The sequence below is a fragment of the Demequina ureilytica genome, from assembly GCF_048553575.1.
Classification (GTDB): Bacteria; Actinomycetota; Actinomycetes; order Actinomycetales; family Demequinaceae; genus Demequina.
This window is the reverse complement of the sequence record NZ_JBLZIE010000001.1, coordinates 526,586-584,256: the sequence shown is the minus strand read 5'-3', so window position 1 is coordinate 584,256 and position 57,671 is coordinate 526,586. Positions and strand designations below refer to the sequence as shown.

At 68.2% G+C, this 57,671-nt stretch carries 44 protein-coding genes and 2 tRNA genes (1 of these 46 cut by a window edge); 20 read left to right on the top strand and 26 right to left on the bottom strand.

Going from position 1 to position 57,671, the window contains the following annotated elements; translation table 11 throughout:
- The 3 genes from ACNI3K_RS02590 to ACNI3K_RS02580 form a co-directional block, all read right to left on the bottom strand.
- Window positions 1–512 carry the start of a bacterial Ig-like domain-containing protein gene (locus ACNI3K_RS02590; protein WP_419390293.1) on the bottom strand. The gene continues 4,882 nt to the left of window position 1, outside the view, so the window shows 512 of its 5,394 coding nt (coding positions 1–512); it begins with the start codon at window positions 510–512; its stop codon lies off the left edge, out of view.
- Between the two features lie 530 nt (window positions 513–1,042).
- Window positions 1,043–1,594, bottom strand: coding sequence for a DUF5317 family protein (locus ACNI3K_RS02585; RefSeq protein ID WP_419390292.1), 552 nt, complete (start codon window positions 1,592–1,594; stop codon window positions 1,043–1,045).
- Between the two features lie 2 nt (window positions 1,595–1,596).
- Window positions 1,597–3,555 (bottom strand): putative bifunctional diguanylate cyclase/phosphodiesterase, encoded by a 1,959-nt coding sequence (locus ACNI3K_RS02580; protein ID WP_419390291.1) that lies wholly within the window; start codon window positions 3,553–3,555, stop codon window positions 1,597–1,599.
- Window positions 3,556–4,230: 675 nt separating this feature from the next.
- Here ACNI3K_RS02580 and ACNI3K_RS02575 point away from each other — a divergent pair.
- The 3 genes from ACNI3K_RS02575 to ACNI3K_RS02565 are packed head-to-tail and all read left to right on the top strand — an operon-like array spanning window position 4,231 to window position 8,896.
- A complete protein-coding gene (locus tag ACNI3K_RS02575) occupies window positions 4,231–5,253 on the top strand; it encodes a 3-oxoacyl-ACP synthase III (RefSeq protein ID WP_419390290.1) in 1,023 nt (340 codons plus the stop codon).
- A complete protein-coding gene (locus ACNI3K_RS02570) occupies window positions 5,250–7,919 on the top strand; it encodes an alpha/beta fold hydrolase (RefSeq protein ID WP_419390289.1) in 2,670 nt (889 codons plus the stop codon). Before ACNI3K_RS02575 ends, ACNI3K_RS02570 begins: the two co-directional genes overlap by 4 nt.
- Window positions 7,916–8,896: an NAD-dependent epimerase/dehydratase family protein gene (locus ACNI3K_RS02565; RefSeq protein ID WP_419390288.1), complete on the top strand. Its 981-nt coding sequence runs from the start codon at window positions 7,916–7,918 to the stop codon at window positions 8,894–8,896. Before ACNI3K_RS02570 ends, ACNI3K_RS02565 begins: the two co-directional genes overlap by 4 nt.
- 48 nt (window positions 8,897–8,944) lie before the next feature.
- On the opposite strand, the gene ACNI3K_RS02560 is transcribed toward ACNI3K_RS02565, so the two are convergent.
- The 7 genes from ACNI3K_RS02560 to ACNI3K_RS02530 form a co-directional block, all read right to left on the bottom strand.
- A complete protein-coding gene (locus ACNI3K_RS02560; RefSeq protein WP_419390287.1) occupies window positions 8,945–10,156 on the bottom strand; it encodes an ice-binding family protein in 1,212 nt (403 codons plus the stop codon).
- Window positions 10,157–10,352: 196 nt separating this feature from the next.
- On the bottom strand, window positions 10,353–15,692 hold the full coding sequence (locus ACNI3K_RS02555; protein ID WP_419390286.1) for a lamin tail domain-containing protein: 5,340 nt from the start codon (window positions 15,690–15,692) through the stop codon (window positions 10,353–10,355).
- A 383-nt stretch (window positions 15,693–16,075) separates the two neighbouring features.
- Window positions 16,076–16,148 (bottom strand) — tRNA-Ala (locus ACNI3K_RS02550).
- A 146-nt stretch (window positions 16,149–16,294) separates the two neighbouring features.
- Window positions 16,295–16,368: transfer RNA gene (locus ACNI3K_RS02545), tRNA-Ile, on the bottom strand.
- Between the two features lie 100 nt (window positions 16,369–16,468).
- Window positions 16,469–17,428, bottom strand: coding sequence for a DUF3566 domain-containing protein (locus ACNI3K_RS02540; RefSeq protein WP_419390285.1), 960 nt, complete (start codon window positions 17,426–17,428; stop codon window positions 16,469–16,471).
- Between the two features lie 264 nt (window positions 17,429–17,692).
- Complete coding sequence (locus tag ACNI3K_RS02535; protein WP_419390284.1) at window positions 17,693–19,207, bottom strand: catalase; 1,515 nt, start codon at window positions 19,205–19,207, stop codon at window positions 17,693–17,695.
- Window positions 19,208–19,244: 37 nt separating this feature from the next.
- On the bottom strand, window positions 19,245–19,700 hold the full coding sequence (locus ACNI3K_RS02530) for a Fur family transcriptional regulator (RefSeq protein WP_419390283.1): 456 nt from the start codon (window positions 19,698–19,700) through the stop codon (window positions 19,245–19,247).
- A gap of 280 nt (window positions 19,701–19,980) precedes the next feature.
- Between ACNI3K_RS02530 and ACNI3K_RS02525 the strand changes: the two genes are divergently transcribed.
- The gene (locus tag ACNI3K_RS02525) at window positions 19,981–22,476 is read left to right on the top strand and encodes an FAD-dependent oxidoreductase (RefSeq protein ID WP_419390282.1); all 2,496 of its coding nucleotides are present in this window, start codon (window positions 19,981–19,983) and stop codon (window positions 22,474–22,476) included.
- Between the two features lie 18 nt (window positions 22,477–22,494).
- Here the strand turns inward: ACNI3K_RS02525 and ACNI3K_RS02520 are convergent, their stop codons facing one another.
- The gene (locus ACNI3K_RS02520) at window positions 22,495–23,265 is read right to left on the bottom strand and encodes a glycerophosphodiester phosphodiesterase family protein (protein ID WP_419390281.1); all 771 of its coding nucleotides are present in this window, start codon (window positions 23,263–23,265) and stop codon (window positions 22,495–22,497) included.
- Window positions 23,262–24,197 (bottom strand): alpha/beta fold hydrolase, encoded by a 936-nt coding sequence (locus tag ACNI3K_RS02515; RefSeq protein WP_419390280.1) that lies wholly within the window; start codon window positions 24,195–24,197, stop codon window positions 23,262–23,264. The genes ACNI3K_RS02520 and ACNI3K_RS02515 overlap by 4 nt, the downstream gene beginning before the upstream one ends.
- A gap of 65 nt (window positions 24,198–24,262) precedes the next feature.
- On the opposite strand from ACNI3K_RS02515, the gene ACNI3K_RS02510 reads away from it, so the two are divergent.
- Entirely contained in the window at window positions 24,263–25,648 is a 1,386-nt protein-coding gene (locus tag ACNI3K_RS02510; protein ID WP_419390279.1) for an MFS transporter, read from the top strand.
- Between the two features lie 86 nt (window positions 25,649–25,734).
- Here the strand turns inward: ACNI3K_RS02510 and gyrA are convergent, their stop codons facing one another.
- From gyrA to dnaA, 6 genes are all read right to left on the bottom strand, one after another.
- A complete protein-coding gene (gene gyrA / locus ACNI3K_RS02505) occupies window positions 25,735–28,362 on the bottom strand; it encodes a DNA gyrase subunit A (protein ID WP_419391090.1) in 2,628 nt (875 codons plus the stop codon).
- Window positions 28,363–28,408: 46 nt separating this feature from the next.
- Window positions 28,409–30,412 carry a DNA topoisomerase (ATP-hydrolyzing) subunit B gene (gene gyrB, locus ACNI3K_RS02500; RefSeq protein ID WP_419390278.1) on the bottom strand — a complete coding sequence of 668 codons (2,004 nt, stop codon included), beginning with the start codon at window positions 30,410–30,412 and terminating at the stop codon, window positions 28,409–28,411.
- A 171-nt stretch (window positions 30,413–30,583) separates the two neighbouring features.
- Complete coding sequence (locus tag ACNI3K_RS02495) at window positions 30,584–31,144, bottom strand: DciA family protein (protein WP_419390277.1); 561 nt, start codon at window positions 31,142–31,144, stop codon at window positions 30,584–30,586.
- Window positions 31,137–32,285, bottom strand: a complete 1,149-nt coding sequence (gene recF, locus ACNI3K_RS02490) for a DNA replication/repair protein RecF (protein WP_419390276.1) — start codon at window positions 32,283–32,285, stop codon at window positions 31,137–31,139. The genes ACNI3K_RS02495 and recF overlap by 8 nt, the downstream gene beginning before the upstream one ends.
- Window positions 32,286–32,300: 15 nt before the next feature.
- Window positions 32,301–33,428, bottom strand: coding sequence for a DNA polymerase III subunit beta (gene dnaN / locus ACNI3K_RS02485; protein WP_419390275.1), 1,128 nt, complete (start codon window positions 33,426–33,428; stop codon window positions 32,301–32,303).
- Window positions 33,429–33,850: 422 nt separating this feature from the next.
- Complete coding sequence (gene dnaA, locus ACNI3K_RS02480; protein ID WP_419390274.1) at window positions 33,851–35,248, bottom strand: chromosomal replication initiator protein DnaA; 1,398 nt, start codon at window positions 35,246–35,248, stop codon at window positions 33,851–33,853.
- Window positions 35,249–35,479: 231 nt separating this feature from the next.
- Here dnaA and rpmH point away from each other — a divergent pair, with 231 nt between their 5' ends.
- The 8 genes from rpmH to ACNI3K_RS02440 all read left to right on the top strand — a co-directional run bounded on the left by rpmH (window position 35,480) and on the right by ACNI3K_RS02440 (window position 40,792).
- Window positions 35,480–35,617, top strand: a complete 138-nt coding sequence (gene rpmH / locus ACNI3K_RS02475) for a 50S ribosomal protein L34 (RefSeq protein WP_062137792.1) — start codon at window positions 35,480–35,482, stop codon at window positions 35,615–35,617.
- Between the two features lie 22 nt (window positions 35,618–35,639).
- A complete protein-coding gene (rnpA, locus tag ACNI3K_RS02470) occupies window positions 35,640–35,966 on the top strand; it encodes a ribonuclease P protein component (RefSeq protein ID WP_419390273.1) in 327 nt (108 codons plus the stop codon).
- Window positions 35,963–36,289 carry a membrane protein insertion efficiency factor YidD gene (yidD, locus tag ACNI3K_RS02465; protein WP_419390272.1) on the top strand — a complete coding sequence of 109 codons (327 nt, stop codon included), beginning with the start codon at window positions 35,963–35,965 and terminating at the stop codon, window positions 36,287–36,289. Before rnpA ends, yidD begins: the two co-directional genes overlap by 4 nt.
- Window positions 36,290–36,297: 8 nt before the next feature.
- Window positions 36,298–37,377: a membrane protein insertase YidC gene (gene yidC, locus ACNI3K_RS02460; protein WP_419390271.1), complete on the top strand. Its 1,080-nt coding sequence runs from the start codon at window positions 36,298–36,300 to the stop codon at window positions 37,375–37,377.
- Entirely contained in the window at window positions 37,377–37,865 is a 489-nt protein-coding gene (locus ACNI3K_RS02455) for a Jag family protein (RefSeq protein ID WP_419390270.1), read from the top strand. Before yidC ends, ACNI3K_RS02455 begins: the two co-directional genes overlap by 1 nt.
- A gap of 30 nt (window positions 37,866–37,895) precedes the next feature.
- On the top strand, window positions 37,896–38,573 hold the full coding sequence (rsmG, locus tag ACNI3K_RS02450; RefSeq protein WP_419390269.1) for a 16S rRNA (guanine(527)-N(7))-methyltransferase RsmG: 678 nt from the start codon (window positions 37,896–37,898) through the stop codon (window positions 38,571–38,573).
- A gap of 195 nt (window positions 38,574–38,768) precedes the next feature.
- A complete protein-coding gene (locus tag ACNI3K_RS02445; protein WP_419390268.1) occupies window positions 38,769–39,785 on the top strand; it encodes a ParA family protein in 1,017 nt (338 codons plus the stop codon).
- Window positions 39,782–40,792, top strand: coding sequence for a ParB/RepB/Spo0J family partition protein (locus tag ACNI3K_RS02440; protein WP_419390267.1), 1,011 nt, complete (start codon window positions 39,782–39,784; stop codon window positions 40,790–40,792). Before ACNI3K_RS02445 ends, ACNI3K_RS02440 begins: the two co-directional genes overlap by 4 nt.
- 34 nt (window positions 40,793–40,826) lie before the next feature.
- On the opposite strand, the gene ACNI3K_RS02435 is transcribed toward ACNI3K_RS02440, so the two are convergent.
- The 7 genes from ACNI3K_RS02435 to ACNI3K_RS02405 form a co-directional block, all read right to left on the bottom strand.
- A complete protein-coding gene (locus tag ACNI3K_RS02435) occupies window positions 40,827–41,756 on the bottom strand; it encodes a D-alanine--D-alanine ligase family protein (protein ID WP_419390266.1) in 930 nt (309 codons plus the stop codon).
- 31 nt (window positions 41,757–41,787) lie between these two features.
- Entirely contained in the window at window positions 41,788–43,089 is a 1,302-nt protein-coding gene (locus ACNI3K_RS02430; protein WP_419390265.1) for an aminotransferase-like domain-containing protein, read from the bottom strand.
- Window positions 43,090–43,191: 102 nt separating this feature from the next.
- A complete protein-coding gene (gene trxB, locus ACNI3K_RS02425) occupies window positions 43,192–44,556 on the bottom strand; it encodes a thioredoxin-disulfide reductase (RefSeq protein WP_419390264.1) in 1,365 nt (454 codons plus the stop codon).
- Window positions 44,557–44,618: 62 nt separating this feature from the next.
- Window positions 44,619–45,992 (bottom strand): protein kinase family protein, encoded by a 1,374-nt coding sequence (locus tag ACNI3K_RS02420; RefSeq protein ID WP_419390263.1) that lies wholly within the window; start codon window positions 45,990–45,992, stop codon window positions 44,619–44,621.
- Between the two features lie 46 nt (window positions 45,993–46,038).
- Window positions 46,039–47,724, bottom strand: coding sequence for a murein biosynthesis integral membrane protein MurJ (murJ, locus tag ACNI3K_RS02415; protein WP_419390262.1), 1,686 nt, complete (start codon window positions 47,722–47,724; stop codon window positions 46,039–46,041).
- Window positions 47,717–49,822, bottom strand: coding sequence for a DUF6049 family protein (locus ACNI3K_RS02410; protein WP_419390261.1), 2,106 nt, complete (start codon window positions 49,820–49,822; stop codon window positions 47,717–47,719). The genes murJ and ACNI3K_RS02410 overlap by 8 nt, the downstream gene beginning before the upstream one ends.
- Complete coding sequence (locus tag ACNI3K_RS02405) at window positions 49,819–50,382, bottom strand: NUDIX hydrolase (RefSeq protein ID WP_419390260.1); 564 nt, start codon at window positions 50,380–50,382, stop codon at window positions 49,819–49,821. The genes ACNI3K_RS02410 and ACNI3K_RS02405 overlap by 4 nt, the downstream gene beginning before the upstream one ends.
- A gap of 85 nt (window positions 50,383–50,467) precedes the next feature.
- Between ACNI3K_RS02405 and ACNI3K_RS02400 the strand changes: the two genes are divergently transcribed.
- From ACNI3K_RS02400 to ACNI3K_RS02390, 3 genes are all read left to right on the top strand, one after another.
- Window positions 50,468–51,937 carry a CCA tRNA nucleotidyltransferase gene (locus ACNI3K_RS02400; protein ID WP_419391089.1) on the top strand — a complete coding sequence of 490 codons (1,470 nt, stop codon included), beginning with the start codon at window positions 50,468–50,470 and terminating at the stop codon, window positions 51,935–51,937.
- Window positions 51,937–52,416: a hypothetical protein gene (locus ACNI3K_RS02395; RefSeq protein WP_419390259.1), complete on the top strand. Its 480-nt coding sequence runs from the start codon at window positions 51,937–51,939 to the stop codon at window positions 52,414–52,416. Before ACNI3K_RS02400 ends, ACNI3K_RS02395 begins: the two co-directional genes overlap by 1 nt.
- A 158-nt stretch (window positions 52,417–52,574) precedes the next feature.
- Window positions 52,575–53,477: an endonuclease domain-containing protein gene (locus ACNI3K_RS02390; protein ID WP_419390258.1), complete on the top strand. Its 903-nt coding sequence runs from the start codon at window positions 52,575–52,577 to the stop codon at window positions 53,475–53,477.
- 116 nt (window positions 53,478–53,593) lie between these two features.
- Here the strand turns inward: ACNI3K_RS02390 and ACNI3K_RS02385 are convergent, their stop codons facing one another.
- Complete coding sequence (locus ACNI3K_RS02385; RefSeq protein WP_419390257.1) at window positions 53,594–54,898, bottom strand: MFS transporter; 1,305 nt, start codon at window positions 54,896–54,898, stop codon at window positions 53,594–53,596.
- Window positions 54,899–55,082: 184 nt separating this feature from the next.
- Between ACNI3K_RS02385 and ACNI3K_RS02380 the strand changes: the two genes are divergently transcribed.
- From ACNI3K_RS02380 to ACNI3K_RS02365, 4 genes are all read left to right on the top strand, one after another.
- Window positions 55,083–55,565 carry a DUF805 domain-containing protein gene (locus tag ACNI3K_RS02380; RefSeq protein WP_419390256.1) on the top strand — a complete coding sequence of 161 codons (483 nt, stop codon included), beginning with the start codon at window positions 55,083–55,085 and terminating at the stop codon, window positions 55,563–55,565.
- Between the two features lie 42 nt (window positions 55,566–55,607).
- Window positions 55,608–56,264: a LysE family translocator gene (locus ACNI3K_RS02375; protein WP_419390255.1), complete on the top strand. Its 657-nt coding sequence runs from the start codon at window positions 55,608–55,610 to the stop codon at window positions 56,262–56,264.
- 103 nt (window positions 56,265–56,367) lie between these two features.
- A complete protein-coding gene (locus ACNI3K_RS02370; protein ID WP_419390254.1) occupies window positions 56,368–56,802 on the top strand; it encodes a DUF805 domain-containing protein in 435 nt (144 codons plus the stop codon).
- A 122-nt stretch (window positions 56,803–56,924) separates the two neighbouring features.
- On the top strand, window positions 56,925–57,596 hold the full coding sequence (locus tag ACNI3K_RS02365; RefSeq protein ID WP_419390253.1) for an SDR family oxidoreductase: 672 nt from the start codon (window positions 56,925–56,927) through the stop codon (window positions 57,594–57,596).
- Window positions 57,597–57,671: the final 75 nt, after the last annotated feature.

Here is a 57,671-nt window from a genome sequence, read left to right as displayed (position 1 = left end):
CTTGTCGGCACGATCTCGTACCCGGCTGCACCTGGGGGGCTCCACTCAAGCAGCAGCCGCTGCCCGCCACCCTGCTCGAAGAACTCGACGAAGAGGTCGTGCTCACCTGCGGTGAGAGTCACCGTGCCATCGACGCTCTCGGTGCCGTGCAGGCCGTCGTTGTCAATGATCTGCTCGCCGTTGATGTGCATGGCGGAGCCGTCATCACTGGTAAGTCGGAAGTCGTAGTCGCCGTCCTCGGGCACCGTCAGGGTCGCGGTGACGTGAGTGACAAAGTCGTCGGCGCCTCCGAACTCTTCTTCGGACTCAAGGTCGATGAGGGAGATGAGCCGGTCGACGTTGGGCGTCTGACCAGACTTAAGCGTGCAAAGCTCAGTCATGCCGGGGGGCATGTGATAGGTGCGCATGGTCGCGCCGGGCTCTTCTTCGATCGCGGCGCTTGCGGGGATCAGACCCGCGGAGGCAACGAGTGCGCCGATGAGGGCGCCTGCGCCTATCAGCTTCGGCTTCATGGACGGACTCGTCCGCCCCCGCGTGAGCGGGTTGGCGATTGGGGGCATCTTTGCTCCTTCGTGTTGAGGGTCCGGCACGACGGCAGCGTTGCCATCCTTGCCAGCACACATGCGCGGTCATTGGAGAACTCTTTTGACGCGCCTCAAACAACTTATGCGCGAAGTCCGACATAGGCAACCCCTGTTGTCAAGCGCCTTGAATCGTGCGCGAATCGTGACCTTGATGGCGGAGCGGAGCCGGCGAGGCGGGGGAAAGTGCCGTCACATCACCGTTTTAGTGGGATCTTTCGTCACCTAGAAATCGTCTATTGATTGTTAAACGACTTAATAGGTCGCATCGCCCGAGCGGGCCGAGTCGGCCGAATGTGTCGCCGCCGAGGGTGCCCGGCCACGGTGCTTCGCGTCCCCGAAGATGCGCGCACTGGCCCCGTCCCTGAGGCAAGCGCACCCCAGAATCCTCGGCGACCGCATCGGCCGGAGGGTGGCGTGCGGCCCCGCCGCTGACCGATGCGCCAGTCACGCCCAGCGTGCTACGCGCCGATGCGCTCGCTTCCCTCGGGCGCCCGGGCGCCGATTCGGCGGCTGCCCGCCCAGGCGGCCACGATCACGCCCACCACGATGATCACGTCGCCGACGCTGAAGGTGTTGGCCAGGGGCAGCGGCTCCGGCCATGCGAACACGTCACCGAGCCACGGCAGCACCGGATCCTGGACCACGGCGGAGTTGGCGAACTCGTCGCCCGTGTCCAGACCCGCCGCGGACACGGCCCCTGGCCTGGCGGGCAGCACGCCGCCATTGAGGGCGATCGTGACGCCGTTCGAGAGTGCGCCCACGCCGACGACGAGGGCACCAGGCATGGCGCGGTTCAACCAGAGGAACGTGCCGGCGGCCACGTAGGTGAGGATGTGCAGCACCGGCGCGATGCCGTGCAACGCCTCGACCTGCATGATCACCACCTGAAGCACCAGCGAGGCCCACACCAGGACTGGCAGTCGCCAACGGTGCATCAGGAGTCCCGCGGGCCACCGCCCGATGATCAGTGGTGACAAGACGACGAGCACACAGACGGCGAGTAGCAGCATGGTCAGCGCCCCGCCGCCGGGCCGGTCGACGCGGACCGCCGCTCGCTCTCGAGCCGAGCCCTGATCTCATCAGGGGCCGCCGGGAGGCCCAGGTGGTAACCCTGCCCGATCACGCGGCCGAGCTGGGCGAGCGACTGTGCCGTCGCATCGTCCTCGATGCCCTCGGCGACTACGCGCAAGTCGAGGGCGAGAGCGAGAGCGATCGTCGAGCGCACGATGATGAGGTCGTGGTGGTCGGAGCCGATGTTGCTGACGAAGGACCGGTCGACCTTCAACTCGTCGATCTGGAGACGCTTGAGGTAGCTCAACGACGCGTTACCCGTCCCGTAGTCGTCGATGGCAATCTCCACGCCGATGCCCCGGACCGCCCTGATGACCATGTCGGCGCGCACGGTGTCCGACAGGATGCCGGTCTCGGTGACCTCCAGGACCAGTGCCGATGCTGGCACCTTGTGTCGCGCAAGCGCCTCGTAGATCTGTTGCGCCAGTCCCACATCTGACAGGTGCCGGGCGGAGAGGTTGACCGCCACGCGCACGCGAAAGCCGTCCTCGCGCCATTTGGCCATCTGCGCCAGCGCGCGCTCGAGCACGAAGGCGGTCACGGGGAAGATGAGGCCGGAGTTCTCGGCCAGCGGGATGAAGTCGTCGGGAGCGACCGAGCCGCGAGTCGGGTGATCCCACCGCACCAGTGCCTCGACCGCAACCGTCCGGCGCGTGTTGAGGTCCACCTGTGGCTGATAGACGACGCTCAGTTGCTCGGTGTCCAGCGCTGCTCGGAGGTCGGCCAGCAACTGCAAGCGTTCCACGGTGTTGACGTCGTACTCGGGGGAGTAGGTGCTGATGCGGTCCCGCTCGAGCTTGGCGTGATACAGCGCGATGTCGGAGTTCTTCATCAGCGTCTCGCCGTCGGTACCGTGCATGGGGGCGACCGCGACGCCCGCGCTCGCCCGCACCAACAGCTCGAGACCTTCGATCTGGATGGGCGCGTCGAGCGCCGCAAGGAGGTTGCGGGCCACCTGACGCGATTCCTCGAGGCCACCGGGCACTACGACGGCGAACTCGTCGCCTCCGAGACGGTGCACCGAGCCGTGCTCGGGCATCGCTCCGAGGAGTCGCTGGGCGACCTGGCGCAGAATCATGTCACCGACGGGGTGACCGAGGGTGTCGTTGAAGTCCTTGAAGTGGTCGAGGTCGAGCAGCACAAGGCCCGGCCCGTGTCCCTCTGAGGCCTGGCTGTTGCGGAGCGTCCGAGTGATCTCCTGGTCGAGCTGACCGCGGTTGCCCAGGCCGGTCAGCGAGTCGTGGGCGGCCTCGTGCGCGTGACGTGCCGCGGCGGCCGAGAACAGGTGCGCTGCTACGACGGGGGCAGCGAGGAGGGACAGCACCGCGAGCCCGTCCGATGCCACTTCCGCGGCGATGCCCGCGACGCTCAGCAGGACCAGGTTGGTGACGAACGAATGGCGCGCATCAGTGCGCAGCACGATCTTCAGGGGCTGGCCGGATGCGAGCGAGACGACCACGGCGACGAGGAACCAGTTCACGACGACCATGGCGATACCGGCCACGAGAACAGCGCCGATGTGGCCGAGCGTCACCTCGGTGGGCTCACCGAACATCGGGGTGCCGGTCAAGAGGCTGAAGACCGTGCCTGCAGCGAGAACGCTGAGCGCGTACTGCGCAGTGTTGAACAGAGACTTCACGAGCCCGCGACGGACGAGGATGTCGTCAGCGAGGCTCGCCACGACCTGCACCACGATCGCCAGCCCAAGGCCTCCGACCGCGATCAGTGTCAGCACGAAAGGCGCGGACGTCGACAGCGACCGCGTCTCGGCGCCCGCGAGCACCAGCACTATGGGCTTGACCTCACCCGTGATCGCGGCAACAGCCAAGAAGATAACGGAGAGCAGTGGGATCGTTGCAAGCAGTGCGTTCCATGGGCTCAGCGCAATGGCTGCGACCACGGTCCCGACGCCTGCCGTGATGATGATCGCCAAATAGATGGCGAGCGACGAGGGCGCCGCCGAGGATCGATCCCCGGCGACGCCCCCGCCAGAGTGTGAACTCAGTACCACTTCCACCCAGCGCCGACGATTGCGGCGACGGCGACGAGGGTGCTCGCGCTGGCCGTGACGCGCACGACCTTGCTGTTCTGAAGAACGCTCCACTTGTTCATGTATCTCTCCCTTGGTGAGGGGACGATGCCGGCGGTCGGTCCCGCCAGCCGGCATCGTCGCCCCCGGCGGATCCGGGTGCTTCGATGCTCGACCATCGCCCTTGACGCTGTGGTCCGCCGGACAGCGGGCCACAGTTCATACTGTCGCATTGGGGCCCCCAAGACCAGCATCGAATTGCCGCGTCTGGCAGGTATTTTCCTATTAGCCCGTGTTCGCGTGCGGGAAAGCGCCCATCATTGGCTTTGTCGAGATGGTCACATCCGGCCCTGGTGGGTCACTCCCCGCGCGCACCAGCATCGAGACGTCCTTCATCGGAGGAACAGGCGCTCGTTGTTGTGCGTTGGCCCGATAGCCCCGGTTGCGGACGCATTTGGCCCAGATGCAGCCAGTATTCTGATGAGTTCGGCCCTATCGTGCTATTCACGACGGTAGTGATCACCACCATCTGCAGACAGGAACCACGTGCACGGAAACGCCACCGCTCAGTTCTCCAAGGCGACCATGCTCTCGGTCGCCTCTGGCCTGCCGAGCGCGGTCACCACCTCGGAGCAGTTGCAAGACCAGCTGGCGGACGTCCTGGACCGATTGCGTCTGCCCCGCACCCTCTTGCAGCGTGTGGCTGGGGTCGTGGAGCGCCGCACGTGGGCCGCGGGTGAGGACATGTACACCGGCACAATCGACGCCGCGAACCGCACCATGTCACAGGCCGAGGTTAGTGCTGACCAGATCGACCTGATCATCAACACGTCGGTGTCACGGCCGCACCTCGAGCCCGCTGTGGCGACGCGACTGCACCACGGGTTGGGGTTACCCTCCACCGCGCTGAACTTCGACGTCACCAACGCCTGCCTGGGCTTCGTCAACGGGATGAGCCTGGCCGCCAGCATGATCGAGACCGGCCAGATTCGGCACGCCCTGGTGGTCGCGGGCGAGAATGCTGCCGACGTTCACGCGGCCACCATCGCCCGGCTCCGCTCGGGCAACCCCGACCGCGACGAGCTCATGCAGGAGTTCGCCACCCTCACGCTGGGTTCCGGCGCGGCAGCGGCGGTGCTGGGCGCCGCCGATGACCACCCCGAGGGCCACCGGCTGCTCGGCGGCGTCACCCGCGCCGCGACACAGTTCCACGAACTGTGCGTGGGGAGCACGGACGGCATGTTCACGGACGCGACCGGGCTTCTCAAGGGCGGTCTCGAGCTGGTCGTCGCCGCGTGGCATGAGGCTGAACCCGAGTGGCATTGGTCGCAGGCCGATCGGTTCGTCACCCACCAGGTGTCGCGCACGCACACGGATGCGATCACCCAGGCGATCAACCTGGACCCGGCCAAGGTGCCCATCACTTATCCGACGCTCGGCAACGTCGGCCCTGCCTCGCTCCCCATCACGCTGGCCGCCGAGCAGGACTCTCTGCGAAGCGGCGACAGGGTGGTGCTGATGGGCGTCGGCTCGGGCCTCAACACTGCGCTGATGGAGCTCGTCTGGTGACAGACGCCGGCGTTCCCGCCCGGGCTCTTGGGACCCTGCCGGGCCTCGACCCGTTGTGGAGCCGGGTCGTGCGGGTGCCTGGCGCAGGCAAGGACGCTGGCGATCCGGCCGGTATGCGTTCATGGCACGTGCTCGATACGGGGCCCGCGCTCGACCAGCGCGGCCACGAGATCGTCGGCACCGTGCTCGCCGTCCATGGCAACCCCACCTGGTCCTACCTGTGGCGCAGCCTGCTGTCGGCGAGCCTGGCGCAGGCCGATGCGGGCGGCCCGGCCTGGCGCATCGTCGCCGTGGACCAACTCGAGATGGGATTCTCCGAACGCACCTCGCTGGTGAGGGATCTGTCGCAACGCGTCGCCGATCTAGGAGCTCTCGCGGCCACGCTCGTGCCCGATGGGCCGGTGGTCTCTCTCGGCCACGACTGGGGAGGCGTGATCAGCCTCGGCTGGGCGCTGGAGCACCCCGGCCGGCTCGCCGGCATCGCGCTGCTCAACACTGCAGTCCATCCCGTTGGAGGGCGCGTTCCTGCACCGTTGCGCCTCGCGGGTGCCACCGGCGTGCTCCCCGCGGCCACTCGCGCGACAACCGCGTTCCTGGATACCACGCTCGGTCTCGCTCGCCCCGGTCTGCCGCCCGGAGTCCGCGCCGCCTACCGCGCGCCCTACGGAACCGCGCCGCGCAGGCGTGGCATCGGTGACTTCGTCGCCGACATTCCCGCCGATGACGGCCACCCCAGCACCCCTGCGCTCGCCGCGATCGCCCACGGGCTGCGAAGCGTGAGAGTCCCCGCGCTCGCCCTGTGGGGGCCGCGGGATCCCATCTTTAGCGACCGCTATCTGGACGACCTCGTCGACCGGCTGCCACACGCTCAGGTGCACCGTTTCGAGGGCGCCGGGCACCTCGTGGCCGAGGACGCCTCGTGGGCGCCTGCGGTGCTCGCCTGGCTGCCGTCGCTCCAGGACTCCGGCGCATCGCCCGAACCCGTTGCCAGTACTCCTCCCGAGCCGGGCACGGCGTTTCGGCATCTCGGAGCAGCGCTCGAGGACCGCGCGAACGATTCCGAAGTGGCGATCGTCGACATGTCGCAGGCGCCCCCGCTGCGCGTGAGCTGGCGACTGCTGGCACGCAACGTGGAACGGCTCGCGGCGGGCCTCGTGTCCTCCGGTGTGCGGGCCGGCGACCGCGTCAGCCTCCTCATCCCTCCTGGTCCAGACCTCACGGCGAGCGTCTACGCGTGTCTGCGCATCGGTGCAGTGGTGGTGGTGGCCGATGCCGGCCTGGGCGTGGCAGGGCTGTCGCGGGCCGTGCGAGGAGCGCAGTCCGACGTGGTCATCGGGGAGCGCCGCGGCCTCACGGCCGCCCGCACGCTGGGGTGGCCAGGCCGGAGGATCTCCACCAGGCCCCTCGCCGCAGCCGCGAGGACCGCTCTGGGGGCGCCGGCGTCGCTGACCTCCCTCATCAGGGACGGCGCCCGTGCCCTCGCCGAGGGCAGCGTCCTGCCCCCGCACCCCGGGCCCGACGAGGACGCGGCGGTGCTCTTCACCTCCGGCTCCACCGGTCCAGCCAAGGGGGTGCGCTACACCCACGCCCAACTCGCGGCAGTGCGCGACGTGCTGACCGCCGAGCTCGACCTCACGCCCGAGACCGGTCTCGTGACCGGCTTCGCTCCCTTCGCCCTGCTGGGGCCCGCGCTCGGCACCCGCTCCGCTACACCGGCCATGGACGTTTCCGCCCCCCGCACCCTCACTGCCCGCGCCGTCGCGGACGCCGTGACCGCATCGGGCGCCAGGACCGTCTTCCTCTCCCCGGCCGCGATCCTGAACGTCGCGCGCACCGCACAGGACCTGACTGCGAGCGACCGCGCGGCCATGAGCGGCGTGACGCAGTTGCTCTCGACGGGCGCGCCCGTCAGCGCCCAGCTGCTCGAGTCCATGACCGCGCTCATGCCTGCGGCCACGGCGCATACGCCATATGGAATGACCGAGTGCCTCCTCGTGACGGACATCACGCTGCGGGAGATCCATGGCGTCGCGGACGCCGACGATTCCGGCGTGTGCGTGGGGCGCCCCGTCCACGCTGCCGAGCTCCTGATCAGCGCCCTCGACCGCAGTGGCGCGACCACGGGTGCACCGGCCCTTGACGCCGGGGTGCTCGGCGAGGTGCTCGTGAGTGCCCCGCACCTCAAAGACAGCTACGACCGGCTGTGGCTCACCGACCTCGCCGCCACCCGCAAGACCCCCGAGGGCGGACGGTGGCACCGGACGGGCGACGTGGGCCACGTCGACAGCGAGGGCCGGCTGTGGATCGAGGGCAGGCTCGCTCACGTGATCCTCACACCCGACGGCCCTCTTGCGCCCGTGGGGCCGGAGCAGGAGATCGAACGGGCCGAGGCCGTGCGCCGCGCCGCAGTCGTCGGGGTGGGCCCCCCGGGCGTCCAACAGGCGGTCGCCGTGGTCGAGACCCGCCCGCGCGCGCGACGGGCGGGCCTGGCATCGGCAGACGTCACCGCGCAGGTGCGTGCGGCGTGTGGCACCCCCCTCGCGGCAGTGCTGGCCGTGAAGGAGCTGCCCACGGACGTACGCCACAACTCCAAGATCGACCGCGCGGCACTGGCCGAATGGGCCGCGCGACTGCTCGCTGGCGAGCGCGCGGCGGCGCCGCGATGAAGGTGCTCGTCACCGGCGCGAGCGGGTTCCTGGGCCGCGCGGTTGCCACCCGAATCGCGCGCGCAGGTCACGACGTTACGACGCTGCAGAGACGCCCCAGCGGCGTCCCCGAAGTCAGGGACATCGCCGGGAGCGTCACGGATCCGGAGGTGGTGCGCGGCGCCGTGGAAGGCCACGATGCCATCGTGCACCTCGCCGCGAAGGTGTCGCTCGCGGGTGACCCGGCCGAGTTCGCTCGCGTCAACATCGGGGGGACGCGGATACTGCTCGACGCGGCCCGAGACGCGGGAGTGCCGCGATTCGTGCATGTATCGTCACCGTCCGTGGCGCACGTGGGACGCGCCCTCGTGGGAGCAGGCGCCGGAACCGCTGACCCTCGGCGCACCCACGGCGAGTACGCGCGCACCAAGGCAGCCGCAGAGCTGCTCGCGCTCACCTACGATTCACCGACGATGGCGGTGCTTGCCGTCCGCCCCCACCTCGTGTGGGGGCCCGGGGACACACAGCTCGTGGCGCGAATTATCGACCGCGCCCGCCGGGGCCGGCTGCCGCTGTTGGACCACGGCGCGGCCCTGATCGACTCCACTTATGTGGACAATGCGGCCGATGCGATGCTCGCCGCACTCGAGCGCGCCCCGGTGGCGCACGGGCGAGCCCTGGTCGTCACGAACGGTGAGCCCCGTCCGGTGGCCGAGCTTCTGGGCGGCATGTGCCGAGCAGCGGGGGTGGCGACGCCCTCATGGCGTGTGCCCGGGCGACTGGCCCGGGCGGCGGGCGGCGCCGTCGAGCGTCTGTGGGCGTGGCGACCCGGTCAGGACGAGCCGCCCATGACGCGGTTCCTCGCCGAACAGCTGTCCACCGCGCACTGGTTCGATCAGCGTGAGACGCGCGAGGCCCTTGCGTGGAACCCTCGGGTGTCGATCGACGAAGGCATGGCCCGGCTCGGGCAGTTCTACCGCGACGCGCCAGAGGCTTGACCGAGCGGCCTGCGGCCGCCCACGGCCACGCCGTCGCGCCCTATGCGCCTACGCTGCGCGGCGGCGCTGGGCTATCAGGACCGCGGCGCCGCTCAGCAGGAGCGCCACGGCAGCCGTGACGAGCGCAACGTTGTCGCTCCCGGTCTCCGCCAGCTCCTCACCGGCGACCACGCGGGCGTCCGACTCCGTCACCGAGATGTCGGCATCGACCGGCGCTCCCGAGCCATCTCCGTCGCCGGTAGGCGTCGCCTCGCTGACCGTGATCGTGTACGTCGCCGTGGCGTCGGGGGTCGTGCCGTTGGAGGCCGTCACGGTGAACGTGCTCTCACCCTCGGTCGTGGGGATGCCCGAGATGACCCCGCTGTCGCCGTCGAGCTCAAGGCCATCGGGGAGCTCGCCAGTTGCGGTGAACTCGGGTTCAGGGGTGCCCTCTGCGGTGATGGTGAAGTCGTACTCCTCGCCCACAGTCGCATCAGTCGGCTCACTCGAGGTGATCGTGGGTGCGACGGTCTCATAGGGAGTGCCCGCAGGGGCACAGCCGGTGGGGGCAGTGATGACGTTGGTGTCGAGCGTCACGGCGCCGTTCAGGGCGATCAGGCGGCCCTCGATGGTGGCACCGGTGGTCGCGGTCACCGACTGGTCGGCCATGACGGTCCCGCTGAAGTCGGCGGTGGTGCCAATGGTCGCCGAGCTTCCCACCTGCCAGAACACGTTGCACGCGCTCGCGCCGCCGGTGATGATGATCTGGCTGGCCGAGCCCACCGTGAGGGTCGAGGCCGCCTGGAACACCCATACCGATTCCGCTGAGCCCTCCAGCGTCAGGACGCTGCCGTCCGACAACGCCAGCTCGCCACCGGTGTAGACGCCGGGGGTGAGGCTGAGTCCGGCGAGCTCACCGATTCCAGTCTGCGTGGGCGACAGCGACGCCGCCACGTTGTAACCGACAAGTGCGTCGCTCTGTGCTTGTGCAGCTTCCGCATCGGTCTGGTGGATGGTGCCGTTCACAGTGCCGTTGGGCGCTCCGTCGAACCCCGTGATCGAGGTATCGGGCGACAGGCCAAGGTCGCCGTTGACGACGGTGGGGCCGGTGTTCGTGACGGCGCTGGCACCGAGGACGCCGTATGTCGCTGCGGTGCCGAGGTCGACGGGCCCGTCGAGGACGGTCGCCGCGATGGCGGTTCCGCCTGCGCCGAGCATGAGCGTCGTCACCAAGCCGGTGGCGAGAAGGAGGGTCTTGCGGGGAAGGATCGTGCGGGCCATGGTTGCGCCTGACTGAGATCGAGATACACCGACGGACGCCGACGACGTCCGGATCATCCCGGTTTGTCGAGTATCACACGCGGGTCCGGTGCGACCACCAGCGCAGTGGCGAACATCACTCGGAGCCGTACTCGAGGCCTGGGCGTGCCGCGGGGCCCCGGGATGTCGATCCCCGGTGGCCCCGCGCACGCCGTCCCTAGGCGTCCAGTCCGGAGAAGCGGAACAGGAACGCGGCCATCGCATCACGGGTGGTCTTGGCGAACGGGCGGAACTCCGTGCCGCCGTCCGTGTCCCACCCGGTGGTGATGCCGGTGCCCTCGAGCCACACGATCTCGTCGTAGAACTCGCTGGACTGAGGCGTCACGTCGACGAACGGCGACGCCTCCGGCAGCTCCACATCGGGCTCGCCACCGTAGCGGGACAGGAACGCCGCCATCGCGTCACGCGTGATGGGCTCGAAGGGCCGGAACTCCTGACCCGCCGTCGTCTCCCATCCCCGCGACACGCCCTCCTCGTGCATCCACACGATCGCCTCGTAGAACTCGGTGGACTCGGGGCTGACGTCGACGAACGGCGACTTGTCCGGCAGCTCCACATCGGGCTCGCCCGCGTGCCGGTACAGGAACGCGGCCATCGCATCGCGAGTGATGTTCGCGAAGGGGCGGAACTCCACGGAGCCGTCATCGAGCGTCCAGCCTCGAGAGATGCCCTGATCCGCGATCCACGCGATCTCGGTGAAGAACTCCGAGTACGCCGGGCTGTCCGTCTTGTCGCTGACGTCGCTGAAGCCAGCTCCGGGCTCGGGCTCGGGCTCTGTCTCCGTCGGCTCCGTGACGGTGACCGTCCGCACGTCCGAGTAGGCGACGCCGCCGTGCTCATCCGCGGCGCGGACGAACCACGAGTGGGTTCCTGTGCCCGGCTCCCAAGAGGTGGTGACCGCCTCACCACTCGCCACATCCTGGACCGTCGTGATCGACTCGCCAGTCAGCGCGTCGGCCCGGAACTCGTCCGTCTCCAGGACCTTGGTGCGCACGTCGAGCCCCAAGGTGTCGTAGGTCAGGACGAAGTCCTGGTGCTCGTCGTCGAGACTCGGGTCGGTGGCGTTGTAATCCTCCAGGTAGTCCGAGTACGTGCGCAGGTGCACCGACTCGGACTCGTTGTCGAAGTGCAACAGCCGCAGGTACCCCTCGCCGCCATTGGGGAGGCCCTGGTAGTCGAACAGCATCGACGTGACCGTGCGGTCGTCGATCCCGTCGCCGTCGTCGTCGAACGAGTCGTAGCGGGTGAAGGCGTCGTGATAGTGACCGCTGGTCACCACCCGCACATTCGGGTTGGTGGCGATGACCTCATCCATGATGCGCTGCGGGATCGGCCCCAGCCCGCCGGTGGTGAGCATGAACTCGTGCAACTGCACGAACGCCACTCGCTCGGGATACTGCGCGAGCACCTCATTCATCCAGTCGATCTGCTCGTCCCCAGGCGCCCACCCCATGTACAGGAACAGGAAGTCGATGCCGCCGGCGGTGACGAGGTCGTAGTGACCGCGGTTGTCGAGGTGGTCGCCTCCCCACCACGGGTTGGTGTCGAAGCGGGACGCGCCGAACCACTGGCTGAAGTGCGAGTAGTCGTTCGTGGCCTGGTTGACGTCATGGTTGCCGGCGAGCACCCCGTAGGGCAGCCCGGCCTCGTCGAGCATCGCGTAGGCGGGGTCCGCCCGCAGCCACTGCGCCTCCTCCGTCGAGGTGTTCACGATGTCGCCGTTGTGGGCCATGTACTGCAGGTTGAGGTCGTCGCGCACGTCGAGCAGGTACTCGTGGATCGACAGCTGGCGGTCGTAGATGCCCTCGTAGTCGTGCACCCAGTCCTGGTTGTAGTACTGGGTGTCCGATTCCCACGCCAGGGTGAAGTCGTACTCGGACCGAGGCTTGTCGTCCGGGTGGTGCGGTGTGACCGCCGTGGTGCGGGACGACCGGTCGTCGCCGGCGTAACCCTCCGAGTGCTGCACGACCGCGGTGACCACGCCGTCGGCGGCGTACTCCGACGTCGACACCACAGTCTCGAGCGTGAACTCCTCGAGCCCCTCGCCGTCGATGGCCGTGATGTGGCGGTCGGCCTCCACCCACGTGTCCGACTCGGGGTCGAGGACATGGAGCATCACCTTTGCACGGGCGTTGGCGGCGCCGTCCCAGCGCAGCCGCACGTCGCCGTCTACGTCCGTGCCCACGTCCGTCCTGAGCAGCACGTACGGAAGCTTGCTCTCGGACGAGGTGGTGACGGATGTTCCATCGAGGGCGCCGAGAGCGGCGACCTCGTCCGCCGTGACCTCAGTGGCCTCCGTCCGGTCGACGTCGAGAGCGTGAGTCGCCTCTCCCGTCGACACGGTGGTCTCCTCACCGATTGCGAGCGACGAGCCCTGGCGGAACTCGACCTCGAGCACGTCGTCCGTCGGATCGGTCACCGTGGCACTGAGAGGCACCGATCCCTCGATGGTCTCCGCATCCGCGGGCGACAGATCGGCGATCGACGGGTCCTCGACGGGAACCGTGAACGGGATCTCGACCGCGCGGGTGTTGCCCACCTCGTCGGTGGCCGTGATCGCGAGCACGTGGTCTCCTGCCTCGTCGGCGAGGGACGACACCTCGTACGGCAGCACGATGCGGCGCCCGCTCAGCGTCGCCTCGACGGACGCGACGCCGGCCCCGGCGTCGGTCACCGCGGCGTCGAGCGCGCGGACACCGTGCACGACCTCGCCGTCCGTCACCGTGGGCGCGATGGTGGGCGCGGAGTTGTCCACCGTCACCGTCGCCTGCGCCGACTCGTCGCCGTCGACGGCGCTCACCGTGTGCTCGCCGTCCGCCACCGCAGTCGTATCCCAGGCGTGTGCATGCGCGGTGAAGGCGTCATCGGGAGCGGTGAACGTCGCCTCGACGTAGTCGAGAGCGCCGCCCGAGTCGCCCAGGTAGATCCATGCGCTGGCGTCGTAGCCTTCCTGCGGCCGCAGGGTGCGGCCGTCGGGAAGCACGAGCCGCAGGTTGGACACGTTGAAGTTGTCGTTGTTCTCGTCGAGGTCGATCTCCGGCGCCGCCTTGGTGCCGGCGTAGATGCGGACAGAGAAGTCCTCGCCCGGGTTCACCTTCGCCAGCGGCAGCTCCGTCGCCACCGTCACCTCGCGCTCGTAGTAGCCCTCGTCGAAGACGGTGAGCACCTCGCCGTCCATGATCACGCCGTTGCGGAAGTACGCATCGGTCGCCGTGGCCTCGAAGGCGAACACGGGAGCGGACTCGAGCTCCGCATAGGTGTCGACCGGGGCGCCGTCCACGCTGAGTTCCAGGGTCTCGGACACGTCGTCGCCTGAGGCGGAGACCACCGAGGTGCCCGCGAGGTACTGGCCGTCGCTCACGTTGAGACGCAGCGGCGCCTTCTGCTCCGTGCTGGTCACGAAGGCGGGATCCGTCACCGTGTGCTGGAAGCCGTCCGATGCGGACAGTGTGTAGGCGAACTCGGACTTGCCCAGGGTGTCGGCACCGGGGACCTCCACGCTGTAGACGCCGTCTCCGGCCGGCACCAGGTTGTACTCGACCTCGGATTCGTCAGCACCGGATCCCAGGCTGAGCGAGACCGTGCGCACGAGGACGTCGTCCGTCACCGTGGCCGAGAGCTCGAGCGGCTCGCCCGGAGTGAACTGCGCCGGGGAGAGGTCCGTGATGACCGGAGCGTCGCCGGCCGCAGGAGCGGACGCGAGGCCATCGTGAACCTGCGCCGACGTCACGATGCCCGGGGTCGCGGGCGACTTCTCGAGGATTGCCTGCACCGCGTCGCCGTCGCCCGCGACGGTGTAGTGGATGCCCACATCCGGGCTCGTGTCGTCGCCATCGAGGTTGTACGAGACGCGGTTGATCGGAACCTCGGTGTTGGTGATGATCTCCATGCCGCGCAGGCCACCATTGGCCATGCCTCCCACGCTCACCTCGACGATGTCGACGTCCTTTTCGAGCGTCGTGCCGAAGTGGGTGTTGAAGTCGGCCACGCCGAGCTCCTGGTTGCCGCCGTTCTTGACCCACAGCACGAGGGTGCCGCCGGCGGCAATCTCCGCGGCGCGCGGCTGCGAGGGCCACAGCGTCGAGCTCGAGACGGCGCCGTCGCCACCGAGGTACAGGTAGCGCAGCGTGAAGTCCTCCCACGCCACCGGCATGTCCGTGGGGTTGTAGACCTCGATGAACTCGTACCCGTCTGCGCCGTTGACGTTCGCAGTGTCAGGCAGCAACTCGGTGATTTGGAGGAGCGAGGTCTCGAGATCGGCATCAGTGTCGCGCCGCAGCTCGACGTCGAATGCCGTGGCGTCCAAGACGCCCGGGGTCATCGCCGCAGCGGGGGCGTGCACCGGGAGCTCGGTCGCGCCGATGGTCGACGGCGCTCCGAAGTGTGCGGACAGATCGTTGCCCACGTCGGTGCCGAGGTAGTAGGCGTCGACTACCGTCGCACCGTCCTGGTCGACCAGCCGGATGCCCCGCTCGCCGCTGTTGGCGAATGCGCTCTGGCCGTAGAGCTGAGCGACGAGTACGTCCTCAGGGAGCCCCAGGTAGGAGCGGAAGTCGGCCTCCGTCAGGTCGGTTTCGGCGTCGGCGCCGATGTTCCACAGCACGAGAGCGCGGCCTGCGGGGATGACAGAGTCGCCCGCGATGGTGAGAGCCACCGGCTCAGACGCGCCGTAGTACTGCAGGCGCAGACCCTCGGCGGCGAGGTCGATGTCGTCGGTGGTGAGGTTCGCGAGCTCCACGTATTCATACATGTCCGCGCCGCTGTGGTTGGGCATGACCTCGCTGATCACGACCGGCCACTCCGAGGCGACGTCCGCGTCCACCACGATCACGGGGATCTCCGGCTCCGGCCGGGGTGCGAGCAGCGCGGCGTCTGCCTCGCCGGGCGACGGAACCGCCTGCGACTCGCGCACCTGCAAAGTCGGGGACGTGATGTCGTTCGCGACGCCGAACACCGCGGCGCCGTCGACCCCAACATCCGCCGCCCCGTAGTACGCCTCCGCGACCGTCGCGTCCTGTCCGTCGAGGACGCGGATGCCGCGGCCTCCCCCGTTGGCCATGCCGGGCTGCCCCGTCGCGCGCACCACCTGGTACTCCGCGTCCGTGGCGCCACGGGACGCGAAGTAGTCGCGGAACCCCTGCTCGTCGTGCACGAAGCTATCGAGCCCGTCCGCGGTGTAGCTCACCCAGAACGCCACCGACTCGCCTGCGGCGATCATGACGCCCTCGGGGATCGTCAGGTCCACGGGCGTGCTCGCTCCGTAGTACTGGAAGCCGAACCCGGCCGCGTCGAGGTCGATCGCATCGGCCGTCGTGTTGGTGACTTCGAAGAACTCGAACTCATCGGTTCCGGTGGTGTTCGGCACGATCTCCGTGACGAGCAGCGCCGGAGGTACAGGATCCTCCGCTGCGGCTGCGGGCACGAGGCCGACGGTGGTCACCATCACCGCAGCCGCGACTGCGACCAGGTTCCGAGCTCTGAAGGGTGAACTGATCACGAAGGCTCCTTCGTTGGCGCACGCTGACGTCGCGGGCGCGAGGGGGACACGGCGTCGCTGGTCGTCCGCGAGGGGCGGCACGACCGGGACCGCGAGTCAGCCAACAGGACCGCTGGGATGCCAAGCAACCTGGGATGACGCCTTTCACCGAACCTTCACCGAACATTCAGCGGGCGGTGTTCTCAGACCCAAGACCGTCACCCAATGGCCACCGACCGGCCATGAGAAGGGCTAGTGGCGCGACGCGTCAACGACGGGCGGCGGGGCTTCGGGGCGCGTGGCACTCCGGGCAGTGGCGGCGTCCGTGGAGCGGGAGGCGGAGGAGCATTCCTGCCCTTACGCAGGCAAGGGGCACTGCCCGGAAGGGCGGTGCGGCCTGAGGGTGGAGCCTAGGGGAATCGAACCCCTGACCTCCTGCTTGCAAAGCAGGCGCTCTACCAATTGAGCTAAGGCCCCTCGTTCTTCTCTCTAGAGATCAGAACTCGTGGTGGACATCTTCCCAGATGTCGCGCCGCGCGTCACGGGCAAGTGACCCGTACACGGCTGCGGCCACCGCCACCGCTGCGGCGATGATGACGATTCTCTTCATGCCATCACCTCGGTGGGCCCAGGAGGACTTGAACCTCCGACCTCTTCGTTATCAGCGAAGCGCTCTAACCGCCTGAGCTATGGGCCCGATGCGGCGTGAGCCGCGGCGACCAACGATACCCCACGCGCGCACGGCCAACCAAACCCCCGCATCGGCCGTCCCGCGGAGCGGGTGGGAAGGGCGCCGGTCAGTCGTCGGTGAGGGTGACGTAGATGCCGCCCACGACCTTCGAGATGGTGTTGTAGAGGAACGCTCCCAGAGTGAACAGGGCGGTCAGCAGCACAACGTTGACCACGGCCATCAGCACGGTGGCGGACATCCACTTGTTGAGAGCGAAGAACTGCAGGAGGTCCACCTCCTGGTCGTCGGTGAACAGCTGCATGACCCACTCGTTCGCGAGAGCGAAGAATCCGATGCTATCGAGGGCGCCCCACAGGACGTAGACGGCGACCACCATCATGATGCCGATGGCAATGGACAGCAGGAACCCGATCTTGAGGGCGGACCACGGGTCGACACGCGAGACGAGCACGCGCACCTTCCGGGGACCGCCGGGGCGCTGCGATGCCGCGATGTCGTCACTGGAGGTGAGATCCTCCTTCGCCCGCGCGGCGAAGCCCTTGAAGCGGTCGAAGCCGGCGGACGCCGTCGCCCCGACTCCCGCAGCCGCGCCGGCGAAAGCCGCGCCGCGGCGGGAGGACGTGGACTGCGAGTCGGTCGTGGACTGCTCGCCGCTCAATGGATAGGCGTCGCTCGTGGGGGCGCTGCTGGGCGAGTTACTGGGCGCCGATCCCGCGCCGGTCTCCTGCGTGCCCGTCGACGGGGTCGCGACAGGGTTCACCGGCGAGAAAGCAGACGCGGCGGACTGCCGGCTCGCCGTCGGCTGCTGAGCGGACGTGGGCTGTTGAGACGACACGGGCTGTTGAGACGGAACGGGCTGCTGCGCCGAGGTGGGCTGCTGACCGGAGACCGGTGACGACGAGGCGCCGTACGGGGAGGATGGATGCTGCCCTGACACGGGCACGTCGCTCGTGATCGGTCGCAACGACGAGCGCTGCGGCGTGCGCCCAGCGTCGGCTAGGCCGTCATCCTGGCGGGGGCTGAAGGTGGGCCCGGTGCCGGGGTTCGCGCGGTTGTCCGCGTTCATGTGCGTCTCCTCCTCGCCCGCGCGACCGCACGGGCATGGTGTACAGGGTACTGGAGGGCGGTCAAGCACCGCGGTCCGGGCGCGCTGCCCGGCCCGCCCATGCGCGCGGCCCACGCTAGGCGAACGCTCCGCACCGCGCGAGAGGTTCCCCGCGCATCGGCCCTGCGAGCGCGATCGACCCCTCCTGACGCCACGAAGCCGGGCCGCGCTGCACACCATCGTGTTGCAGGGCGACCCGGCCGTGGCGTCACAGGATCGAGCGGGTCAGACGTCGGCTGGTGCCCACTTCGTGCCCGGCTCGCCCGCCTCAACGGGAGCGTCGCCCGCAAGGTTGGCGCGCAGCTGCGCTCCGAGCCCGGCGTCGACGTTGGTCCAGTACTGGATCGCGCGCTCGCGGATGTCGTCCGAGATCACCGCTCCCACGTGACCCGTGATCTGCTCGAGGAAGCGCGCCTTCTCCTCGTCGTTGTACACGTCGCGGTACATGGCGCCAGCCTGGCCAAAGTCGTCATCCTCAGCGTGCAGCACCGCGGCGGTGCGCACCATCTCGCCGTCGGACTCCCAACCGCCCGACTCGGCCGCGCGGGCCGGGTCTGCGTGGGCGCCGCCGCGCGAGTTGGGCGCGTAGACCGGGGTGTCGGCAGAGGAGAACGAGTAGCGCATCGCCCCCTCCTTCGAGTACGAGTGCGCGTCCTGGTCCACGTTCTTCGGAGCATTCACCGGCAGTTGTGCGTGGTTGGTGCCCACGCGGTAGCGGTGCGCGTCAGCGTAGGAGAAGATGCGCGCGATGAGCATCTTGTCCGGCGACGGGCCGATCCCGGGGACGAAGTTCGACGGCGCGAAAGTGGCCTGCTCGATCTCGCCGAAGTAGTTCTCGGGGTTGCGGTTGAGCTCCATGTAGCCCACCTCGACCAGCGGGTAGTCGCCGTGCGGCCACACCTTGGTGAGGTCGAACGGGTTGAACCGGTAGGTCTTGGCGTCCTCGTACGGCATGATCTGGACACTGAGCTTCCAGCGCGGGAAGTCGCCGTCCTCGATGTGCGTGTACAGGTCGCGGATGTGGTGATCGGCGTCGGAGCCGGCCAACTGTGCTGCCTCGTCACCGGTGAGGTTGTGGACACCCTGCTCGGTGTGGAAGTGGTACTTGACCCAGAACCGCTCGCCCTCGGCGTTGATCCACTGGTAGGTGTGCGATCCGTAGCCGTTCATCTCGCGCCACGTGCGCGGCAGCCCACGGTCGCCCATGAGCCACGTCACCTGGTGGGCGGACTCGGGGGACAGCGACCAGAAGTCCCACTGCATGTCGTTGTCGCGCAAGTGCGAGCCTGGCAGGCGCTTCTGCGAGCGGATGAAGTCGGGGAACTTGATGCCGTCGCGGATGAAGAACACGGGGGTGTTGTTGCCCACGAGGTCGTAGTTGCCCTCGGACGTGTAGAACTTCAGTGCGAAGCCGCGGGGGTCGCGCCAGGTGTCGGGTGAGCCCTGCTCGCCGGCGACGGTGCTGAACCGCGCGAGCATGGTGGTCTCCACTCGCGGCTGGAACAGCGCGGCGCGGGTGTAGTTCGCGATCTCGGGGTTGGAGACCGTGAAGGTGCCGTACGCACCGCCACCCTTGGCGTGGACCACGCGCTCGGGGACACGCTCACGGTTGAACTGCGCGAGCTTCTCGACGAGGTAGTGGTCGGTCAGCGAGATGGGGCCGTCGACGCCCACTGTCTGCGAGTGCTCGTCAGAGGCGACGGGGGCCCCGGCATTGGTGGTGGTGTACTTCTCAGTCACGTCTGATCTCCTTGATTGACGGTTGACAGGTGCAAAATCAGGTGGTGGCCGCGTCGCGGGCGGCCGATGCGTTCGTACAGTCGGCGCAGACGCCCCAGAAGGTGACCTCGGCCTCGGTGAGGTCGAATCCGTGCGTCTCGCTGGGCGACAGGCACGGCGCACGACCGGTCACGCAGTCGACGTCGGCCACGGCACCGCACCGCTGACACACGATGTGGTGGTGGTTGTCGCCTACCCGCAGCTCATACAGTCCGGGGTGCCCGGCGGGCTCGATACGGCGCACGAGGCCCGCAGTCGTGAGGTCACCCAGCGCGTTGTACACGGCCTGGCGCGAGGTGGTGGGCACGCGCAGTTCCACGCGCGGGACCAGGGCATCGACCCCTGAGTGGGGCATGTCCTGGAGCGTGTCGATGACCGCGACGCGCGTGTTCGTCACGCGCAGCCCGGCGCCGCGCAGCATGGCGGTCGCGTCGAGCAGGGTGCTGGGGGACATGCGTGCCAGGCTACCCGCCTTTATTGACACAGTCAAAAGACGGATCGCTTACGGCTGCGGCGTGCCGACCGGCCGGCCGGATCAACTGAGCCCTCGCCCCCGCCGCACACGGGGCTCGCGAGCGGGCCGCTCAGTTGGTCCGGCTGTTCGGTTCGCGGACACGGCAGGCGGCCGATGCTCGGGCCGCGCGGGCGTGCACCCGGGCGTGACCTTCGGCCCAGACGGCAAGGTCCATGGCGGCGTAGTTTCGAGCCAGAGACAATACCCCTGGAGGTATCTGATGAAGCTGGTCGTCATTGGCGGCGTCGCCGCCGGAGCGTCCACGGCGGCGCGAGTACGCCGCCTCGACGAGTCCGCGGAGATCGTGGTGTTCGAGCGGGGCCACCACGTCTCCTTCGCGAACTGCGGGTTGCCGTACCACGTGGGCGAGGTGATCACCGAGCGTTCACGCCTGCTGCTGCAGACGCCCGAGAGCCTGCGCGAATCCCTCGCGATCGACGTGAGGATCGCCACCGAGGTCATCGCCATCGACCGCGAGGCACGCACCGTGTCCGTGCGCGAGGTCGACTCCGGTCGCGAGTACACCGAGGGCTACGACGCGCTCGCGCTGTGCATGGGCGCCGAGCCCGTGCGCCCGCCCCTGCCAGGGATCGACCTGCCGGCCGTCCAGGTGCTGCGGCGCATCGGCGACATGGACCGCATCAAGGAACGCCTCGACGCGGCTCTGACTCAGCAGCAGGCCGGCCGCCGCGGCGTGGTCACCGCCGTCGTCGTCGGCGCCGGATACATCGGACTCGAGATGGCGGAGAACCTGCACCACCGCGGGGTACGCGTGGACGTGGTCGAACTGGCGGACCAGATCCTGCCTCCCGTTGACGCCGACATCGCTTCCCCCGTGGAACAGCACCTGCGGGCCCGCGGCATCGGCCTGCACCTGTCGACTGCAGCGGCCGCGTTCCGACCGCTCGCGGACGCGGACAGCGAAGACCGCGTGTCCGTCGAACTGAACTCTGGGACCACGATCGCCGCGGACCTCGTGATCCTCGCCGCTGGCGTGCGGCCCGCCGTGGCGCTCGCCGTCGACGCCGGCATCGACCTCGGCCCCAAGGGCGGCATCGCGGTCGACACCCACATGCGCACCTCCGACCCGCACGTCTGGGCCGCAGGCGACGGCGTCGAGACCCCGCACCCGGTGCTGCCGGGCACCCACCTCAACCCGCTTGCCGGGCCCGCGAACCGGCAGGCCAGAGTGGCCGCAGAGAACATCTGCGGCCGGGACACCGAGTACGTCTCGACCCAGGGCACCAGCATCGTCAAGGTGTTCGAGATGGTCGCGGGCGGCACCGGTGCCACCCGGCGGCAGCTTGACGCCGCGGGCATCGCGTACCGGGTGGTTCACGTCCACCCCTCCGGCCACGCCGGCTACTACCCGGGGACCGCCATGATGCACCTCAAGGTGCTGTTCTCTCCCGACGACGGTCGTGTGCTGGGAGCGCAGGCGTGCGGCTTCGACGGCGTCGACAAGCGGCTCGACCTGTTCGCGATGGCCATTCGCGCGGGACTCACGGTGAACGACCTTGAGGAGCAGGAACTTGCCTATGCGCCGCCGTTCGGCTCTGCCAAGGACCCCGTCAACATGGCCGGCTTCGTGGCCTCCAACGTGCTGCGCGGTGACCTCACCCTTTGGTACGCCGAGGACTACCCGGTCGCCACCGAAGGCGCCAGGCTCATCGATGTGCGCACGCCCGAGGAGTACGGCGTGTGGCACATCCCCGGCGCGGAGTCCGTGCCGCTCGCGACGTTCCGGGAGGCCATGACGGATTGGGACCGCACCGCTCCCATTCGCCTGTACTGCGCGGTGGGTTTCCGTTCCTACCTGGCGCATCGCATTCTGGTGCAGAGCGGATTCGAGGATGTCGCCACCCTGTCAGGAGGGTCGACCACCTTCACCCACGTACACGGCCGCGCCGAGGACACCTACGACGCACAGCCGCCGATGGCGAACTATGCGGAGAAGGTGAGTGTCGCATCGGCCGTGGCGACGGCGACGGGCTCGAGCACTGACCTCGACTGCACCGGGCTCGCGTGCCCGGGCCCCATCATGCGCCTCGCCGGCGCCATGAAGGCGGCCGATGCGGGGGACGAGATCCGCATTACCGTCTCCGATCCTGGCTTCGCTCTGGACGGGCCCGCCTGGGCGTCGAAGAACGGTCACACCCTGGTCGACATCGAGCCGAAGGGTCCCGGCTACGTGGCGACGTTCCGCAAGGGCGGGTTCGCACCCGTCGCCGTGCATCGCGCTGGCCCGGAGAAGACTTCGATGGTGGTGTTCTCCGGCGACCTCGACAAGGTGATCGCGGCGTTCATCATCGCCAACGGCGCGATCGCGATGGGCCAGGAGGTGTCGATGTTCTTCACGTTCTGGGGCTTGAACTCGCTGCGCCGCGAGGACCCGCCCCGGCGCGAACGCAAGGCCATGGAGAAGATGTTCGGCGTGATGATGCCGCGCGGCGCGGGCAAGCTCACCCTCTCGCAGATGCACATGGGTGGCGCGGGCACCGCAATGATCAAGAGCGTGATGCGCCGCCACGAGGTCCAGCCTCTGCCGGAGCTCATCCAGGCGGCTCAGGACGGCGGTGCCCGACTCATCGGCTGCACGATGACGATGGACCTGTTGGGCATCGCGGCGACGGACCTGATCGACGGCGTCGAGCTGGGAGGGGTGGCGACGTTCCTGGGGGAGTCTCAGGAGTCGGGCAGCACGTTGTTCATCTGAGTGCCGGGAGGGGCGTTGCTACGCCCACTGGTCGCGCGCGACCAGCACCTTCTTGAGGATGTCGGCGCGGTCGGTCACCAGGCCATCCACGCCGATTTCCAGCAGGTGCAGCATGTGGTCGGTGCGGTTCACCGTCCACACGTGCACCTGACGGCCCGCGGCGTGCGCGGCGTCGACGTGGCGCTTGGCGAGGAACGGCACCGCTCCCTTGCGCCAAGGAATCTGGAGGGCGTCGACGTCTCCCAAGGTGGCGTGCGCATCGGCCCCCACCCAGGTGCCGAGCCACCACGCGATCGCCTCGCGCTCGGAGGCGGGTGTCGCGACGCGACGCGACAGCAGGTTCAGCGTCGCCCGACGGCGGTCGGCATCGAAAGATCCCACGCATACGCGATCGTGGGCACGAGTGCGCTCGATAGCCTCGGCCACCGGGCCGATGGCGGACTCGCCCTTGACGTCGATGTTCACCTTGACTTCAGGCCACGTGCCCAGCACGTCCTCGAGGCGCGGCACGGGCTCGACCCCGCCGATGCGCGCGGCCTTCACCGACTCCCATTCGCGTTCCGAGACCTTGCCGGTGGCGTCGGTGGTGCGATCGAGCGTGCCGTCATGCAACGCGACCGCGACGCCATCGCGGGTGCCGTGCGCGTCCGTCTCCAGGTAGCGGTACCCGAGGTCGACAGCGGCCTGGAAGGCCTTCATCGAGTTCTCGAGCCCCTCGAGCGAGAAGCCGCGGTGCGCAAGCGCGATCGGCATGCCGCCGTTGTCGAAGTACGAGTGCCTGGTGCTCATCTCAGCACTCTATCCACGAACGCCGCGACCGCGTCGAGGTAGACCTCGCGCGGGCCGTCGGCGGAGAGTGACAGGTCGTGGATGCCGCCTTCGACCACCAGCTCCTCGACATCGCTCCCGAGCCCCTTCGCGTATGCCGCGATCTTGTCCGTGTCGACCACGACATCTTGCGAATCTCTGCGCGGATTGTCGGGCCGGTCGGGACCGCATGAGTCGGACCGCGCCACCAGCACCGGCACCTCGATGTCCAGCCCACGGGCCACGGCCTGGCGCGCGCGCAGCGTCGCTCCCAGCCAGCCGGCCGTCGCCGGCTGTCCCTCCGGCTTCTTCCACGCGACATCGAAGGGCCACCGACCCGCGGAGACGAGGGACTGCGTGTAGTGCGAGGGAGCCGGCACCACCACCTGCTCCGCTCGGAAGCGGCTGACCGTCGGCATGCCGTAGATCGCCATCTGCTTCCAGCGCGGCAGGCGCAGGCCGAACAGCGGACTGTTGAGGATCAGCCCGGCGAGATTGGGGCTGGGCGTCCGATCCGCCCACACCGCCGCCGCCAAGCCGCCCGTCGAGTGGGCGTGGACGACGAGCGGCAGGTCCCCAGCATCGGCCGTCGCGGCCGCTGCCGCCGCCGTGATGTCCGCGCCCAGCTCGGCGATGTCCGCGATGTGGTGCGCGCGCTCGCCAGGGCGCAAGGATCGTCCCGCCCGGCGCATGTCCACGGCGTAGAAGGCGCATCCGGCCGCCGCGAACGCATCGGCCAGATGGGTCTGGAAGAAGTGGTCGTTGTAGCCGTGCACATGCAGTGCGATGGCGCGTGGCGTCGAGGGGTTGTCGCGACGGCGGACCAGCGTCGCGCCCGACACGGGTGCGTGCTCGTACCCGGGCAGCACATCGTCGCGCCACTCCAACTTGGCGGGCACGCTCACGGGATCCATGCTCCGATGCTAACCCTGGCGCGCCCGACACTCCCTGTTCACCCGAGCCGGGCACACTGAAGTCCATGAGCTCCGACGATGACGTGCTCCCCTCGGTCGCTGATGCGCCCGGCTTTCCCGACGCGGACCGTGTGCCGCGCAAGCAGGTGTGGGCGTGGGCCCTGTGGGACTGGGCGACGCAACCGTTCAACTCGGTCATCATCACGTTCGTGTTCACGGCGCTGTACCTGACGTCGGAGAACTTCATCGATCCGGCCATCGCGGTGCTTGGCGAGGACGATCCTGCATACGCCGCCGCGATCGACGACCTCGCGTCCAGCCTGGGCTGGGGCATCACCGCGGCCGGACTGCTCGTCGCCCTCCTCGCGCCCGTGCTTGGACAGCGCGCCGACGCCTCGGGCAAGCGCAAGTCCTGGCTGGGCATCATGACGCTGCTGCTGGTGGCGTGCGTAGGAGGGCTGTACTTCGTCGAGGCGACGCCAGGCGCTTTCTGGCTGGGCGTGGGACTGATCGCTCTGGGCTCGATCGTGGCCGAGATCGCCAACGTGAACTACTACGCGATGATGGTGCAGGTATCGACGCCGCGCACGATGGGGCGCGTATCCGGCCTCGGGTGGGGGCTCGGATACATGGGCGGGATAGTCGCCCTCGTGATCGTGGTGCTCCTCGACACGTTCTCCTGGTTCGGCATGGACACGTCCAACGGCATGGCGTACCGGCTCATCGCCTTGGGCTGCGCGGTGTGGACGCTAATCTTCGCGTGGCCGCTGTTCCGCTACGTGCCCGAGACCCAGGTCCGCCGCCGCCCCACCGTCAGCATCATCAAGGGATACGGAATCCTGGTCGCGGACCTGCGCCGGCTGTGGAACGAGGCGCGGTCCACGCTGTGGTTCCTGCTGGCGTCCGCCGTGTACCGAGACGGGCTGGCCGGGGTGTTCACGTTCGGGGCGATCATCGCGGCCGTGGCGTTCGACTTCTCCGACAGTCAGGTGATCCTGTTCGGCATCGCCGCCAACCTGGTCGCGGGAGTGTCCACCATCATCGCCGGCCGATTCGACGACGCTCTGGGACCGCGACGCGTGATCCTGTTCGCGCTCGGGGTGATCGTGGTCACGGGGGTGGTAATCGTTGCGCTGCACGGGATGGGCGCGATCGTGTTCTGGGTCTGCGGCCTGCTGCTGTCCGGGATGGTCGGGCCGGCGCAAGCCGCATCGAGATCCTTGTTGGCGCGGGTGTCCCCAGCCGGCCGCGAGGCGGAGATGTTCGGGCTCTACGCGACGACGGGCCGTGCGGCCTCATTCCTGGCCCCCGCGATGTGGGCGCTGACGATCACAGTCTTTGGCGCGACGATCTGGGGGACGCTGGGCGTGATCTCGGTGGTGCTCGCTGGAATGGTGCTGATGCTGTTCGTCAAGACTCCGGCCGACCGGGGCGCCGCCGCCCCCGCCTAACCCTGTCCGGCACTCATTGTCGCCTGCGGGAACTCACGGTCTCCTGTCCGGCACTCACTGTCGCTGAGTGCCGGACAGGCGTGGGGTCAGTCGGCCGATGCGGGGGTCGGGGCTTCGGGATCAGTCGCCTCAGCGTGTGGGGCTGAGTCGGCGGTCGGGGCGACGGGGCTCTCGCCCTCGGCCTCCTCGATCTCCTCTTCGACCTTGCGCTCGACGTTGCGTGCCACGCCAATGATCACATCGCCCTTGGCGGGCTTGGCGAACGTGACGCCCATCGTGTTCTTGCCCTTGGCCGGTACCTGGTCCACCCGCGAGCGAACCACCTTGCCGGACTCCATGATGACGAGCACCTCATCGTTGTCGTCAACGAGCAGCGCACCGACCAGGTCGCCGCGCTCCTCGGTGAGGGTCGCGACCTTCACCCCTAGGCCGCCGCGGTGCTTGGGTGTCCATGCCGAGACGGCGGTGCGCTTGGCGAAGCCGTGCTGAGTCACCACGAAGGAGAACGGACCCCCGGAAGCCTCGGCCGCATCGGCCGCCGCCTCCGCAGCGTCCTCGTCTGTGGACCCCGCCACGCCAAGATCCTCGGCATCGGGTACGGAAGCGTCGATGACGTCCATTGCCAGCAGCTCGTCGTCGCCACGGAAGCTCATGCCCTTGACGCCGGAGGTGGCGCGTCCCATGGGCCGCAGCTCCTCGTCCGTGGCGTGGAAACGCACCGACTGTCCCTTGCGAGACACAAGCATCAGGTCGTCGTCCGGGCCCACGAGGCGTGCGGCCACGAGTTCGTCGGGACGGGTTTCGCCATCCTCGGACTCGACATCACGCAGGTTGACCGCGATCAGCCCACCGGTGCGGTTCGAGTCGTAGGAGGTGAGCTCCGTCTTCTTGACGAGGCCGCGCTTGGTGGCGAGCACCAGGTACGGCTTGTCCTCGTAGGACTTGAGGTCGAGGACCTGCGCGACATGCTCGCCGGGCTGGAAGGCCAGCAGGTTCGCGACGTGCTGGCCCTTGGAGTCCCGGCCGCCCTCGGGCAGCTCGTAGCCCTTCGCGCGGTAGACGCGACCGAGGTTCGTGAAGAACAACAGCCAGTGGTGCGTGGTGGTGACGAAGAACTGATCGACCATGTCGTCCGTGCGGAGCGTCGCGCCGCGCACACCCTTGCCCCCACGCTTCTGCGCGCGATACTGATCCGATCGGGTGCGCTTGGCGTAGCCGCTGCGGGTGATCGTGACGACCACCTCTTCCTCCGCGATCAGGTCCTCGATGTCGACGGATCCGTCGAACGGACTGATCTCGGTGCGTCGCGCGTCGCCGTACTTACGCACCACCTCGGCCAACTCGTCCGAGATGATGGTGCGCTGGCGGGGCTCCGAACCGAGGATGTCGGTCAGGTCCTTGATCTGCGCCATCAGGTTCTCGTACTCGGCTTCGATCTTCTGCCGCTCGAGAGCGGCCAGGCGGCGAAGCTGAAGGTTGAGAATGGCGTTGGCCTGGACCTCGTCGACGTCCAGCAGCTCCATCAGGCCCGTGCGAGCCTCGTCCACGTTGGGCGAGCGGCGGATCAGCGCAATGACCTCGTCGAGCAGGTCGAGCGCCTTCACGTAGCCGCGCAGCACGTGGGCCTCGCGCTCGGCCTTCGCCAGGCGATAGGCGGTGCGGCGCTGGATGACCTCGATCTGGTGCGTGACCCAGTGCCGCACAAACGCGTCGATGCTGAGCGTGCGGGGCACGCCATCCACGAGGGCGACCATGTTGGCGCCGAACGTGTCCTGCAGCTGGGTGTGCTTGTAGAGGTTGTTCAGCACCACCTTCGCCACTGCGTCGCGCTTGAGCACTACGACGAGTCGCTGTCCGGTGCGGCCGGAGGTCTCGTCGCGGATGTCCGCGATGCCGCCAACCTTGCCTTCCTTCACGAGCTCCGCGATCTTGAGCGCGAGGTTGTCGGGGTTGACCTGGTACGGCAGCTCGGTGACCACCAGGCACTGACGGCCCTGCAGCTCCTCCACCGTGACGACGGAGCGCATCGTGATCGAGCCACGACCGGTGCGGTAGGCCTCCTCAATGCCGCGGCGGCCCAGGATGACGGCGCCCGTCGGGAAGTCGGGGCCCTGGATGCGCGCGATGAGCGCGTCCTGGAGCTCCTCCTTGGTGGCATCCGCGTTGTCGAGGTGCCACTGCACGCCTGCCGCGACTTCGCGCAGGTTGTGCGGCGGGATGTTGGTCGCCATGCCTACGGCGATGCCGGCGGACCCGTTCACCATCAGGTTGGGGAACCGCGCGGGCAGCACCGACGGCTCCTGGGTGCGGCCGTCGTAGTTGTCCTGGAAGTCGACGGTGTCCTCGTCGATGTCGCGGACCATCTCCATGGCGATCGGCGCCATGCGGGACTCTGTGTACCGGTGTGCGGCCGCGGGGTCGTTTCCGGGGGAGCCGAAGTTTCCCTGTCCGTCGGCGAGCGGGTAGCGCAGCGACCAGTCCTGCACCATGCGGACCAAGGTGTCGTATACCGCGCTGTCACCGTGCGGGTGGTAGTTACCCATCACCTCGCCGATGATGCGGGTGCACTTGGAGAACGCGCGGTCAGGACGGTAGCCACCGTCGTACATCGCGTAGATCACGCGACGGTGGACGGGCTTCATCCCATCGCGGACATCCGGAAGAGCGCGGCCCACGATGACGGACATCGCGTAGTCGAGGTACGACTGCTGCATCTCCACATTGAGGTCGACCTTGTCGATCCGGCCATGGTTGTGGATTTCAGATGTCAAGGAACCTCACGTCCTTCGCGTTGCGCTGGATGAAGTTGCGTCGTGACTCGACGTCCTCGCCCATAAGAATGGAGAAGGTCTCGTCTGCGAGTGCCGCATCGTCCATGGTGATCTGGAGCAGGGTGCGGGTCTCGGGGTTCATGGTGGTCTCCCACAGCTCCGAGTAGTCCATCTCACCCAGACCCTTGTAACGCTGGATGCCGTTGTCCTTGGGGATCTTGCGGCCGGCGGCCAGCCCTTCCTTGAGGAAGGCGTCCCGCTCGCGGTCCGTGAACACGTACTCGTGATCAGCGTTGGACCACTTGAGCTTGTACAGCGGCGGCTGGGCCAAATACACGTAGCCGGCTTCGATGAGCGGGCGCATGTAGCGGAACAGCACCGTCAGTAGGAGGGTGCGGATGTGCTGGCCATCCACGTCGGCATCGGCCATCAGCACGATCTTGTGATACCTGGACTTCTCCAGCTCGAACTCGTCACCGATGCCGGAACCAAAGGCCGTGAACAGTGCCTGGATCTCGGTGTTGGCGAGCGCCTTGTCGAGCCGGGCGCGCTCGACGTTCAGCACCTTTCCGCGCAGCGGCAGGATGGCCTGGGTCGCGGGGTTGCGACCGCGCACGGCCGAACCACCGGCGGAGTCGCCCTCGACCAGGAAGATCTCGGAGATGCTCGGGTCCTTGGACGAGCAGTCGCGCAACTTGCCGGGCATGCCGCCCGACTCGAGGAGGCCCTTGCGACGGGTGGCCTCGCGTGCCTTGCGCGCGGCGAGCCGTGCCTGCGAGGCCTGCATCGCCTTGCGGATGATCTCCTTGGCGTCCTGCGGGTGTGCGTCGAACCAATCGGTGAGCTTCTCGCCAACGATCTTCTGCACGAACGTTTTGGCCTCGGTGTTGCCGAGCTTGGTCTTGGTCTGTCCCTCGAACTGGGGCTCGCCGAGCTTGACCGACAGCACCGCGGTCAGACCCTCGCGGACGTCGTCGCCCGTGAGGTTCTCGTCCCTGTCCTTGAGGATCGCCTTTTCGCGCGCGTAGCGATTCACCAACGACGTGAGCGCCGCGCGGAAGCCCTCCTCATGGGCGCCACCTTCGGTGGTCGCGATGGTGTTCGCGTACGTGAACACCGACTCCGAGTAGCCGTTGGTCCACTGCATCGCGAGTTCGAGCGCGATCTTGCGCTCGACGTCCTCGGCCTCGAGAGAGATGACCTCGGCGTGCACGCGCTCCGACTTCTTGGTGTCGTTGAGGTGCGTGACGTAGTCGACGAGTCCACCGTCGTAGCGGTAGGTGACCACACGCGAGGTGGGGTGCTCCTCGGAATCGGGATCGGCGTCCGCCGCAATGTGCTCCGCGCGCTCGTCGGTGAGCGAGATAGTCAGGCCCTTGTTGAGGAAGGCCATCTGCTGGAACCGTGCACGCAGCGTCTCGAAGTCGTAGTCGGTGGTCTCGAAGATCTCCGGGTCGGCCCAGAACGTCTGCTGGGTGCCGGTCTCATCCGTCGGCTCGCCCTTCTCGAGCGTGCCCTGCGGCTTGCCGCCGTCGGCGAACACCTGCTGCCACACGTTGCCCTGGCGCTTGACGACCGTCTCGACGCGGGCGGACAGGGCATTCACCACGGAGATTCCCACGCCGTGCAGGCCGCCGGAGACCGCGTAGCCGCCACCGCCGAACTTGCCGCCGGCGTGGAGGATCGTCATGACGACCTCGACCGTGGGCTTGTGCTCGGTGGGGTGGATGTCGACGGGGATGCCACGACCGTTGTCTGTGACCCGGACGCCGCCGTCCTGCATGAGCGTCACGGTGATCAAGTCGCAGTGGCCGGCCAGCGCCTCATCGACAGAGTTGTCGACGACCTCGTAGACGAGGTGGTGCAGTCCGCGCTCTCCAGTCGAGCCGATGTACATGCCCGGGCGCTTGCGGACGGCCTCGAGGCCCTCCAGGACGGTGATGTTCGCAGCACCGTACGCAGGCTGCGCGACGGGCGCGTCGTTCTGGGCCACAGATTTCGCCTTTCAAGCGGTTCACGCGGGCACGGACGCCTCGCGACATACTGCTACCCATTCTAGACGGTTCTAGGGCCGAAATATCGCGTGTGGATGCCGTTTGTGGGCAAGTCGTGAATGGTCAATCCCGAGCGCCCACGCCGTGTGACCCATCACAGCCCGCGAGCGTTACCCGTAGGTGTCGCGTGGACCCCGCCCGCGGACCGTGCGCTGCCCTCGAGTCCACGACCGCGCCGTGGGCCCAGACACTTTCAGCTCGCGCACGATGTCGCGGCCGAACTCCTCGTTGATGCGGTGACGGATCTGGCCGGACATGATGCCCAGCTGCGTCGCCCACGCGGTCGAGCTCGCCTTGACCGTGAGCACGCCCTCGTCGAAGGTCAGCGGCTCGCAGTGATCTGCGATCTGATCGCCCACGACCTCACGCCACCGGCTCATCACGCCCGAGATCTCGATCTGCTCGGTCCATCCCATGCGCCGCAGCAGCGCATCCACGGCCTCCGACATCGCGGCCGGATCGCGGCCTGGCGCGAAGGGCCGCGAGGACCTGCGCTTCTCTTCGCGCCGGCGGCGGCCGGCTTTGGGGGTCGTGCGGTAGGCACCCCTCAATCGGGCCGATGCGCGGGCTCGCTCCATCGCCTGCCTCGCCAGGTCCTCAGGAGAGTTGGCCGCGGTCGTCTCTTCCCCTACGGGTTCTTCGTCGCCGGAGGGAGGGGGCGCGTCACTCATGGGTGCTCCCCGCCAGCACTGTTCCGTCGGCGACCTCGAGCACCTCGCCGCGCAGTGCCTGCGGCACATCCTCGGCCACCGCCGCGGTGATCAACACCTGGCTCGCCTCCGTCAAGCGGTCGGCTAGAGCTGCCCGCCGCCCAGTGTCCAGTTCTGCGAAGACGTCGTCCAGGATGAGCACGGGCTCCCCGTCCTCATGGGCATCGGGGCCATCATCCCTGGTGAGGAGCTCATACGACCCAAGTCGCAAGGCCAGCGCGCACGACCAGGACTCGCCGTGACTCGCGTATCCCTTCGCGGGCATGTCGCCCAGCGCGATGTCGAGATCATCCCGGTGAGGCCCCGCCATGGTGACGCCGCGCTCGATCTCCTTGGCCCGTACCTCCTGAAGCCGCGTCAACAGGACGGCGCCGAGATCCGCCGCGGACGCATCGGCCGCATAGCCTTCCGCGCTGGCGAGGCCGGTCGCATACGAGACTTGGGCATGGCCGCCCCCGGGCGCCACCGCCTCGTAGGCCGCGGCCACATGCGGGGCCAGCAGCGCGACGGCCCGCAGCCTCGCCGCCATGATTCGACCGCCGAGACCTGCGAGCTTCTCGTCCCAGATATCGAGCATCGTGAGGTCGCCGCGCGCATTCTTCGCCGTCTTGAGCATCGAGGATCGCTGTCGCAGCACACGCTCGTAGTCGGAATGGTCGCCCGCGATCGCGGGCTGGAGCGCCACACACAGCTCGTCCATGAAGACGCGCCGGCCGGCTGGCTCACCCTTCACAAGGGACAGATCCTCGGGAGCGAACACAACTGTGCGCAGCGCTCCCAAGAGGTCACGCGGCTTGGCCTGCGCCCGCCCCAACCGCGCGGTATTGGACTTGCCCAGATTGATCGTCACCTCGATCGCGAGAGAACGCCCCGACTTCTCGACCCTGGCGCGCACCACCGCGCGCTCGGCGCCCTGGCGAACCAAGGGAGCGTCAGCAGCCACCCGATGCGAGGACAGGTTCGAGAGGTATCTCACGGCCTCGACGACGTTGGTCTTGCCCTGGCCGTTGCGGCCCACGAGCGTCGTGACCCGCGGGCCGAGCACGATCTCCTGGTCCGCGTACGAGCGGAAGTCAGTCAGGTGAAGATGGGTGACGCGCACGCTACGACTGCATGGTCACGACTGGATGCGGATGGGTACCAGCAGGTAGCGGAAGTCGGAGGCGAGCTCACCGCCGGGAGCGGTCAGCCCCACGAACTCGACCGGCTTGGTGTCCTGCGTGAAACCTAGCCGCACATATTCGGTGGAGAGCGCGCCCAGCCCGTCTAGGAGGTACTGGGGGTTGAAGGCCACGGTGATCGCGTCGCCTTCGAGCTGGCACTCGAGCGCCTCAGAGGCCTGAGCGTCATCGCTCTGGCCGGCGTCGAGAGTGACCTCACCCTCCGCGAACGACAAGCGCACCGACGAGTTGCGCTCGGCGACGAGCGACACGCGGCGTGTGGCCTCGATGAGCTCGGTGGTCTTGACCACCGCCGTCACAGGGCTCTCGTCCGGAAAGAGGCGGCGCACCTGCGGGTAATCGCCGTCCATCAGCAACGACGTGGTGGTGAGCCCAGCCGCTTCGAAGCCGATGAGGTCGACGCCCTTGCCGGAGCTCAGCGCCACAGTGACGTCCCCGGCTCCGAGCGCCTTCGCGGTGTCGTTCAGCGTGCGCGCACGCACCAAGGCCACGGCCGATGCGTCGGCAGCCGAGGGCTTCCAGGACATCTCCCGCAGCGCCAGCCGGTAGCGATCGGTCGCCAGGAGCGAGATGTGTGATCCCTCGATCTCGACGCGCACGCCGGTGAGGATCGGCAGAGTCTCGTCACGCGATGCCGCCACAGTGACTTGGGACACAGCACGCTGGAAGTCGGTGCCGTCGATGGTGCCCGACTGCGCGGGAAGGTCAGGCAGCGCGGGGTACTGATCCACGGGCATGGTCGCCAGGGTGAAGCGTGAGGCGCCGCAGGTCACGGAGACCTTGGTTCCCTCGAGGGCGAAGTCGACGGGCTTATGAGGGAGCGCGTTTGCGATCTCCTTGAGCAGGCGGCCGGACACGAGCACCTCGCCGGCATCGTCGACGTCAGCTGCGAAGGTGCCCCGGGCCGAGACCTCGTAGTCGAAGCTTGCAAGCGTGACCTGACCGGTCGCATCGGCCGTGATGCGCACTCCGGCCAGGACGGGGACGGGCGGGCGCGCCGGCAGGGCGCGCGACGTCCACGCCACGGCGTCCGCGAGCACGTCGCGGTCGACGGTGAATTTCATTCAGGTGCTCCTTGATGTGACTGACGGACAGACTACGCCACAGCCACGACACGGCAAGTGGTTAGTCGAGTCTCAGCGCGAGACGACAGCTTGTGGAAATGAAGGCCCTCAGGATTCACGTGTAATGACAAGAGTGAGTAGTAGTCATAGGGGACGTGCAAACTGGGGAGAACCACCACAGCCCCTGGCAGATGTCCCCGCCGCCTTGTGTATAGGCCTGGGATGATCACCAGTTCTTGTCATTCGGGGCAGTGGACAGAGTTGCGTGATTCACAGGCTGTCCCAGTTCCCCACAGTTCTATCCCTGTGGAAACCGCGACTGTCCACGGTTACTCACAGGGTTATCCACATGTGTGCAGGGTGTGATATGGCCACGGCCCAGGCGCCCAAGAAATGTGAACGCGCGGACGTGGCCGGGGCGCTCAGCCGCGCGACTGCTGCTTGATGCGCGCGTGGATCTCGTTAACCTGGTTATACATCTGTCGACGCTGCGCGATCTGGTCCTCGACCTTCTTGACCGCGTACATCACCGTGGTGTGGTCCTTGCCACCGAAGTGCTCGCCGATCTTGGGCAGCGACAGGTCGGTGAGCTGGCGGCACAGATACATGGCGATCTGCCGGGCTGTGACGTACACCCGGCTACGGCTCGTACCGGTGAGCTCCTCCATCGAAATTCCGAAGTAGTCGGCAGTGGTGCCGATGATGGTCGACGCCGTGATCTCCGAATCGTCGTCAGAGATGAGGTCCTTCAGCACCACCTGCGCGAGGGACAGGTCGACCGGCTGCTTGTTGAGCGCCGCGAAGGCCGTGACACGGATGAGGGCGCCTTCGAGCTCGCGGATGTTGCTCGTGATGTTGGAGGCGATGTACTCGAGCACGTCTCCTGGTGCCTGCACGTCGTCAGCTGCCGCCTTCTTGCGAAGGATCGCGATGCGGGTCTCGAGGTCAGGTGGCTGTACATCGGTCATGAGACCCCACTCGAACCGGGTCCGCATGCGCTCCTCGATGCCATCGAGGTTGCGGGGGCTGACGTCGGAGGTGATGACCACATGCTTGCCCGCGTTGTGCAGGGAGTTGAAGGTGTGGAAGAACTCCTCGAGCGTCTGCTCCTTGCCCTGCAGGAATTGGATGTCATCGATCAGCAGCACGTCCACCTCACGGTAGGTGCGCTTGAAGCTGAGAGACCGATCGTCACGGATGGAGTTGATGAAGTCGTTGGTGAACTCCTCCGAGTTCACATACCTGACCCGCGTCTGTGGCTTGAGGTGCCTGGTGTAGTGGCCGATGGCGTGCAGCAGGTGGGTCTTGCCCAGTCCCGAGTCGCCGTAGATAAACAGCGGGTTGTAGGTCTTGCCCGGTGATTCGGCGACGGCCAGCGCCGCAGCGTGAGCGAAGCGGTTGGAGGAGCCGATCACGAAGGTATCGAACGTGTACCGCGGGTTGAGATGCGGATCCTCGTACGCCGGCTCAGGCTCGCTCCTCGCTGGGGGACTGTTGCGGCGTGGCGCCGGCTCATCCTCCACGGGAGAGCTCGGCTCTGGAGGACTCACCGACGAGTCGACGGTGACGGCGATGCGCACCTGGCGACCGATCATGTCCGACAACTCGCGAGTGAGCAGCTCGCGAATGGTCGTCTCGACATAGTTCTTGGTGAAGTCCTCAGCCACGGCGAGGAAGACGTTGTCCTCGACGATCGCCAGCGGCTTGATGAGCCGAATGAACGAGCGGTGCTGCGCCGTGACATCCGGGCTGTTGCGCAGCGCATCGAGAGTGCGGGCCCAGACCTGCTCCATGGACTCGGCGCCGGGTTGGGCGGACATACACTCTCCTTCCGGCTTTTCCACACGTTTGTGCACAGGGCGTTGACAGCCTGTCACCCGTTCGTTACCCCCCGGCGCGTGTCGCTGCCCGAGTTGGTATCCGTGTTGGTGGAGCCTATCCTGTTCAAGCCGGGCATCCAATGTGTTCACGGCGACTTGACCCTGCGTGCCTAGTGCGCGTAACGTTAGTGCGCTTTATGACCGTACCCGAAACCCTGTGTGGAGTGACCCGTGAGCAAGCGGACTTTTCAGCCGAACAACCGCAAGCGTGCCAAGACGCACGGCTTCCGCCTGCGCATGCGCACCCGTGCGGGGCGCTCGATTCTGACCGCGCGCCGTCGCAAGGGCCGCGGCAAGCTGTCGGCGTAAGGTGCTCCCGGCCCACTCTCGGATGACGGCCGCCGCGGACTTCAAGTCCGCGATGCGTCAAGGCACCCGGAGTGGTCGGGCCACCGTAGTCGTGCACGTCAAGCAAACCGGCAATGCGAACAGCATCGCCGGTTTCGCTGTCTCTAAGGCCGTGGGAGGTGCCGTGATCCGCAACCGTGTGAAGCGTCGCCTGCGCGCCATCATGAGGGACGTTCTCCCGACCCTCCCAGCTGGCACCTCCGTCGTGATCCGGGCGCTTCCGCGGTCAGCCGAGGTGGACTACGCGCGCTTGAGGTCAGACGTGACGGATGCTGTGGGTACGGCCCTGCGCAAGGCGACGGTCTCGTGAGCCGACTCCACTCTGCGGTGCGCGCCGCCGCTTCCGTCCCTCGGCTGCTGTTGGTCGGCCTCATCCGCCTGTACCAGCTGACCGTCTCTCCCCTGCTAGGCCCCCGCTGCAAGTACTACCCCTCGTGCTCGCACTACGGCCTGGAGGCGGTGCGCCGGCACGGCGCCGTGCGCGGCTTCGTCCTCGCGGGCTGGAGGGTGCTTCGCTGCAACCCCTGGAGCCACGGTGGAGTGGACGATGTCCCCGCCAAGGGCGAGCCGCTGTTCTCGCGCTCACCCCATTCATCTTCCGCTGACGCAGCGGCGTCACTCAGTACTAGGTAAGGATCGCAGTGGACGGCTTCTTCGCATTTCTCTTCCCCCTCGAATGGGTGGTCGCCAACATCATGGTGGGCTTCCACTGGTTGTTGACGAACGTAGGAATGCCCTCCGATGGAGGGTGGACCTGGGCCCTGTCGATCGTGGGCCTGGTGGTCCTGATCCGCATTCTGCTGATCCCGCTGTTCGTGAAGCAGATCAAGGCCTCTCGCGCGATGCAGGTCATCGCGCCCGAGTTGAAGGCCGTTCAGAACAAGTACAAGGGCAAGAAGGATCAGGCGTCCCGCGAGGCCATGAGCCGCGAGACCATGGAGCTGTACTCCAAGCACAAGACGAACCCGTTCGCCTCGTGCCTGCCGATCCTGGTCCAGGCGCCCATCTTCTTCGCTCTGTTCAGGGTGCTCAACTACCGGATGAATCCTGAGGACGCCTCCCTCCCTCCGTCGGAGCAGACGTACAGCGGCATCGGCTGGTTGACCCCGAAGCTCGCGGAGCAGGGGCACGATGCGACCCTCTTCGGCGCTCAGCTCTCGGACACCTTCCTGGGCTCGGAGGGTGCCGCAGTGAAGATCGTCTCCGCCGTCCTGATCCTCGGCATGGTGACGACCACGTTCCTAACGCAGCGTCAGTTGACCCGCAAGAACATGCCCGCCTCCGCCCTTGAGGGCCCCATGGCACAGCAGCAGAAGATCCTGATGTACGCGCTGCCCTTCATCTTCGTAATCACCGGACCGAACTTCCCGGTGGGTGTTCTGATCTACTGGACGACGACGAACGTGTGGACCATGGGTCAGCAGTTCTACGTGATCCGCAATAACCCCACCCCGGGATCCGAGGCGGAGAAGGCGCTCAAGGCGCGCAAAGAGGCGAAGGCCCGCAAGAAGGGCGCGGTGATCGAGGGCTCGTCGGAGGACGTGACGCAGATCGAGGAGTCCAAGGAGACCCGACAGCGCCAGCAGCCGAAGAAGGGCGCACCGCGATCGCAGCGCAAGAAGGGGACCCCACGGTCGCCCTCCCCCGGTACGCCCTCCGGCGATGCGGGCTCGACCGACGACTCCGATCCCACTGACTCGACAGACAAAAAGGACGACTGATGACTGAATCGAAGGACGCCAAGGGCCTCGATGCCGAGGGCGACGCCGCCGCAGACTTCCTCGAGGAGCTGCTCGACATCCTGGACATGGATGGAGATATCGACATCTCCGTTGAGGCAGGGCGCGCGAAGGTCGCGATCGTGGCCGAGGGACCCCACCAGGATCTGAAGAGGCTGGTGGGCCCCGATGGCGAGGTCCTCGATGCCCTGCAAGACCTCGCGCGGCTCGCTGTGCAGGCCGAGACCGGGGAGATGAGCCGGCTCATGCTCGACGTGGCCGACTTCCGCGCCGGCCGCAGAGAGCGGCTCGCCGAGCAGGCGCGTGAGGCGATCGTCAAGGTGCGGGAGACCGGTGAGCCCATCACGTTGCCGGCGATGAACGCCTTTGAGCGCAAGGTCGTGCACGACGTCGTCCTCGAAGCGGGACTGGTGTCCGAGTCCGAGGGCGAGGACCCCGACCGTCACGTCGTCATCACGCCGCAGGCGTGAGTTGTTTCACGTGAAACAACGGACCGGATCGTGAACGGCGACGCCGAGGGCCAGGGTGCACAAAGCACCGAAGCCGACCTCAACGACGATCCCCTGCACCAGACAGAGGCCGTCCGCGAGTACTTCGGCGACGCCTACCCGCGGGTCGAGCGGTACGCGATCATGCTGGCCGACCAAGGCGTACTTCGTGGGCTCATCGGTCCCCGCGAGATCGGACGACTGTGGGAGCGCCATATCCTCAACTCAGCCGCCGTGGCCCCATTCCTCGGTGACGGCACGATCGTCGATGTCGGCTCCGGCGCGGGGCTCCCGGGATTGGTGATTGCTGCCATGCTTCCCGAGCGACGGGTAGTCCTGGTGGAGCCGATGGAGCGCCGGACCACGTGGCTATTCGAAGCCGCTCGCGAATGCGGCATCGAGAATGTCACGGTGGTGCGCGGTCGAGCCGAGGAGGTGAGCGAGGCAGTCGAGGGGGACGTCATCACCGCCCGCGCAGTGGCCCCTATCGACCGGCTCGTCAAGTGGTGCGCACCCCTGCTGACCGCGGGTGGCGAGATGGCGTTGCTGAAGGGCAGAAGCGCGCCGGAGGAGCTGGATCGCGCCAAGTATGTGCTGCGCAAGTTTGGGCTGACCGGCTCCGTCGAGTCGGCCCCTACGCTCGCCGGACTTGAGCCGACGACCGTTGTTCGGCTTCGCCGAGCTGCCTGAGAGATCCCCCGCGAGAACGAAGCCCACGAGCTTCGGAATTCTGTCCCCAGCGTTATCCACAGGGGTTTCATACGGGGAATGGAGGTTCTCCCACATGTTCATCCACAGGGGACGCCGCTCGAGCGAAGCCGGTAGAGTCGGGCGGGTGCGGTAACGATGCACGATGTTTCACGTGAAACCAGCGGAAGGACGAAAGTGTCAGATCCCTCGATCGGTGCGGCGACAGCAGGCACCAACGCGCCGGATGTTGCGGGTCGCGTGACGCGGGACGAGCCGACGGTTTCACGTGAAACATCGGAGGGGTTCGAAGGCCTCGCCGAGGACGAGGGAAGCCCTCTCGCGAACGAGCTCATCGCGACTGAGCGTCTCCGGCGCGAGCTCGAAAGAGCTGACTTTCCCAGGCCGCCGAAGACGCGTGTGATCGCCGTCTCGAATCAGAAGGGCGGCGTCGGCAAGACGACGTCAACCGTGAATATCGCGGCGGCGCTGGCCAAGCGCGGCGCCAACGTATTGGTGGTCGACGCGGACCCCCAGGGCAATGCCTCGACAGCCCTTGGCGTCGACCATCGGTCGGGGACCCCCTCCATTTATGAGGTACTCCTGGACGACGAGCCGATGGCCAATGTCGCACAGCGCTGTCCGGATCTACCGACGCTCTGGTGCGTGCCCGCCACGATCGACCTCGCCGGGGCCGACATCGAGATGGTGTCGATCGTGCGCCGCGAGTTCCGGCTGCACGGCGCAATCATGGACCTGCTCGCCGGACCCGGCAAGGGGCTCGACTACGTCTTCATCGATTGCCCGCCCAGCCTGGGCCTGCTGACTCTCAATGCCATGGTGGTCGCACACGAAGTACTCATCCCCATCCAGTGCGAGTACTACGCACTCGAGGGTCTGACTCAGCTGATCAAGACGGTAGAGATGGTGAAGAAGCACCTCAACCGCGACATCGAGGTCTCCACCATCGTGCTGACCATGTTCGATGGCCGTACGAACCTCGCCCGCGAGGTGGCCTCGGAGGTGCGCACCCACTTCCCGGACCAGACGCTCGAGCACACGGTGCCCCGCAGCGTGCGGGTATCGGAGGCCCCCAGCTATGGCCAGACCGTCATCACGCACGACCCCCATTCCTCCGGCGCCGTGGCCTACACGGCGGTGGCGAGAGAGATCGCCGCACGAGGCGCCGCCCCTGACACAGGAGAGCAGAAGTGAGCACAACTAGACGCGGACTTGGACGTGGCCTCGGGGCTTTGATTCCGAGCGAGCCCGACGCGGGCGACTCAAACTCTGACGACTCACCCGCGCGCGCGCCCAAGGAGCGCCCGCACGACGTGTTCTTCGAGTCGAGCGGCCAGCGTGAGGACGTCGACCTCCTCCCCGTGCCGGGAGCCAGGTTCGCAAGCATCGACCCGCATTCGGTGACACCGAACCCTCATCAGCCGCGTGACGTCTTCGACGAGGACGCGATGGCCGAGCTGGTCGGTTCGATCAAGGAGATCGGCGTTCTGCAGCCCATCGTCGTGCGGCCGCACCCGAGCGGCACCGGCTATGAGCTCATCATGGGTGAGCGCCGGCTTCGGGCGACGAAGGAGGCAGGTCTCGACCTGATTCCGGCGATCGTTCGGGACACTGTCGACACGGACATGCTCCGCGACGCGCTGGTGGAGAACCTTCACCGCAGCCAGCTCAACCCACTGGAGGAGGCCGCCGCCTATCAGCAGCTCCTCGACGACTTTGGCATCACCCACGAGCAGTTGGCCGAGCGCATCAGCCGCTCGCGACCGCAGATCAGCAACACCCTGCGGCTGCTGCGGCTTCCGCCGCTGGTGCAGCGCCGGGTGGCGGCAGGAGTTCTGAGCGCAGGTCATGCGCGGGCGCTTCTAGGCCTCGCGGACCCGGCCGACATGGAGACCCTGGCTCAGCGCGTCGTGGCGGAGGGAATGTCCGTCCGCGCCACTGAAGAGGCAGTGACGCTGGGCGTCGACAAGTCCAAGGCTCCCCGAGGACAGGTCAGGGCCGGCGGACGCACCGCGGCTCTCGACGAGCTCGGATCCCGCCTGGGGGACCGCTTCGACACGCGCGTGAAGATCCAGCTCGGCAAGAGCCGCGGCAAGATCACCATCGACTTCGCGTCGGTGGAGGATCTCAACCGGATCGTCTCCGTGTTGGATCCGCAGGATCCGGGCGTGCTGCAGTCACGGTCGACCGACTCCGAGTAGGCCCTCTACCAGTGGCCTTGATGGTGCTGGCGTGTCAGACGAGAGCCGCTCGAGCGATCTGCTCGTAGATCTCTCCGATATCGCGAGGGTCCGCCACGGCAGCTTGCGGCAGCAGCGACGTCTCCGTCATGCCGGGTGCGATGTTGACGTCCAGCACCTGCGGGATGCCGTCATGGTCGACGATCATGTCCACGCGGGAGAGATCACGAAGGCCCATCACTCGGTGGACTGTTAACGCCGCCTCGGTGACGCGCGTCGCGGCGGCGGCATCGAGGCGGGCCGGCGTGTAGTACTGGACCCGGCCCGGGTTGTACCGGGCGTCATAGTCGTACGGACCGTCACATTCGATCTCGACAGGCGGGAGGGCGGCAGCCTCGGCGCCGGTGCCGATCACGGACACCGCCACCTCCGTGCCGGAGATAGCGGTCTCCACCATCGCGTTGTCGCCGTAGGCGAAGCAGTGCACCATCGCGCGAGACAGCTGCGCCCGCTCCGTCACGAGGGAGACGCCGAGCGCTGACCCACCGCGCGCGGGCTTGACGACGAGCGGCAGCCCGAACCGCGCGACGATCGCGTCCATCACCTGCTCCGCACCCACCTCGCGGAACAGCGACTGCGGGAGGGTGATGAAGTCTGGCGTCATCACGCCTTCGCGCCCGTAGACAGCCTTCGCGACGGGCTTCACCCATGCGACTCGGGCCTGCCTGGAACGAGTGCCGATGTAGCGCACGCCCGCAAGCTCGAGCAGCGCCTGGAGGGAACCATCCTCGCCGGAGGACCCGTGCAAGAGGGGCCACACTACGCCATCTGCCAGGGACGATAGTGTTCCGAGGAGGTTGGTGTCGACGTCCTGGACCCTCGTCTTCATGCCCCGGTCCCGCAGAATCTCTGCCACCCTGCGACCCGAACGGATGGACACGTCGCGCTCGTGCGACAGGCCTCCTGCCAGAATCAGCACGTCCATGTGAGCCTCCTGGTATCGATGTCTAGTTCAGTCATGCGAGGTCGGGCGACGGGAAGTCCACGGTATCGCCGTCATCGCCGGCGTCGGTGCCGAAGATCCGCACGGTCTCGAGCTCGGCGTCGACCACCGTCGACAGCCGCCGCACGCCCTCCCTGATCCGATCCGGGGTGGGGTAGCAGTACGACAGCCGCATGTGGTCGGCGCCCTGCCCGTCGTAGTAGAAGGCGGTGCCGGGGACGAACGCGACCCGCGCCGTGACCGCCCGAGGAAGCATCGACTTGGCGTTGAGCCCCTTGGGCAGCTTGACCCAGACGTAGAAGCCGCCGTCGGGAACGTTCCAGGACGCTTCGGGGATGTGCTCCTCCAGAGCGGTGATCATCGCGTCGCGACGCTCGCGGTACTGCTCCTGGAACTTCTTGATCTGTCCCTGCCAGTCGGCGTGGTTGAGGTAGGCCTTGATGGCGAACTGAGACGCGTTGGACGGACACAGGATTGCGGCTTCCGAGGCGAGCACCAATTTTTCTCGCACCGCGTGCGGCGCCACTGCCCACCCCACTCGGTAACCCGGGGCGAAGGTCTTCGAGAATGACCCCAGGTAGATGACGCCTTCCTCGCTCATCGACCTCAGCGCGGGAACGGGCTCACGGTCGAATCCGAGCAGCCCATACGGATTGTCCTCCAGCACCAGCACGCCGTAGCGCTGGCAGATCTCCAGGATCCGCGGTCGCCGCTCGGTGGACAGGCTCACTCCACCGGGGTTGTGGAAGTTCGGCACCGTGTAAAGGAACTTCACGCGCCTGCCCTCGGACTTCAGGCGCGCGAAGGTCGACTCGAGCGCCTCCGGCACCAGTCCGTCCGCGTCCATGGCGACGTGCACCACATCGGCCTCGTGCGCACGGAACACTCCCAGCGCTCCAACGTACGAGGGCGCCTCGGCGACCACCACGTCACCAGGGTCGATGAAGATCTTGGTGACGAGGTCGAGTGCCTGCTGAGAGCCGGTGGTGACCACCACGTCGTCGGGGTGCGCAGAGATGCCCTCGAGCGCCATCACCTGCGTGATGTGCTCGCGCAGACCCTCGTCGCCCTGCCCGGACCCGTACTGCAGCGCGACCTCGCCCTGCTCGAGCACCAGACGCCGTGTCATCTCGGCCAGCTCCTCGAGTGGCAGGCCGCCGATGTAGGGCATTCCGCCAGCGAGAGAGACCACCTCAGGCCGGTTGGCGACGGAGAACAGCGCCCGGATCTCCGAGGCGCGCATCGCGTGAGCACGGGCGGCATACGAGTCGAACCAGGGGTCCAGTCGCGTGCCGGGGCCGTCGGGTGCGTTCATGCTGGCAAGTCTCCCATGGCCCCAAGCCGATGCGCACGCCTGTCAGTACGCACGGAGGCCCGGACCGGAGGGGCGATCCAGGCCTCTTGAGCGGGAAAAGGGTCAGGCGATGATCTCCTCGAACAACTCCGTCAGGGCCGGCTTGGGCTTCGCGCCCACGACCGAGCGAACGAGCTCGCCGCCTTTGAAGACATTCATCGTGGGGATCGAGGTCACGCCGTAGGCCATGGCGAGCTGGGGGTTGGCGTCGGTATCGACCTTCACGATCTTGACGCGCCCGGCGTACTCCTCCGCGAGCTCGTCGAGGATGGGGGCAACGGCGCGGCACGGACCGCACCACTCGGCCCAGAAGTCCACGATCACGGGGATGTCGGAGCTGATGACCTCCGCCTGGAAGGTGTCCTCCGTTGCGGCGACGGGTGCGGCCGGAGCGGCGGCTGCAGGCGTCTCTTCCACCGCGACCACCTCGGGCGTGCCGGGGGCATCGGACGCGATGTCTTCGAGAGCATCCAGGTAGTGCTGAGCGTCCAGGGCGGCCGAGCAACCCGAGCCGGCGGCGGTGATCGCCTGGCGATAGCGGTTGTCCACCAAGTCCCCGCACGCGAACACGCCGTCGACGTTGGTCGCGGTGGTCCGACCGACCACCTGGACGTAGCCCTCGGCGTCGGTGTCCACCACGCCCGTGAGTAGCTCGGAGCGCGGGATGTGGCCGATCGCGACGAACACGCCGGTCGCGGCGATGCTCCGCTCCTCGCCGGTAACGGTGTCGCGCAAGTGGACACCGGAAACCTTGGCGTCGCCCTCGAGCCCCACCACTTCAGAGTTCCACGCGAATTCGATCTTGGGGTCATTCTTCGCGCGGTCGGCCATGATCTTGGAGGCACGCAACTCGTCTCGGCGGTGCACGATGGTGACCTTGGACGCGAATCGCGTCAAGAAGGTCGCCTCCTCCATTGCGGAGTCGCCGCCACCCACGACCACGACCTCCTGATCGCGGAAGAAGAACCCATCGCACGTCGCGCACCAGCTCACGCCCTTGCCGGAGAGGCGCTTCTCGTCCTCCACGCCCAGCTCGCGGTAAGCGGAGCCGGTGGCGAGGATCACGGCCTTAGCAGTGAACTCCTTGCCTAGCGCGGTCTTGACGGACTTGATCGGACCTTCGAGCTGGAGCTCCGATGCGTCGTCGAACAACACCTCCGCGCCGAACCGCTCCGCCTGGCCCTGCAGGGTCTCCATGAGCTCGGGTCCCTGGACACCGTCGACGAAACCGGGGAAGTTCTCGACCTCCGTGGTGTTCATGAGGGCACCGCCAGCCGTGATCGACCCCGCTATGACGAGCGGCTGCAGGCCCGCTCGAGCGGCGTAGATGGCGGCGGTGTAGCCGGCAGGGCCGGAGCCCACGATGATGACGCTGCGGGTGTCGCTCACGGTGCTTCCTTCAGGTTGATGTGCGGATGCCTGAGGCATCCGGCTTGGTAACAGATCGTAGGGTGCGGTTCTTCCCGCCACAGGCACGGGCCGATGCGGTCTCAGTCACCCTCGGACACGCTAGGGGACGGAGATGGCGAGAACGTGAACTCCGGGTAGGAGCCCGGTGGATTGTTGTGGCGTTCGAAGTCTGGCTCGTATGGCTGCGTCAGCATCGAGAAAGCCACGATCGCCACGACCACGGTAGCGGTGAAGAACAGCCCGACCAGCACCGGCCCGGAGTTGATCGGCGCCGGCTTCTGTGCCCGGTGCCGAGCCTGCGAGGCCGCAGTGCTGAGCGCGGTCGAGCGGGGGAACCGCTGCTCGAGCCACTCCAGCACGGCCTGCGCCGCTGACGGCGGTACCTCGGCGTTCTGCTCAGTGGCGATCTCCTGCCACGTCTCGAGGCCCAGCGGTTCGTCGGCCTGGCGCGCCACCACCCTTCGCGTGTGCTTCGAGTACTGCGCCGCGACCTCGGGTGCCGCCAGCACCTGGCCGTCCTCCGCCTGCTCGGCCCTGATAGCGGCGCGGTCCACGTGGTCGGCGCGCACCTCGTCGGCCACCTCGGGGGCGACCAGCCCCGCGGCAATGGCAGCCGCGGCCTCGTGCGCGGCGGTTTCAAGCGTGCCGTCGGTGACGGCGACCGCCGGCCCAGACCTTGCTGGCGGCAGCGGCTCTGCCGCGCCAGGAGCGTTGGGCAGCGTGCGCATCGCCGCGCGCACAGACCGCAGCACCTCCGCATCGGCCGGACCCAAGGCGCGTGACACGGCGGCGAGCGTGTGCGGCCCCGTCCCCGCGACGGTGGCCAGCGCGAGATCTCGTGCTGGCGCTGGGAGCGCTGTGGGGACGTCTGCGGCAGTGACCTCGTCCGGGTCCATGCCAGTGACCAAGGTGAGGTGAAGCCGTGCCAAGGCGACCGCATCGGCCAGTTCCGAATGACCGCGACCGAGGCCGGCCTGCGTCGCGAGCTCGCCTTCCGCGTCGAGGCCGGAGATCACGATGCGGCCGGCCGACGTGACGGTGATCGACGAGGCGCGCAGGTAGCCATGGTGGACGCCGGAGGCGGCCGCCACCTCGAGTGCCCGGGCCGTCTCGCCGACGACGGAACCCGCCAGTCGGGCGGGGAGCACGCGCACGCCGGCGAACAGGTCCATGCGGATTCCGCGGGGGCGTTCCGTGACGACGTAGGTGATCCGCTCGTCACCTACTGACTCGCGCCCGGAGGCCAGGACTCGGGCGAAACGGACGTCCCGGACCTGCGCCGCCCGGACGGCCGCCCGGCGCACCGCTGACGGTGCCAGCGAGGTCAGGAGGTCGACGGTGACGTCGAGCTGGCGGCGTTCGTCGTGCGCGACCCAGCGGTCCACGCCGGGCAAATCATGGTGCTCGCGGCGACGCAGAACGAAGCGGCGACCGAGCGTCGCTCCTGCCTCCACGTCTCAACTCCCTGGTGTCGCCTGGCCCTCGCGGGGGGACACCATCTTAACCGCGGCCCAGTCGTCGCAGGAGCGGTCCCGCCGCGTCCTTGGCCTCCTCGACACGCAGAATCCACAGCGCGGCGGCGTACACCGCCAGGAGGATCACACCCCCGCCGACGACGACCCCGACCGCCGCGAACCGTCCGCCGACGCCCGTGAGCTCCTCGGCCGGCGGGACGGCGAGGAGCAGGCCCCACACCACTGCGCTGGCGGCGAGCGCGGCGAGAAGTGCCTTGCCGTGCAGTGTCATCACTCGGCGCCCGTCGAGGCCGCCGAGACGGCGACTCAGCCCGCCCGCGCGCAGCACGACTCCCACCACGTTGGACATCGCGAGGCCGAGCCCTACCCCGACCGTCCACCAGCGCGGATCCGTGAGCTCTTGGAAGCCGTACGCGATCGCCACCCACGCGATGGTCATGGGGATGTGCATGTAGAAGATCGACTTGGCGTCCTCGAGCACAAAGTAGACGCGCTTGAACAGCACCGTCGCACCCAGCGGTACGAGGCCGATGACCATCGCGCTCATGACCCACGCCACGGACCGAACCTCCGCGGCCGTCGCCGTGACCAGATAGGCCCGGATGATGTACGGCGCGAACAGGATCATGCCGGCGGTGGCGATGACGGTGAACACACCCACGGTTCTCAGACCCCGGGACAGGTCGAGCCGGAGCGAGGCCATTTCGTTCCTAGCGGCATGACCTGCCATGGTCGTGTACATCGCGGTCGCGAGCGAGATGGTGACGACGGAATGGGGCACCAGATAGAGAGACAGCGCCTGGAAGTAGGCCATGTTTCCCGCGATCACGCCGCCGGGTTCGGCGCCAGGTGCGGTCGCTGCGGCGGCGGCCACCCTCATCACGAGGGCCACGCCCACCTGCTCGACGCCCACGGCCGCCAGGGCCCAGGCTGCGATGCGTCCGATCGCCGTGAGCTCGCCCTTGGGTCCGCGCCACTTCCAGTGATAGCGGTACCCGCCACGGACCAGCGGGATGATGAGGATCAGCGCCTGAGCCGCGATGCCGAGCGTCGCCGTGCCGCCGATGACGGCGATGGCCGCCGGCGTCCACTCTTCGGGGGCGAGCGGGTTCGCCTCGTCGAATGGCCCGAAGAAGGCCAGGAAGGCCACGAGCCCGGCGATCGACACCACGTTGTTGAGCACCGGCGACCACATGAAGGGACCGAACTGCGATTTCGCGTTGAGCACCTGGCCCAGCAGCGTGTACAGCCCATAGAAGAACAGCTGCGGGATGCACCAGTACGCGAAAGCGGTGGCGAGCGCGAGCAGCTCCGGCGGCCAGCCCTCGGTGTAGAGGCCCACCCACACTTGGGCGGTGAACGTGAACGCGAGAGTCGCGCCCAGGGTGATGACGCCGCCGATAGTGAGGATCCGGTGAACAGTCTGCTCGCCGCCCTCACGATGCAGCGCCTTGACAATCTGCGGCACCAGGGCGGCGTTGAGGACACCCGCCGCGAGGATCGCGAAGAAGGCATTCGGGAGCCGGTTGGCGATGTCGTACGCGTTCGCCGCATCCGCGTTAAGGCCGATGGCCGCAACGAGCAGCGAGTTTCGCACCAGGCCCAATACGCGGGAGGTCGCGGTGCCCGAGGCCATCACTGCGCTCGCACGCCCGAGTGACGGCCGCGGACGTTCCTCAGGGCCCGATGCGGGCTCGGGGAAGTCAGTCACGCGCGGTCCGTTCGGGGCCGCCGGGGTCGGCAGCGTCGCCGGGGTCGGTGGGCTCCTCGTCGAACGGATCGGAGTTCTCCGCCTCCGGGTCCGGCGCTGTGGCGGGCGCCGGCGCCGGCTCCGCGCGGGTGTCGCGACGCCCGCGGCGGGCGGTCCTCACGAGCCCCGCGACAAGCAGCAGCACGAGCACCACTGAGAACACGGCTGTCGCGGCATTGCCCCAATCGGCGCGGACCCTGACGGCGAAGGTCTGGCCCTCGCCCACTGGTGCTCCCTCGGTGCTGCGTAGGGCCACGGACACAGAGACGTTGTCGCTGGACACCGCCTCCACGCGGACCAGAGCGGCCTGCTCCTCGTTCGCCGGGACGGTGATCGTGGGATCCTCGAGCACCTGCAGGTTGGGCGAGAAGCTGGTGAGGTCCACGCGCACTCTCACCTCGTGGTCGAGGTCATTGACGACGGTGACGGGTATTTCGCCCGTCTCCGCGAGGAGGTTTAGGTCGGAGCTCTCGGCGATGCGCAGCGAGGCGAGCGTCGTCTCGGCCTGAGCGAGCGCGGCAGCGATGGCGGCGTCCCTCACCCCCGGGTTGTCGCGCAGCGACACTTCGGCAGCCCCCAGCAGCTCCGCGCCCCAGTCGGCAAGCGCGGCGTCGGGATCAGTGGTCGCGTGGGCGAGCGTCGTGAGGTCTTCCAGGGTTCCCACGAGCGCGGCGACATCCTCGGCCGGCAGATCGGCCTCCGTCGCGAGGTTCGCAGGCAACTCCACGTCGACCGGATCTGTGTCGAGCAGGTCGGACACCGGCAGCGGCTGCACCCAGGGTGCCGTCATCAAGGCTTCAAGGACCGCAGAGGGCTCCGCCGACGACGGCCGCCACGTGTCCGCGAGCACCGCCAGCACGGGGTCGCCATCGACCTCCTCAGCGAGCAATGCAGACTCGGCGATCGCACGGGCCTCGGCAGCCTCAGTGCCCGGCCGGTACTGCGAGAGAGCGTCGGTCAGACCCGCGTCGGGGACGAGGACAAGCGCGTCATCGTCCTGGACCAACGCCGCATCGGCCGTGTCGGCGAGCTCCGCGTAGCCGGCCGCATCCGGCAGGGCGAGCGTCGCGCGGGCACCCAGCGCCGCCGCAGCCTCGGTGGACGTCGCATCGATCGCGGCGGGAACAGCGAGCCATCGAGCGCGCCCGATGCTGGCCAGGTTGGTGGCGGCTGGGAGCGACAGCGCGAGCTCCATCAGGGACGTCTGTTCCGCGCGCGCGAGCGAGGTCAGGTCCGGCGATCCGCTGGCGAGCCGCCAGGTCTCCCGCTCGACCAGTCCGGCGTCGAATGCCACGGCGTTGGTCACGAGGGTGGGGTCGACGGCGCTCGCGACGCCGGGGATGTTCGCGGCTCCGAGCACCGTCGCGGCGCTGCTCTCCGTGCCCTCCGCCAGCGTCAGCACGGAGAGGTCGAGTTGCGGGACCTCAGCGCCCTGCCAGGTGAGCGGGATTGCGTCGACGAACACGTCCCCCGCCGGCGTTCGGAGCGTGAGAACCGCCCCCCACACACCCCAGCGGCCGGATGGAAGGCCTAGCTCGTCTGGGCTCGCGCCAATGGTGAACGTACGAGACGCCCCCGCGGCGATCGTGGACCCGACGGCTTCCGACGCGGAGTCCGCGCCTTCCACCTCTGACGACACGCCGCCAGTCGCCACCGGGCTGGAGACCTGATCGACGGGCGACTCGGGCTCCTGAGCCGCGAGCCGCGACTCGACCGACGAGGGGTCGGCAAGGAACGCATCGAGCGCGGCACGGTCGGCGAGGGGGCGCTCGGTCAGCGCGAGCTCGAGAACCGCGTCCTCCACGTCCATCGTGGACCTGTTGGTGGCGGTGACGGTCGCGCTCATCCGCGACGAGGGATCGAGAGCGCCGGACGCGAGAGCCACCAGCTGGGTGGTGACGGATTGCTGGTCCACCGCCGTCGGTGTCGAGCGCGCGGAACTGGCGCCCGCATCGGCCGCATGTGCGACGAGGTCGGAAGGGAGGGCCCCCGCGGCGGCGGGGGCGGCGGCGAGGAGCATCGCGACGCCCGCCGCTATCGCGGCGAAACCGTGCTTCACGTCGTGATCGCCAGCAGCTGGGCCGCGACCTGTGCCATCTTGCGCTCGTTGGGGAACGCGAGGCGGCTGCCCAGGTCGGCGACGGGAATCCACTCGGCCACCTCGGCCTCGTGGTCAGGGTCGTTTTCGGTGGTGATGATCCCGTCCTTGGCCTCGAGCAGGAAGTGGTGCACGACCTTGTGGACGCGGCGGTCGTCGCCGGTGAACCAGTAGTCGATGACCCCGATGGGCTGAATGATCTCCGCGTTGATGCCCGTCTCCTCGGCCACCTCGCGGATGGCGGCCTCCTCCGGCGTCTCCACACCTTCGATGTGGCCCTTGGGCAGACACCATTCGAGCCGGCCTGCACGGTTGCGGCGGCCGATGCAGGCCGCCAGGGCGACACCGCCCTGGACGCTGACCGCGATGCCTCCCGCCGAGGTCTCGTTCGAGACCGGGAGCTGTGCTGCGCGCTGCACGTGCCCGTCGTCGCGAGACTGCCCGCTCCGGCGCTGGCGCAACGCGTGTCCCGCGGGCGGGCGAGGCGTCGCGCCGGGGCGCGGATTGGACGGATGGGACATGCGCCAACTCTAACGAGGCGGGCGGCGAGCCGGAGCAGGCCGCGCGGTGAGGGCTGTCGGGAGGGTCGACGAGTCAGCGTCTGGGATGCTGGTGCATGTGAGCGACCCGATTCCCGTCCCCCCGATGGACCTGCTGCGACGGCGCGCAGCGGCCTTGTGGGAGGCGCTGCCCGCGTCCATTCTCGAGCTGGCGGAGATCTTCGATCGCGCGGGTCACGAGTTCGCGCTCGTGGGCGGTCCGGTCCGGGACGCCTTCCTGGGGCGGTCCTCGTCCGACTTCGACTTCGCCACGTCGGCGCGCCCGGATGACACCGAGCGGCTGCTGCGGACCTGGACGCGGTCGACGTGGGACATGGGACGCGAGTTCGGCACCATCGGCGGCCGCCGCGGCGACCTGGTGGTGGAGATCACCACGTTCCGTGCTGACGAGTACGACGGCCAGACGCGCAAGCCGGTCGTGGCCTTCGGAGACTCACTCGAGGGGGACCTGGCCCGGCGCGACTTCACGGTCAACGCAATGGCGGTGCGGCTGCCTGCGCGAGAGCTCGTGGACCTCCACGGCGGCCTCGAGGACTTGGGCGGCGGGCTGCTGCGCACGCCGATCGAGCCGGAGATCTCGTTCGGCGACGACCCATTGCGGATGATGCGCGCCGCGCGGTTCGCCTCCCAGCTGGGCTTCGACATCGAGCCCGCGACCTTCGCGGCGATGTCGCGGCTGGCCTCGCGCATCGACATTGTGTCGGCGGAGAGGGTGCGCGATGAGCTCACCAAGCTGATGCTGGGGTCCGCTCCCCGCGCAGGCCTGCGCGCGCTAGTGGACTCGGGGCTCGCGGCGCACGTGCTGCCTGAGCTGCCCGCGCTGCAGCTCGAGGTGGACGAGCACCATCACCACAAGGACGTCTACGAGCACACGCTCACGGTCGTCGACCAGGCGATTGCGCTCGAGACGGGCGCCGACGGCCCGGTGCCCGCCCCCGACCTGGTGCTCCGCCTCGCTGCGCTGCTGCACGACATCGGCAAGCCGCCCACGCGCCGGCTCGAGCCCGGCGGTGCAGTGAGCTTCCACCACCACGAGGTGGTGGGCGCGAAGATGGCGACCAAGCGCATGAAGGCGCTGCGGTTCGACAAGGACACCATCCGCGCCGTGTCGCACCTGGTGGGTCTGCACCTTCGGTTCCACGGCTATGCGGACGCGCGGTGGTCGGACTCCGCCGTCCGTCGCTACGTCACCGACGCGGGCGACCAGCTCGAGCGGTTGCACCGCCTCACGCGTGCCGACGTCACCACTCGCAACCGCCGCAAGGCCGATCGGCTGTCGTTTGCGTACGACGACCTCGAGGATCGCATCGCCGAGTTGCGCGAGCGTGAGGAGGTGGACTCGATCCGCCCCGACCTCGACGGGAACGCGATCATGTCGACCTTGGGGATTGGCCCGGGGCGCGACGTGGGGTTGGCCTACAAGCACATGCTCGAGTTGCGCATGGAGCACGGGCCGCTGGGTGAGGAACGCGCGCGCGCCGAGTTGCTGGCCTGGTGGGCGGACAGGAACGGCTGATGAACGGGGCGGCGGTGTGGGGCACTCTGGCCGTGCTCACCGGTCTGGCATGGCTGGGCATCGGCGTGGTAGCCGGACGCGCATTGGTCGCGCGTGGAGAGAGCCGTGTTCACGTCGTCGCGCGCTACCCGCTGCGCACCGCGACCGCCGTGCTGCTGGTACCCGCGGTGGGGTTCTCGGGCTTCGGGATCCTCGTCTCCACGGTCGACGGGTCCGGGAGCACGGCCGGGCTGCTGTTCGTCGGCAGCGCGGCGCTTGCGGGATGCGTCCTCGTTCAGGTGGTGGCGCATCGGGCAGTGTCCCGTGGACTTGGCTCGTGGAGTTGGGCGATCCCCGCGGCGGGCTTCGTGCTCCCCACGATCGCGGCGGTGGTGTGGGCGACGGAGCCTGGGGCGGTGGCGTGGCTCCTGGCTTACGCCGTGGCATGCGGTGGCAACGGGCTGCTGCTCGCCTTGCGCGCCGCACCCTCCCCAAAGTAGGCAACTCACGCCTGTGGTGACGGCGCATCGGGCGCTCATGAGGCAACTGATGCGCACCTGCATGCAAGCCCCGTCCCCAGACCACCGGGCCTCGCCCCTGTCTACGAGGCACACCCGTACGCCAAGGCACGAGCGCCCACCCGGAGGCACCTTGTGCCATGGGAATTCTCGACCTGATTGCGCACATGGAGGCGCTACCGATCTCGTTCTCGCTCGCGCAGTTGACCCAGAGCGCCAGCCGAGGCGGAGTCGACGCCGCAGTACAACGAGGTTCGATCGTACGAGTGATGCCTGATCGGTATGCGGCAGCGCTCCACGCGGATTCGTGGGCCGTGAGATCGCATGCGGCCGCCATGTGGGGACCGGCGGGCTGCGCGTTGACAGGGACGGGCGTGCTCTTCGACGCGCGTTTGTTGCCGGCACCTCCCGACCGTGTGCAGCTGCTAGTTCCCCACTGGCGTCACCGCCCATCCCCGTCGTGGGTGCTCGTCACGAGTTCGACCTATCGCCCGCCACTGCTCGCAACACGCAGTGACGGCGCGACCGTCGTCGACCCTGCGCTGGCCTTGATTCACGCGTACGGCCGTGCGCCCGAGCGCGAGCAGGCAGAACTCTTGTACGGCCTTACGAGATCGGGGGCGGTCGACCCCGACGCGGTCCGAGCGCACTTGGAGCGGCTGCCGCGCGTGCGCGGCCGGGCCTCGCTACTGCGCCGGTGCGAGCTGGCGGTCAATGGCGTCGAGAGCTATCTCGAAGAGCGGGGGGCCGAGCAGGTGTTGGTCGGCGCGGGTTTCGAATCGATCGTGCGCCAGCATCGGGTGCGAGTGCGCGAGGGCCGATTTCGGCTCGACGCCTATGACCCGCAGACCCGCACGGCGTTCGAGTTTGATGGCGCCGAGGCCCATGACGGCAGCGCGTCTCGACTTCGAGACATACGCCGCGATGCCGCACTGACGGCTGCGGGGATCGTAACGGTCAGATTTGGGTACGCGGACGTGACGGAGAGGCCTGAGTGGTGTCGAGAGATCGCGCTCGCGACACTGCTGAGGCGCAGTTCGTGAGCACGAGCTGCCTCATGAGCGTTCGATCCGCCCTGATCGTGAGCATGAGTTGCCTAGTTTGCGGTGGGAGCGGTGGGAGCGGTGGGAGCCGTGGGAGCCGTGGGCGGGGCGGTGGGTTAGGAGGTGGGGACCGGGGCCGGCGAGGGCTCGCGCGGGGCGCGGACGAACACCAGCGCCGTCACCACGTACAGCGCCACCAGCACCGACATCACCACGCGCGAGTAGCCGTCGTCGGGAAGCACCAGTCCGCCGATCACCGCGCTGGAGATGAACGCCACGTTGAATGCCATGTCGTACAGCGTGAACGCCCGCCCGCGCACCGAATCCTCCGTGTCGCGCTGCACGATGGTGTCCACCGCGATCTTGCCCCCCTGCACGGCGAAGCTCACCACCACCGCAGCAGAGAACAGCGCCCACGGCTGCGTCGAGATCGCGAGCGCCGTCTGGCCCACGGCACCGACGACCAGGCACAGCACGATCCACTGGTGCCGGGTGAAGCGCGAGCCGAACACCGGCGTCAGCACTGCCGCGAGCCCAAACCCGACCGCAGCGAATGCCACGACGAGAGTGAAGTTCCCCAGAGCCTGCTCGGGCCGGTCCGGATCCCCCAGGACATGCCGTGAGATGAGGATCGAGGCGACGAACATGACTCCGTACAGCAGCCGCTGCGCCGCCATCACGAGCAGCGCGTGAAACGGCGTGACACGGGCGCGCAGGTAGCGCACCGCGGTGCCCAGTTCGGCGCCGAGCCCGCGCACCTGTGCAGCCAGGTTCAGGTGCTCGAGCGGGATCACCGGCCCGAGCGACCGCCGGCCGAGCAGCAGGGTCGCCCACGCAGCGAGGCCAAAGGCCGCTCCTCCGGCGGCGAGTGCCCAGAGCGCCAGGCTGGTATCCGTGGCCTGCGGGGCGATGAACGTGACGATGCCGCCCACCGCGCCGCCCACGGCAGCGGCGATGGTGCCAAGAGTGGGCTGGATCGCGTTCGCGGCGAGGAGGTCCTCCCGGTCCACCACGCGCGGCAGGCCCGCCGTGATCGATGCCAGCAGGAACCGGTTGACGGATAGCGTGAGCAGCGCCGCCACGTAGAGCGTCCACACGGGCAGGTCCGCGACCAGCAGGGCACAGATGGCCGCGACCAGCCCGAGCCGCACGATGTTGCCGACCATCAGGATGCGCTGACGCTGCCACCGGTCGATCAGCGGCCCCACGAAGGGGCCCACGAGAGTGAAGGGCGCGAGCAGCACGGCGAATCCGGCGGCGATCGCGCCCGGGGTCGCCGCCTGGGTCGGATCGAAGAAGAACGCCGCAGCGATGCCCACCTGGAACATCCCGTCGCCGCCCTGCGACAGCAGCCGCACATATGTCAGCCGCCGAAAGCCGTCGGAGCGCCACAGCCGGGACAGATCGCGCGCGAACGACATGGCGTCAGCCTAGGGCCAGCGCTGGCCGCGCTGGAGCACAGCGCGGAAGGCTGCCGATGCGGGGGCGAGCAGCCCTTCCCGAACCCAGGTGCGGTGCGACAGATCGCACCATGGACCTGGAAGCTGCCAGCCGCTACGCTCGCGATCAGCCGCCAAGTGCGGGTCACTGCTACGAGGAGTCGCCGTGGGTTTCGGACAGGCAATCAAAACCTGCTTTGACAAGTACGCGACCTTCTCTGGCCGCGCACGCCGCGCGGAGTTCTGGTTCTTCTACCTCTTCGCCCAGGTGGTCAGCGTCCTCGGCTTCGCACTGATTCTGGTGATCGCCCTGACGGTGCTCCCGACCTCGGAGGGTGGGGACGACCCCACGGCAGCCGAGCAGGCGCTGTTCTTCGGAGCGATCGGCGTGGTGGTGATCGCGTCGCTCGCGCTGGTCATCCCGTTGTACACGGCGTGGGCGCGCCGCCTCCATGACATGGGCCAGTCGGGTCACTGGCTGTGGCTGAACCTCGTGAGCCTGGGACTTGTGCCGCTCATCATGGCGATCTTCGACTCCGAGCAGGGCACCAACCGGTGGGGGCATGACCCCAAGGCAGTGGAGCGCGGGCCGCTCGGCGCGTACGCGCCGCCCGGCCAGGTTCCCGGCGGCTACCTGCCGCGTCAGTAGACACCCTGGCAACCGACCGATGCCCGGGCTAGGTTGGAGCGCATGATCACCGGAGAGACGTTGCTGGCCTTTGTCGCGGTGTCCTCGGCGCTGGTGGCGCTGCCCGGACCGAGTGTGCTGTTCATCGTGGGCCGCGCGCTCCAGCACGGGCGCCGCGGGGCGCTGCTGTCGGTCGTGGGCAATGCTGGCGGCTTCGTAGTGCACGCGGTGGCGGTCGCGGCGGGCATCGGAGCGCTCGTCGCAGCGTCGGCGACGGCCTTCACGGTGCTCAAGATCGCGGGCGGCATCTACCTGGTGTTTCTCGGGGTGCAGGCGATCCGCCACCGGCACGATGGCCTGACCGATCCGGGCGCGGTCAAGGCCGAAGGTGGGTCACCCCGCGCGCTCAGCGCGAGGCGTGCGCTGGCCGAGTCCTTCACGGTGGGCGTCGCCAACCCCAAGACCCTCGTCTTCATGGTGGCGGTGTTGCCGCAGTTCGTCGTGGCCACCAGCGGCCCCGCGTGGTCGCAGATACTAATGCTCGGGTTGGTGTTCGCGCTGATGGCGGTGCTCGTCGACTCCGTGTGGGCGCTCGCGGCCGCGCGGGCACGCGGCTGGGTCGCCTCCTCACCCCGGCGCGTGGCACACGTCAGGGCGGCCGGCGGCGGGATGCTCGCGGCGCTCGGCGTGGTGCTGATGGCGTCGCGCCGCGCCGCCTAGATCGCAGGCCCAGCGCCCGCCTCGGCTGCGCGACGCGCATCGAGGCGGGACGCGGAGTTACCCTCGCAGGAGACCGAGTTCCCCACGCGCAGGGAGGTCGACAGTGGGTTTCGGGCAGGCCATCAAGAGCGGCTTTCGTCAGTATGCGGCCTTCGACGGCAGAGCGACCCGGGCCGAATTCTGGCTCTTCTTCCTCTTCAGCGTGTTCATCGCGGCCGTCGGGTTCGGGCTGGCGTTCATTGCGGCACTGATGACGCTTCAGACTGCGGATCCGGAGACTGGCGATGCGTCCCTGGGCGGACTGGCGATTCACCTGGTGCTGCTGGGACTCACGGCGCTGGCGCTGCTGACTCTTGCGCTGCCGCTGTGCGGCGTGTGGGCCCGCCGCCTGCACGACACGGGGAGGTCGGGCCACTGGCTATGGCTGGCCGTCGTGGGGCTCGGCATCGTGCCCCTCGCGATGGCGCTCGCGGACTCCGAGCGCCAGACGAACCGTTGGGGCCGGGATCCGAAGGCCGATGAGCGGGAAGGCGTCTGAAGGACTGAGCCAGCCCGCGCATCGGCCGCACGGTGGCTGTTCCCGCTTCCATTGCGCCATCCCCACTTCCACTAAGCGCGAACGAACGTGCATCTTGGCCGCGCACGGGGCATGGTGGTGGGATGACCACTACTCCCCAACGCATCGCCATTGTGGGCGGCCACGGCAAGGTCGCACTGCACCTCATCCCGATCCTGAAGGGTCGCGGCAAGGCCGTGGTCCCGCTCGCGCGCAAGCAAGAGCAGCTGCTCGAACTGGCGGCGCTCGGCACGGAACCGCGGGAACTCGACATTGAGGCCGCCTCGGAGGACGACTTCGCCAAGGCCTTCGAGGGTTGCGACGCCGTGGTGTTCGCGGCCGGCGGCGGCCCCGACGGCAACATCGACCGCAAGCGCACCGTCGATCTCGAGGGATCCCTCAAGTCCATCGCGGGCGCGAAGGCGGCCGGCATCGACCGGTTCGTGCAGGTCTCTGCGATCGGCGTGGACAACCCGGTGCCCGACGACACCGAGCCCGTGTGGAAGGCCTATGTCGACGCCAAGCGCGACGCCGATGCCGCTCTGCGCGACTCGGGGCTTGACTGGACCATCGTTCGCCCGGGAGGCCTCACCGACGGCGCGGCCACCGGCAAGGTCGCCCTCGCCGAGTCGGTCGAGCGCGGCCAGATCCCGCGCTCCGACGTGGCGCACGTGCTCGCCGACTGCCTGGACCAGCCCGCCACGGCGGGCAAGCAGTGGGAGGTCGTGAGCGGCGAGACGTCGATCCCGGCAGCGATCGAGCGCGAGGTCGCGTAGGCACAACGAACGCGCTGGCAGTCGTTGAGGGCTGACATCCAGGGCTGATCCGGCACCGAATGACTGCCGAGAAGC

Bases quoted from the DNA above. Each gene is read 5' to 3' on its own strand.
- ACNI3K_RS02375 (WP_419390255.1), top strand. From the start codon at position 55,608: ATGATCACCGGAGAGACGTTGCTGGCCTTTGTCGCGGTGTCCTCGGCG.
- gyrA (WP_419391090.1), bottom strand. From the start codon at position 28,362: ATGCAGCAGTCGTACCTCGACTACGCGATGTCCGTCATCGTGGGCCGC.
- dnaA (WP_419390274.1), bottom strand. From the start codon at position 35,248: ATGTCCGCCCAACCCGGCGCCGAGTCCATGGAGCAGGTCTGGGCCCGC.
- rnpA (WP_419390273.1), top strand. From the start codon at position 35,640: ATGACGGCCGCCGCGGACTTCAAGTCCGCGATGCGTCAAGGCACCCGG.
- ACNI3K_RS02525 (WP_419390282.1), top strand. From the start codon at position 19,981: ATGAAGCTGGTCGTCATTGGCGGCGTCGCCGCCGGAGCGTCCACGGCG.
- ACNI3K_RS02520 (WP_419390281.1), bottom strand. From the start codon at position 23,265: ATGAGCACCAGGCACTCGTACTTCGACAACGGCGGCATGCCGATCGCG.
- trxB (WP_419390264.1), bottom strand. From the start codon at position 44,556: ATGCCTCAGGCATCCGCACATCAACCTGAAGGAAGCACCGTGAGCGAC.
- ACNI3K_RS02395 (WP_419390259.1), top strand. From the start codon at position 51,937: ATGAACGGGGCGGCGGTGTGGGGCACTCTGGCCGTGCTCACCGGTCTG.
- ACNI3K_RS02565 (WP_419390288.1), top strand. From the start codon at position 7,916: ATGAAGGTGCTCGTCACCGGCGCGAGCGGGTTCCTGGGCCGCGCGGTT.
- ACNI3K_RS02510 (WP_419390279.1), top strand. From the start codon at position 24,263: ATGAGCTCCGACGATGACGTGCTCCCCTCGGTCGCTGATGCGCCCGGC.
- ACNI3K_RS02390 (WP_419390258.1), top strand. From the start codon at position 52,575: ATGGGAATTCTCGACCTGATTGCGCACATGGAGGCGCTACCGATCTCG.
- ACNI3K_RS02530 (WP_419390283.1), bottom strand. From the start codon at position 19,700: ATGTCCCCCAGCACCCTGCTCGACGCGACCGCCATGCTGCGCGGCGCC.
- ACNI3K_RS02405 (WP_419390260.1), bottom strand. From the start codon at position 50,382: ATGTCCCATCCGTCCAATCCGCGCCCCGGCGCGACGCCTCGCCCGCCC.
- ACNI3K_RS02400 (WP_419391089.1), top strand. From the start codon at position 50,468: ATGCTGGTGCATGTGAGCGACCCGATTCCCGTCCCCCCGATGGACCTG.
- ACNI3K_RS02540 (WP_419390285.1), bottom strand. From the start codon at position 17,428: ATGAACGCGGACAACCGCGCGAACCCCGGCACCGGGCCCACCTTCAGC.
- ACNI3K_RS02455 (WP_419390270.1), top strand. From the start codon at position 37,377: ATGACTGAATCGAAGGACGCCAAGGGCCTCGATGCCGAGGGCGACGCC.
- ACNI3K_RS02430 (WP_419390265.1), bottom strand. From the start codon at position 43,089: ATGAACGCACCCGACGGCCCCGGCACGCGACTGGACCCCTGGTTCGAC.
- ACNI3K_RS02560 (WP_419390287.1), bottom strand. From the start codon at position 10,156: ATGGCCCGCACGATCCTTCCCCGCAAGACCCTCCTTCTCGCCACCGGC.
- ACNI3K_RS02435 (WP_419390266.1), bottom strand. From the start codon at position 41,756: ATGGACGTGCTGATTCTGGCAGGAGGCCTGTCGCACGAGCGCGACGTG.
- ACNI3K_RS02385 (WP_419390257.1), bottom strand. From the start codon at position 54,898: ATGTCGTTCGCGCGCGATCTGTCCCGGCTGTGGCGCTCCGACGGCTTT.
- ACNI3K_RS02515 (WP_419390280.1), bottom strand. From the start codon at position 24,197: ATGGATCCCGTGAGCGTGCCCGCCAAGTTGGAGTGGCGCGACGATGTG.
- ACNI3K_RS02365 (WP_419390253.1), top strand. From the start codon at position 56,925: ATGACCACTACTCCCCAACGCATCGCCATTGTGGGCGGCCACGGCAAG.
- ACNI3K_RS02495 (WP_419390277.1), bottom strand. From the start codon at position 31,144: ATGAGTGACGCGCCCCCTCCCTCCGGCGACGAAGAACCCGTAGGGGAA.
- dnaN (WP_419390275.1), bottom strand. From the start codon at position 33,428: ATGAAATTCACCGTCGACCGCGACGTGCTCGCGGACGCCGTGGCGTGG.
- ACNI3K_RS02585 (WP_419390292.1), bottom strand. From the start codon at position 1,594: ATGCTGCTACTCGCCGTCTGTGTGCTCGTCGTCTTGTCACCACTGATC.